At 62.5% G+C, this 47,890-nt stretch carries 41 protein-coding genes and 2 pseudogenes; 22 read left to right on the top strand and 21 right to left on the bottom strand.

The features are described from left to right. Nucleotides 1-294: 294 nt before the first annotated feature. Nucleotides 295-1,359 carry a 2,3-butanediol dehydrogenase gene (locus GJ633_RS01055; protein WP_156586435.1) on the bottom strand — a complete coding sequence of 355 codons (1,065 nt, stop codon included), beginning with the start codon at nucleotides 1,357-1,359 and terminating at the stop codon, nucleotides 295-297. Between the two features lie 599 nt (nucleotides 1,360-1,958). Between GJ633_RS01055 and GJ633_RS01050 the strand changes: the two genes are divergently transcribed. The 11 genes from GJ633_RS01050 to GJ633_RS01005 all read left to right on the top strand — a co-directional run bounded on the left by GJ633_RS01050 (nucleotide 1,959) and on the right by GJ633_RS01005 (nucleotide 13,559). Beyond that, nucleotides 1,959-3,758: an ABC transporter substrate-binding protein gene (locus GJ633_RS01050; RefSeq protein WP_156586433.1), complete on the top strand. Its 1,800-nt coding sequence runs from the start codon at nucleotides 1,959-1,961 to the stop codon at nucleotides 3,756-3,758. 138 nt (nucleotides 3,759-3,896) lie between these two features. Further along, entirely contained in the window at nucleotides 3,897-4,880 is a 984-nt protein-coding gene (locus GJ633_RS01045; protein WP_156586431.1) for an ABC transporter permease, read from the top strand. After that, on the top strand, nucleotides 4,877-5,806 hold the full coding sequence (locus GJ633_RS01040) for an ABC transporter permease (protein WP_156586429.1): 930 nt from the start codon (nucleotides 4,877-4,879) through the stop codon (nucleotides 5,804-5,806). The genes GJ633_RS01045 and GJ633_RS01040 overlap by 4 nt, the downstream gene beginning before the upstream one ends. Nucleotides 5,807-5,810: 4 nt before the next feature. Continuing rightward, nucleotides 5,811-6,869 carry an ABC transporter ATP-binding protein gene (locus GJ633_RS01035; RefSeq protein WP_156586427.1) on the top strand — a complete coding sequence of 353 codons (1,059 nt, stop codon included), beginning with the start codon at nucleotides 5,811-5,813 and terminating at the stop codon, nucleotides 6,867-6,869. Further along, nucleotides 6,862-7,911: an ABC transporter ATP-binding protein gene (locus tag GJ633_RS01030; protein WP_156586425.1), complete on the top strand. Its 1,050-nt coding sequence runs from the start codon at nucleotides 6,862-6,864 to the stop codon at nucleotides 7,909-7,911. Before GJ633_RS01035 ends, GJ633_RS01030 begins: the two co-directional genes overlap by 8 nt. Nucleotides 7,912-8,070: 159 nt before the next feature. Beyond that, entirely contained in the window at nucleotides 8,071-8,850 is a 780-nt protein-coding gene (locus GJ633_RS01025) for a glucose 1-dehydrogenase (protein ID WP_156586423.1), read from the top strand. A 288-nt stretch (nucleotides 8,851-9,138) separates the two neighbouring features. Further along, nucleotides 9,139-9,657 carry an SDR family NAD(P)-dependent oxidoreductase gene (locus GJ633_RS01020; protein ID WP_255470484.1) on the top strand — a complete coding sequence of 173 codons (519 nt, stop codon included), beginning with the start codon at nucleotides 9,139-9,141 and terminating at the stop codon, nucleotides 9,655-9,657. Continuing rightward, entirely contained in the window at nucleotides 9,645-9,905 is a 261-nt protein-coding gene (locus GJ633_RS18050) for an SDR family NAD(P)-dependent oxidoreductase (RefSeq protein ID WP_255470483.1), read from the top strand. The genes GJ633_RS01020 and GJ633_RS18050 overlap by 13 nt, the downstream gene beginning before the upstream one ends. Before the next feature lie 93 nt (nucleotides 9,906-9,998). Continuing rightward, nucleotides 9,999-10,508, top strand: coding sequence for an LUD domain-containing protein (locus tag GJ633_RS01015; protein WP_156586420.1), 510 nt, complete (start codon nucleotides 9,999-10,001; stop codon nucleotides 10,506-10,508). Continuing rightward, the gene (locus GJ633_RS01010) at nucleotides 10,505-12,709 is read left to right on the top strand and encodes an LUD domain-containing protein (protein ID WP_156586418.1); all 2,205 of its coding nucleotides are present in this window, start codon (nucleotides 10,505-10,507) and stop codon (nucleotides 12,707-12,709) included. The genes GJ633_RS01015 and GJ633_RS01010 overlap by 4 nt, the downstream gene beginning before the upstream one ends. Nucleotides 12,710-13,100: 391 nt before the next feature. Then, nucleotides 13,101-13,559 carry a universal stress protein gene (locus GJ633_RS01005; RefSeq protein ID WP_156586416.1) on the top strand — a complete coding sequence of 153 codons (459 nt, stop codon included), beginning with the start codon at nucleotides 13,101-13,103 and terminating at the stop codon, nucleotides 13,557-13,559. A 174-nt stretch (nucleotides 13,560-13,733) separates the two neighbouring features. Here GJ633_RS01005 and GJ633_RS01000 read toward each other — a convergent pair whose 3' ends face one another. Further along, complete coding sequence (locus tag GJ633_RS01000) at nucleotides 13,734-14,543, bottom strand: class I fructose-bisphosphate aldolase (protein ID WP_156586414.1); 810 nt, start codon at nucleotides 14,541-14,543, stop codon at nucleotides 13,734-13,736. Between the two features lie 186 nt (nucleotides 14,544-14,729). On the opposite strand from GJ633_RS01000, the gene GJ633_RS00995 reads away from it, so the two are divergent. Next, complete coding sequence (locus GJ633_RS00995; RefSeq protein WP_156586412.1) at nucleotides 14,730-15,857, top strand: PfkB family carbohydrate kinase; 1,128 nt, start codon at nucleotides 14,730-14,732, stop codon at nucleotides 15,855-15,857. 425 nt (nucleotides 15,858-16,282) lie between these two features. On the opposite strand, the gene gfo6 is transcribed toward GJ633_RS00995, so the two are convergent. Then, a complete protein-coding gene (gfo6, locus tag GJ633_RS00990; protein WP_156586410.1) occupies nucleotides 16,283-17,362 on the bottom strand; it encodes a D-xylose 1-dehydrogenase Gfo6 in 1,080 nt (359 codons plus the stop codon). A 127-nt stretch (nucleotides 17,363-17,489) separates the two neighbouring features. Here gfo6 and GJ633_RS00985 point away from each other — a divergent pair, with 127 nt between their 5' ends. After that, the gene (locus GJ633_RS00985; RefSeq protein WP_156586407.1) at nucleotides 17,490-18,533 is read left to right on the top strand and encodes a zinc-binding dehydrogenase; all 1,044 of its coding nucleotides are present in this window, start codon (nucleotides 17,490-17,492) and stop codon (nucleotides 18,531-18,533) included. 34 nt (nucleotides 18,534-18,567) lie between these two features. Here the strand turns inward: GJ633_RS00985 and GJ633_RS00980 are convergent, their stop codons facing one another. Genes GJ633_RS00980 through GJ633_RS00970 form a run of 3 tightly spaced genes read right to left on the bottom strand, consistent with a single transcriptional unit; the run spans nucleotide 18,568 to nucleotide 21,890 of the window. Beyond that, a complete protein-coding gene (locus GJ633_RS00980) occupies nucleotides 18,568-19,440 on the bottom strand; it encodes a carbohydrate ABC transporter permease (protein ID WP_156586405.1) in 873 nt (290 codons plus the stop codon). Beyond that, nucleotides 19,437-20,372, bottom strand: coding sequence for a carbohydrate ABC transporter permease (locus GJ633_RS00975; protein WP_156586403.1), 936 nt, complete (start codon nucleotides 20,370-20,372; stop codon nucleotides 19,437-19,439). Before GJ633_RS00975 ends, GJ633_RS00980 begins: the two co-directional genes overlap by 4 nt. Before the next feature lie 30 nt (nucleotides 20,373-20,402). Next, nucleotides 20,403-21,890: an ABC transporter substrate-binding protein gene (locus GJ633_RS00970; protein WP_156586401.1), complete on the bottom strand. Its 1,488-nt coding sequence runs from the start codon at nucleotides 21,888-21,890 to the stop codon at nucleotides 20,403-20,405. 424 nt (nucleotides 21,891-22,314) lie between these two features. On the opposite strand from GJ633_RS00970, the gene GJ633_RS00965 reads away from it, so the two are divergent. After that, entirely contained in the window at nucleotides 22,315-23,256 is a 942-nt protein-coding gene (locus GJ633_RS00965) for a 3-hydroxyacyl-CoA dehydrogenase family protein (RefSeq protein ID WP_156586399.1), read from the top strand. 179 nt (nucleotides 23,257-23,435) lie between these two features. Here the strand turns inward: GJ633_RS00965 and GJ633_RS00960 are convergent, their stop codons facing one another. Together GJ633_RS00960 and GJ633_RS00955 are read right to left on the bottom strand one after the other, a co-directional pair. Beyond that, complete coding sequence (locus GJ633_RS00960; RefSeq protein ID WP_156586397.1) at nucleotides 23,436-24,788, bottom strand: NAD(P)H-dependent oxidoreductase; 1,353 nt, start codon at nucleotides 24,786-24,788, stop codon at nucleotides 23,436-23,438. A gap of 139 nt (nucleotides 24,789-24,927) precedes the next feature. Further along, the gene (locus tag GJ633_RS00955; RefSeq protein ID WP_156586395.1) at nucleotides 24,928-25,695 is read right to left on the bottom strand and encodes an SDR family NAD(P)-dependent oxidoreductase; all 768 of its coding nucleotides are present in this window, start codon (nucleotides 25,693-25,695) and stop codon (nucleotides 24,928-24,930) included. Between the two features lie 217 nt (nucleotides 25,696-25,912). Between GJ633_RS00955 and GJ633_RS00950 the strand changes: the two genes are divergently transcribed. Next, complete coding sequence (locus tag GJ633_RS00950) at nucleotides 25,913-26,701, top strand: SDR family NAD(P)-dependent oxidoreductase (protein WP_156586393.1); 789 nt, start codon at nucleotides 25,913-25,915, stop codon at nucleotides 26,699-26,701. Between the two features lie 706 nt (nucleotides 26,702-27,407). On the opposite strand, the gene GJ633_RS00945 is transcribed toward GJ633_RS00950, so the two are convergent. Both GJ633_RS00945 and araA read right to left on the bottom strand, forming a co-directional pair. Next, nucleotides 27,408-28,553 carry an ABC transporter ATP-binding protein gene (locus GJ633_RS00945; protein ID WP_156586391.1) on the bottom strand — a complete coding sequence of 382 codons (1,146 nt, stop codon included), beginning with the start codon at nucleotides 28,551-28,553 and terminating at the stop codon, nucleotides 27,408-27,410. A 203-nt stretch (nucleotides 28,554-28,756) separates the two neighbouring features. Next, nucleotides 28,757-30,259, bottom strand: coding sequence for an L-arabinose isomerase (araA, locus tag GJ633_RS00940; RefSeq protein WP_156586389.1), 1,503 nt, complete (start codon nucleotides 30,257-30,259; stop codon nucleotides 28,757-28,759). 315 nt (nucleotides 30,260-30,574) lie between these two features. Between araA and GJ633_RS00935 the strand changes: the two genes are divergently transcribed. Then, complete coding sequence (locus tag GJ633_RS00935; protein WP_156586387.1) at nucleotides 30,575-31,552, top strand: Gfo/Idh/MocA family protein; 978 nt, start codon at nucleotides 30,575-30,577, stop codon at nucleotides 31,550-31,552. Nucleotides 31,553-31,655: 103 nt separating this feature from the next. Here GJ633_RS00935 and GJ633_RS00930 read toward each other — a convergent pair whose 3' ends face one another. The 4 genes and pseudogenes from GJ633_RS00930 to GJ633_RS16880 all read right to left on the bottom strand — a co-directional run bounded on the left by GJ633_RS00930 (nucleotide 31,656) and on the right by GJ633_RS16880 (nucleotide 34,932). Next, nucleotides 31,656-32,111, bottom strand: coding sequence for a universal stress protein (locus GJ633_RS00930; protein WP_156586385.1), 456 nt, complete (start codon nucleotides 32,109-32,111; stop codon nucleotides 31,656-31,658). 529 nt (nucleotides 32,112-32,640) lie between these two features. Then, nucleotides 32,641-33,396, bottom strand: a complete 756-nt coding sequence (xacR, locus tag GJ633_RS00925) for an HTH-type transcriptional regulator XacR (protein ID WP_156586383.1) — start codon at nucleotides 33,394-33,396, stop codon at nucleotides 32,641-32,643. 133 nt (nucleotides 33,397-33,529) lie between these two features. Beyond that, nucleotides 33,530-34,620: pseudogene (locus GJ633_RS00920) on the bottom strand (M24 family metallopeptidase). 33 nt (nucleotides 34,621-34,653) lie between these two features. Beyond that, the gene (locus tag GJ633_RS16880) at nucleotides 34,654-34,932 is read right to left on the bottom strand and encodes a hypothetical protein (RefSeq protein ID WP_197431168.1); all 279 of its coding nucleotides are present in this window, start codon (nucleotides 34,930-34,932) and stop codon (nucleotides 34,654-34,656) included. A 698-nt stretch (nucleotides 34,933-35,630) separates the two neighbouring features. Between GJ633_RS16880 and GJ633_RS00915 the strand changes: the two genes are divergently transcribed. Together GJ633_RS00915 and GJ633_RS00910 are read left to right on the top strand one after the other, a co-directional pair. Continuing rightward, nucleotides 35,631-36,407 (top strand): hypothetical protein, encoded by a 777-nt coding sequence (locus GJ633_RS00915; protein WP_156586381.1) that lies wholly within the window; start codon nucleotides 35,631-35,633, stop codon nucleotides 36,405-36,407. Between the two features lie 97 nt (nucleotides 36,408-36,504). Beyond that, complete coding sequence (locus tag GJ633_RS00910) at nucleotides 36,505-37,392, top strand: MBL fold metallo-hydrolase (protein WP_156586379.1); 888 nt, start codon at nucleotides 36,505-36,507, stop codon at nucleotides 37,390-37,392. 42 nt (nucleotides 37,393-37,434) lie between these two features. Here GJ633_RS00910 and GJ633_RS00905 read toward each other — a convergent pair whose 3' ends face one another. From GJ633_RS00905 to GJ633_RS00885, 5 genes are all read right to left on the bottom strand, one after another. Further along, entirely contained in the window at nucleotides 37,435-37,818 is a 384-nt protein-coding gene (locus GJ633_RS00905; protein ID WP_156586377.1) for a helix-turn-helix domain-containing protein, read from the bottom strand. Nucleotides 37,819-38,554: 736 nt separating this feature from the next. Continuing rightward, nucleotides 38,555-39,403 carry a phosphogluconate dehydrogenase C-terminal domain-containing protein gene (locus GJ633_RS00900; protein ID WP_156586375.1) on the bottom strand — a complete coding sequence of 283 codons (849 nt, stop codon included), beginning with the start codon at nucleotides 39,401-39,403 and terminating at the stop codon, nucleotides 38,555-38,557. A 64-nt stretch (nucleotides 39,404-39,467) separates the two neighbouring features. After that, a complete protein-coding gene (locus GJ633_RS00895; RefSeq protein ID WP_156586373.1) occupies nucleotides 39,468-40,868 on the bottom strand; it encodes a four-carbon acid sugar kinase family protein in 1,401 nt (466 codons plus the stop codon). After that, on the bottom strand, nucleotides 40,868-42,142 hold the full coding sequence (locus GJ633_RS00890) for a ribulose-bisphosphate carboxylase large subunit family protein (protein WP_156586371.1): 1,275 nt from the start codon (nucleotides 42,140-42,142) through the stop codon (nucleotides 40,868-40,870). Before GJ633_RS00890 ends, GJ633_RS00895 begins: the two co-directional genes overlap by 1 nt. Before the next feature lie 99 nt (nucleotides 42,143-42,241). Continuing rightward, a complete protein-coding gene (locus GJ633_RS00885) occupies nucleotides 42,242-43,132 on the bottom strand; it encodes an MBL fold metallo-hydrolase (RefSeq protein WP_156586369.1) in 891 nt (296 codons plus the stop codon). A 118-nt stretch (nucleotides 43,133-43,250) separates the two neighbouring features. On the opposite strand from GJ633_RS00885, the gene GJ633_RS00880 reads away from it, so the two are divergent. From GJ633_RS00880 to GJ633_RS00865, 4 genes and pseudogenes are all read left to right on the top strand, one after another. After that, nucleotides 43,251-44,225, top strand: coding sequence for a TIGR03557 family F420-dependent LLM class oxidoreductase (locus tag GJ633_RS00880; RefSeq protein ID WP_156586367.1), 975 nt, complete (start codon nucleotides 43,251-43,253; stop codon nucleotides 44,223-44,225). 248 nt (nucleotides 44,226-44,473) lie between these two features. After that, entirely contained in the window at nucleotides 44,474-44,758 is a 285-nt protein-coding gene (locus tag GJ633_RS00875) for a helix-turn-helix domain-containing protein (protein WP_156586365.1), read from the top strand. Between the two features lie 5 nt (nucleotides 44,759-44,763). Beyond that, nucleotides 44,764-45,267 (top strand): IclR family transcriptional regulator C-terminal domain-containing protein, encoded by a 504-nt coding sequence (locus GJ633_RS00870; protein ID WP_156586363.1) that lies wholly within the window; start codon nucleotides 44,764-44,766, stop codon nucleotides 45,265-45,267. 130 nt (nucleotides 45,268-45,397) lie between these two features. Next, a pseudogene (locus GJ633_RS00865) lies at nucleotides 45,398-46,476 on the top strand (ADP-ribosylglycohydrolase family protein). A gap of 361 nt (nucleotides 46,477-46,837) precedes the next feature. On the opposite strand, the gene GJ633_RS00860 reads toward GJ633_RS00865, so the two are convergent. Both GJ633_RS00860 and GJ633_RS17485 read right to left on the bottom strand, forming a co-directional pair. Next, on the bottom strand, nucleotides 46,838-47,602 hold the full coding sequence (locus tag GJ633_RS00860) for an IclR family transcriptional regulator (RefSeq protein ID WP_394351110.1): 765 nt from the start codon (nucleotides 47,600-47,602) through the stop codon (nucleotides 46,838-46,840). A 65-nt stretch (nucleotides 47,603-47,667) separates the two neighbouring features. Further along, nucleotides 47,668-47,890, bottom strand: a 223-nt coding sequence (locus GJ633_RS17485) for a hypothetical protein (protein ID WP_231741175.1), incomplete at its 5' end; no start/stop codon positions are given.

The raw sequence follows: 47,890 nt of genomic DNA, 5'->3' as shown, positions 1-47,890 counted from the left end.
GGCGGCCGCAGTAAGCACCGCAGGGAGCGAGTGAAACGAGTGACCGAGGCGCACAGCAAGCCCCCGAGTCCTCGCAGCTGGGGCTTTGGACGTATTCGTCGCGGAACTGTCGACCACGTATCGCCGAACGGCTGGGGCTTTGCAGATGTTCTCCGCGGTGACGACAATCTCGTATCGAGCGGTTCCATCCGAGATCTCGTACCACTAGCACGCCGACGCTAAACAGCTGATTCACCAGATAACAGATCGAAAAATCCGTCGTGAATCGTTCGCTGAGTCCTCTCCCGGAGACGGTTACGGTTCGACGAGGATCTTGACCTGTCCGTCGTCCGAGAGCAGCGACTCGAAGCCCGCGACCACGTCGTCGAGGTCGACCAGATCGGTGATGAGCGCCGAGGGGTCGAACGCGCCGCTCTCTATCATCGAGAGCGTCATCCCGTACTCCTCGCCCGAGCGGGGGCCGCCGGTGTAGACGTTCGTCCCGCTGATGGTCCGCTCGACGGTGACGACCTCGTTCGGGTTGAACGTCACGTCATCCTCGTAGACGCTCACGACCCGGAGGTGGCCGTCGTGTTGCGTGGAGCGAAGCGCCTGCGAGAAGGAGGCGTCCACGCCCGCGACCTCGAAGGCGACCTCGACGCCGTCCTCGGTGCGCTCGCGTATCTCCTCGACGGGGTCGACTTCCGTCGGATCGAGGGTGACGTCGGCGCCGATCTCCTCGGCGATCTCGCGGCGGCCCGCCTGAGGCTCGGAGACGAGGATCCGGCGCGCACCCGCCGCGCGGGCGGCCTGGATGACCGTCAGCCCGATGGGGCCGGTCCCGAAGACGGCGACCGAGTCCCCGGTCCGCACCGGCGAGTGCCTGACCGCGTGGAGCCCGACCGAGAACGGCTCCACCAGCGAGGCCTCCTTCAGGGACACGTCGTCGGGGATGGGGACGGCGTTGTCCTCGTCGACGACGAGACGCTCCGCGAATCCGCCGCCGCCACCGGAGAGCCCGACGAACCCGAGGTCGACACAGACGTTGTGCTTGCCCGCCAGGCAGTACTGACACTCCCCGCAGGGCAACATCGGGTTCACCGTCACCCGGTCGCCCGGTTCGACGGCGGTGACCCCCTCGCCGACGGCTTCGACGGTGCCGCTCACCTCGTGGCCGAGCGTGACCGGGAGCCGCTCGCCCGTCGCCGGGTGAGGCTCCGCGTCGGGAATGAGAATGGGTCCGGCGACGTACTCGTGGCGGTCGGTGCCACAGATGCCGGCGTACGCGATCGAGATCTCGACTTCGCCCTCGCCCACGGGCGGGTCGTCTATCTCCTCGACGCGGACGTCCTTCTTGCCGTAGTATTGCGCAGCACGCATGCAGAGTACGTCACGACAGAACAGCAAAATCCTTTCGACACCGTCCCTCGTGGAGGATCTCCCCCAAGACTCGTCGCTGAGGATCGACCTCACAGATCGTTCGTCGTTCTGCACTACCAAATGTTCGATCCAAGCACTCGCCACGGCGCCGTTCGCGAGACCCGAGACCGCTCGGTCGTTGAGTGGCGGGGAAGTCGCGTTCGTCGACGTCAGCCGACACGAGGGAGAAGGCGCAGTCAGAAATAGAAGGAATCGGTTGCGTCTCGCGTACCACCGTGGTACGCAGTCAGAGACATGCACGCTGGAGAAGCCAATTTATCCAATAGCTTCATGAGAATGATACATATATTGATTCGTGTTCGTATCGGTGTGTAATATTAATTCAGACACTATAATATAAGTATTCTATTAGATCACTTTTATCGGTGTTTAAGACAAAGATAAGTCGAATACATTTGCGAAAACAGATATTCCTCAATTTATATCTCCATAAAGTTTGGTTTTTGATACAGATCGGATACTGTGTGTCTCGATCGACGCTCTCGAATCGCTCGTTTTCATACCCTCACAATTATATGCTTAGAATATAATGGTGCGCTATGGCTCGACAAGGCCAGGACCAGCAAGGGGTATCGAACACGGACAGACGGAAGGTTCTGAAAGCACTCGGCGCCACCGGCGCCACGATGTCGGTCGTCGGCTGTATGGGCGGCGGCGACGGCGGCGATGGTGGCGACGGCGGAGACGGTGGCGACGGCGGAGACGGCGGCGACGGCGGCGATGGTGGCGACGGCGGAGACGGCAGCGACGGTGGATCCGGAGGCGCGGGCGAGACGATCCGCACGCTCGATTACGTCTCCCTCTCGGAGTCGGTTCACCCGATCCGGTTCACCTGGGGACAGATGCACGCCGAACAGCTCGAAGAGCTCGGCTTCGACATCGAGTACCACGCGCTCTCGATTCCGGACTACATCGACCGGGGGTTCAACCAGCGCGACCACGACATCTACATCCTCCGGTACCTGGACGGGTTCGACCCGAGCGGCCCGCTCTACACGGGGTTCCACTCCGACTCCACGGCGGAGGGCGGCGGGAACTGCTCGCTCTTCCAGAGCGACGAGTTCGACCAGATGTACCAGGAGCAGTCGAACGCCACCGATCCGGACGAGCGTCAGCAGATCGTCTACGACATCCAGGAGATGCTGATGGACAAGCAGGTCATCACGCCGGTGATGGTCCAGAACCGGCAGATGCCCTACGACACCCAGAAGGTCACCAACACGACCACGATGCTGGAGTACGGCCTCGGGAACATCCACAACTTCTCGAGCATGGAGCCCGCCGAGGGCAACGACTCCAGTCAGCTCACCTGGTCGCTCTCTGAGGACCTGACGACGCTCAACCCCATCAACCCTGAGCGCGGTCGGGCAGAGCGGCAGATCAACCGTCTCGTCTACGACCGGTTGATGCGGATCTCCCCGGACGACGCACAGCCGGTCCCGTGGATGGCCGAGACCGTCGACCAGACCGACGAAACCACCATCGACGTCACGCTCCGCGAGGGCCTCCAGTGGCACGACGGCGAGTCAGTCACCGCCGAGGACGTTCGCTTCACCTACACGTACGGCGCGGAGGTGTCGCCCAACGTGTCGGGGATCGCGGAACCCATCGACAACATCGAGGTCCACGACGAGCGGAGCCTCACGTTCAACCTGTCGGAGCCCACCGCCTCCTTCCAGACGGTGGCGATGGCGGGGCGTTCCGCGAACATCATCCCCCAGCACGTCTGGGAGGACGTCCCGGACTCGGTCGACGCCGAGTCGGCCACGCAGTGGGTCAACCCCGAGCCCGTCGGGAGCGGTCCGTGGCAGGTCGAATCGTTCACCCTGGGCGAGGAACTCGAACTCAGCCGCTTCGACGCCTACGGCGACGCCGGCTTCGAGACGCCGAACTTCGAGACCAGCGTCCGGCTCCAGGCGCCCGACATCCGGACGACCGTTCGCCAGCTCGAAGACGGCACGGTCGACTTCATCCCCTACGAGATCCAGGTCACGGACGTTCAGCGCTTCCAGCAGAACGACCGCTACGGGCTGGCCGACTCGCTGATGACCTCCATCCACTACGCGTGTTACAACATGAACCGCGACCTGTTCGCGGACAACGACATGGGCCGGGCTGTCCGCCGCGCGATGGCTTACGCCGTGCCCAAGCAGGAGGCCATTCAGGTGGCGACCGGCGGTACCGCACAGGAGATCCAGACGTGCTTCTCGCCGGGGCTGAGCTTCTGGTACAACGAGGACGTCGAGACGTTCAACCTGGACCTGGAGGCCGCCCGTTCCGAACTCGAGTCCGCCGGGTTCACGTGGAACGACGAGGGCCGCATCCAGTGGCCGGCCTGAGTTCGGACGCACCGACCCCCTGACCGTAACGTTTTTTACGGATAAAAACAGACCCGATAAGACACATGCTAACACAAACTGATAGAACGCCGCCCGTCTCGCCGCGATCCGGCGACGGAGGACCGCGTTACTGACATTATGGGACTGCAACGCTACGTTGGACGACGGCTGGTACAGCTCGTGATTACCTACTGGGTATTCCTGACACTTCTTTTCGGTATCTTCCGGTTGGCCCCGGGTGATCCGACGTCGATGTACCAGATGGACGGCCTCTCCCCGGAGGCGAGACAACAGATACTGGAACGGCTCGGGTTGAACGACCCGCTCCACGTCCAGTACATGCGTTTCATGGTTGACTTCATCACCGGGAACTGGGGAGACTCCTTCCGGTACGGTGAGCCGGTGATGGACATCATCGTGATAAAGTTCTGGAACACCGTGCTGCTCATGGGCCCCGCGTTCTTCCTGGCGTTCGCCATCGGCATCATCTTCGGTGCGTTCATGGGCTGGGTTCGCGGCACGAAAAAGGAGAAGGGCGGTCTCATCCTCACGCTGTTCGCGCGCTCCTCGCCCGAGTTCTGGATCGGCATCATCGTGCTGATGGTGTTCACCTTCCAACTCGGCTGGTTCCCCTCCGGGGGTATCCGGGCGCCGGGCGCCGAGATCAACTCCTTCTGGGGACGGTACCTCGCCTGGGACTTCCTCCATCACCTGGCGCTTCCCTTGCTCACAGGGGTGATCTTCTACATGGCGACCCCGACGTTGCTCATGCGCAGTAGCATGATCAGCGTCCTCAACTCGGACTTCGTCGAGATGAAGAAGGCGGAGGGAATTCCCGAGTACATCATCCTCTACAAGCACGCGGCGCGAAACTCCATCCTCCCGGTGACGACCGTCGTGGCCATCGTCATCGGTCTCACCATCGGCGGCTCGCTCGTCATCGAGACGGTGTTCAACTGGCCCGGCATGGGGCGTGAGATGGTCCAATCCGTGACGTACAACGACTACAACGTCTCACAGGCCATCTTCTTCCTGATGGGGTCGGTAGTGATATTCATGAACCTAGTGGCTGACATCGCGTACGTGTACCTAGACCCGAGAGTGAGGTTCGACGAACAATGAGCTTCTCAGACATACTCAACCGAGGCGGTTCAGACACCCCGTCCGGGGTCGGAATCGGACAGCGGATCCGGGAGGCGTTCCAGAGCACCGTCGACCTGTTCTCCGGCGAGCGGATGGGTCAGTTCGGCGTCTTCCTGCTCATCACGTTCATCCTCCTCGCGATGACGGCGCCGTTGCTCGCGCCGTACAACCCCGACACGCGTCACGAGGCGGAAGACGGCTCGCTACTGCGACTCGCCGAGCCGTCGGGAGACCACCTGTTGGGAACGAACCACGAAGGACAAGACGTGCTCTCACAGGTCCTCTACGGCACCCAGGTGTCGGTGTTCGTCGGCCTGTTCGCGGCGCTAATCGCGGTGTTCATCGGGACGAACGTAGGATTGATAACCGCCTACTACGGGGGACTGGTAGACGATATCCTGATGCGGCTCGTGGACATCGCCTACGGGCTGCCGTTCTTACCCTTCGTCATCGTCCTCGTGTTCATCTTCGGGGCAGATCTGTTCAACATCGTGTTGGTGATCGCCGCCTTGCTGTGGCGTGACTCCGCACGGGTCGTCAGAGCGGAGGTGCTCACACAGAAGGAGCGCGACTACGTCGAGTCCGCCGAGGCCATCGGCGCGAGCGACTTCAGGATACTGTACCGACACATCCTGCCGAACGTGCTCCCGATAGCCTTCCTCTACATCGCGTTCGCCATCGCGTACGCGGTCATCTTCGAGGCGAGCATCGCGTTCCTAGGCTACGGTGACCCCGAGCTCATCTCCTGGGGGAAGATGCTCTACCAGGCGTACACGTTCGGCGCCATTCGCTTCGCCTGGTGGTGGGTGATCCCGCCGGGAATCCTGCTGATGTTCCTCGTCTCGTCGGTGTTCTTCATCGGCCGGACACTGGAAAAGTTCACCAACCCCGAGCTCCGACACTGATACAATGTTAAACATCGAAAACCTACACGCACACTACCATACCGACGAAGGCACCGACGTCCACGCCGTCGACGGCGTCGACTTGGAGGTCGGCTCGAACGAGACCCTCGGGCTCGTCGGGGAGAGCGGCTGTGGCAAGACGACGCTCGCGAAGGCGCTCATCCGCCTGCTCCCGACCAACGGCGAGATCGTCGACGGCAGCGTCAACTTCAAGGAGACTGACCTGACCGAACTCTCCGACGAGGAACTCCGCAAGCAGATCCGCTGGACGGAGATCTCGATGATCCCCCAGAACGCGATGAACTCCCTCGACCCCGTTCACACGGTCGGGGCGCAGATCGTTCAGGCCATCCGGACCCACGAAGACTGCTCCAAAGAGGAGGCGTGGAACCGGACGCGGGAACTCTTCGAAGAGCTCGGTCTGGACGAAAACCGGGTGAAAGACTACCCGCACCAGTTCTCCGGCGGGATGGCACAGCGCGCGGCCATCGCACTGGCGCTGTGTCTCGAACCGGCGCTCATCCTGGCCGACGAGCCGACGACCGCGCTGGACGTGGTCGTGCAAGACCAGATACTGACCATGGTCAGCGAGCTCCAAGACGAGATCGACAGCTCGATGATCATGATCACCCACGACATGTCCGTCGTCTCCGAGACCTGCGACAAGATCGCGGTCATGTACGGGGGGAACGTGGCCGAGTACGCCGACTCGGAGACCATCATCAAGAACCCCCGCCACCCCTACACGCTCGGAATGCGCAACGCGTTCCCGGATATCTCGAAGGACACCCAGGAACTCATCTCGATTCCCGGGTCGCCGCCGGACCTGATCGAACCGGAGGAGGGGTGTAAGTTCGCCCCGCGCTGTCCGTTCGCACAGGACGAGTGCCGAGAGGTCACTCCCGAGCCAGAGGAGTTCGAGGAAGGCCACGTCGTCCGGTGTCACCGCGCGGACGAGGTGGAGTACCTCCAGGAGGAGGCCAGCAAGCGGGAGACGTGGGCCGAGATGAAAGACGACCAGGGCGACCTCATCAGCGCAACGGACGGTGGGACCGATGAGTAGCCACCAGTCGAAGATGCGGGTGGAGAACCTGAAGAAGCACTTCACCGCGAACCAGGGGCTGCTCGACCGCCTGCTCTCCCGGGGCGACCGGGAGGTCGTGAAGGCGGTCGACGGCGTCAACTTCGACATCAGGGAAGGCGAGTCCTTCGGCCTCGCCGGGGAGAGTGGCTGTGGGAAGTCCACGCTCGGAAAGACCCTGCTCAACCTCCACGATTCGACCGACGGGAGCATCTACTTCGACGACGCGGACATCACCACCCAGACCGGCCGGGAGGACATCGCGTTCAGGACCGAGGCACAACTCATCCAACAGGACCCCTTCAACTCCATCAACCCGCGGTACAAGGTGTTCGACTGGGTGAAAGAGCCGCTCGACGTACACTCCCTCGGCACCCGGGACGAGCGGACGGACCTCGTGATGGAGACGCTGAACGAGGTGGGCCTGCGGCCGGCAGAGGCCTACGCCTCCGAGTACCCCACCGAACTCAGCGGCGGGGAACGCCAGCGCGTCGGCATCGCGCGGGCACTGGTGCTCAACCCGTCTTTCCTCGTGGCCGACGAGCCCGTGAGCATGCTGGACGTGAGCGTTCGGGCGAGCGTGCTCGAACTGCTGAACAGGCTCAAAGAGGAGCGTGGACTGACGACGCTGTTCATCAGCCACGACCTCTCGCTGCTCAAGCACATGTGCGACCGCATCGCGATCATGTACCTCGGGCAGATCGTGGAAGTCGGGCCGGCACGACAGCTCATCAACGACCCGCAACACCCCTACACCGAGGCGCTCGTCTCCTCGACGCCGATCATCGATCCCGACGTCGAACGCGAGCGGATCAGACTGGAGGGAGAGGTTCCCGACCCGATAAACCTCCCGTCGGGATGTCGGTTCGCCCCACGGTGTCCGAAGGTGATGGACGAGTGTTGGGACGAGGAACCCCGGATGTACGACGTCGCAGAGGAACAGGAGGCGCGGTGCATCCTCCACGACGAGGCGCACGCCGACAAGGACGTGAGCGTCGGCGGGGCGCAGGCGACGTCTGACTGAGAACGGTCCGCCTCGTTTTTCCACGACGTGCGTTCCGATCTATCGCGAGTGACTAGAGTGACAGGCTGACGGAGGACAACGCCTGTTCCCGGCGGTTCGTCCGCGTGCTCCCGATGGGAATCACTAGTTTTAGTACCCGCTCTTCTGTACCTCCGATCGATGTCTACGCTAGACAGCTTCCGACTGGACGGAAAGACGGCGATTGTCACCGGCGGGAACCGCGGTATCGGCCGCGGCATCTCCGACTCGCTGGCCGCTGCCGGCGCGAACCTCGTCATCGCCAACCGGGACGAGGCCGCCGGAGAGGCTGCCGCCGAAGAGATCAGCGATGAGACGGGCGCCGAGGTGCGGGCGGTCGCGACGGACGTGACCGACGACGACGACGTGGAGGCGCTCGTCGACGCGACGGTCGAGGAGTTCGGGAGTCTCGACGTGTTGGTGAACAACGCCGGGCGGACGCTCAATATCCCGGCCGAAGAGATGACGATGGAGGAGTGGCGGAAAGTGATGGACCTCAACCTCGACGCCGTCTTCCGGTGTTCTCGCGCCGCCGGCCGCGAGATGATCGACTCGGATGGGGGGTCCATCATCAACGTTTCGTCCATCTCCGCGTTCATGGCGAATCACCCCCAACCGCAGGTGTCTTACAACGCCTCGAAGGCCGGCGTCGAGGGATTCAAGTTCCAGTTGGCCTCCGAGTGGGCCGAACACGGCATCCGGGTGAACAACATCAACCCCGGCTACGTCCGCACGGATCTGATCGACGAGGTCATCGAGGAGGACCCCGAGATGGTTGAGGAGTGGCGCCGCGAGATGCTCCTCGACGAGATGGCTCGTCCCGAGGACATCGGTCCGCTCGCCGTGTTCCTCGCCTCCGACGCCTCGTGGTACATGACCGGCGAATCCGTCGTCATCGACGGCGGGTACCTGGTTCGGTAACCGATTCCTCACAGTACGAGCGTCGCGTCGAATCGATCCCGAACGTACCGACCCTTCCGGCACGTGCCCTCCAGCGCTCCGAGCTGCCGAGAGCCACGGCGCCTGCGATGGATCGGTACCGCTACCGAACGGGTCGCTCTCGACGACCGAGTGGTGGGTGTCGAGTCGCTGTGATCTGACGACTGACGGGTCGGAATTCCCGTCGAACCATCGCGTTCGGTCTCCGACCGTCCCGACGGGCGAATTCTGGCACAACATTTATGATATACACCGGGGAATCGCCACTCGATGTCGCTACTCGACAGATTCAAACTCGACGGCGAGACCGCAGTCGTGACGGGCGGGAACCGGGGCATCGGCTACGCCATCAGCGAGGGCCTCGCCGATATCGGCGCGAACGTCGTCATCGCAAACCGCGACGCTGAGGCGGGTCGAGAGGCCGCAGACGAGATCGCGGCGAAGACGGGCTCCGAGACGCTCGCGGTGCCCACCGACGTGACCGAGGAGGACGAGGTCCAGGATCTGATGGCGGAGACGGTCTCGGAGTTCGGCGACGTGGACGTGCTCGTCAACAACGCGGGCGTCGCGCTGCTCACCCCCGCCGAGGAGAAGTCCGTCGAGGAGTTCCGGAAGACCCTCGACATCAACCTCACCGGCGCCTACCTCTGTTCGAAGTACGCCGGCCTCGCGATGATGGACTCCGACGGCGGCTCCATCGTCAACATCTCCTCGATGTCCGCCTTCATCGCCAACTACCCGCAGAAACACGCCGACTACCAGCCTCGAAGGCCGGGATGGAGGGACTGAAGAACCAGCTCGCCTCCGAGTGGGCCGAACACGACATCCGGGTGAACAACATCAACCCCGGCTACGTCGACACCGAGATCCTCTCTGACGACCCCGAGATGCGGGCGGCGTGGAAAAAGCGCATGCTCCAGGACTCCTTCGCCGATCCCGAGGACATCGCGCCGCTGGCGGCGTACCTCGCCTCCGACGCCTCCTCCTACGTGACGGGCACGTCCGTGCTCATCGACGGCGGCTACACCGTCCGCTGAGCGCCGCTCGTCCCGACCTGTCAGGAGAGGACACCGTCGGAGAGCGTGCCGACTGAAAAAGAGTTAACACGCGGCTGGCCAATACAGTATCTCATGGCAGGTACTGCAGTATCGACATTCGAAGCGTCTCTCGACGAGTTGAACGTCGGGCTCACTCGGACCGAAAGCGAGGGGTTCGCGGACGCGCTCTCGGCGGTCGTCGAGGAACCGGCGGTGGGCGTTCCTCTCGAAGGGTACGAGGGGATCTCGCTAGATGACACCGCCGTCGAAACGCCGCCGACGCCCGGCCTCCTCGAACGAGCCGAGACGGGTGTCACGCCCGTCGGGAAGGCCATCGCGGAATACGGTTCGGTCGTCGTCGACAGCGACGCCGCGGGCACGGAACCGGTCAGCCTGTACTGTCCGACCCACGTCGCCGTGCTCCGCGAGAGCGACGTGCTCGCCGACGTCACGGACGCGACCGGCTACCTCGACGACCGGTTCGCCGCCGGGGGATCCTCCGTCATCGCGACCGGCGTCAGTTCGACCGGCGACATGGGGGCGCTGGTCGAGGGCGTCCACGGCCCGAAGCACGTCCACGTCATCCTCCTGACAGACCAATGAGCGCCCAACGCGAACGCCGACGGAAGGCCGAGAAGATACGCACGCTGCTCGAGACCGAGGGTGACGCCATCCAGGAGAACGTCACCCACATGAACCAGGCCCGCTACGACGTCCTCGAGGGCTTCGACGAGTACGAGGACCTCCGCACGGAGGCTCGCCGCATCAAAGAGGAGGCCATCGAGAACCTCCCGGAACTCGTCGAACGGCTCCGAGAGAGCGTCGAGGCGAACGGCGGGCACCTCTACCTCGCCGACGACGCCGCGGACGCGAACCGCTACATCACGGAGCTCGCCGAGGACGAAGAGGCGGAAACGCTCGTGAAATCGAAGTCGATGACGACCGAGGAACTCGAGGTGAACGAGGCCTTAGAGGAGGCCGGCGTCGACGTCTGGGAGACGGACCTCGGGGAGTTCGTCGTCCAGATCGCCGACGAGGGTCCCTCCCACATCGTCGGTCCCTCTCTCCACCGGAGCCGCGAGGACGTCGCGGAACTGTTCAACGAAGTGTTCGACCCGGAGGAGCCATTCGAGACCGCCGAGGAACTCACGCAGTTCGCCCGGGACTACCTGGGCGAGCGCATCCGCGAGGCCGACATCGGGATGACGGGCGCGAACTTCGTGCTCGCGGACTCGGGGACGATCGCGCTGATCACGAACGAGGGGAACGCCCGAAAGAGCGCCGTCACGCCCGACACGCACGTCGCCGTGGCGGGCATCGAGAAGATCATCCCCGACGCCGAACGGCTCCAGCCCTTCGTGGAGCTCATCTCGAAGACGGCGACGGGCCAGGACATCTCCCAGTACGTCTCGATGCTCACGCCGCCGGTCGACTCGCCCACGATCGACTTCGAGAACCCCGAGGAACCCCTGGGGAGCGGCGACGGCGAGCGGGAGTTCCACCTGGTGCTCGTGGACAACGGGCGGACGGAGATGCGCGAGGACGAACACCTCAAGGAGACCCTCTACTGCATCCGGTGTGGCGCCTGTGCCAACTCGTGTGGGAACTTCCAGCACGTCGGCGGCCACGCCTTCGGCGGCGAGACCTACACCGGCGGCATCGCCACCGGCTGGGAGGCCGGCGTCCACGGCCTCGACGCGGCGGGCGAGTTCAACGACCTCTGTACCGGGTGCTCGCGGTGCGTGAACGCCTGCCCGGTGAAGATCGACATCCCGTGGATAAACACCGTCGTACGCGACCGGCTCAACGGCGAATCGGCGCCCTCGGAGTTCGAGTTCCTCGTCGAGGGGCTCACGCCCGACGCCGAGGGAACGGTGAGCCTCCAGAAGCGGCTGTTCGGGAACTTCGACACGCTCGCCAAGATCGGGAGCGCCACCGCCCCCCTCTCGAACTGGACGACGCGGCTCGGGCCGGTACGCTCGCTGATGGATCGCTTCCTCGGCGTCGCGCCCGACCGCGACCTGCCGGAATTCGAGCGCACGACCCTCGTCGACTGGTTCGACGCCCGCGAGCCCACGGCGCCGAACGCCGACGCCGATCGGAAGGTCGTCCTCTACCCGGACGCGTACACGAACTACGTGCTCGTCGAGCGCGGCAAGGCCGCCGTCCGGACGCTCGAGGCCCTCGGCGCGCACGTCGAACTCGCCGCTCCCATCGAGAGCGGGCGCGCACCGCTCTCTCAGGGGATGATCGCCACGGCCGAGCAACACGCCGAGCGCGTCGCGGACGACCTCGCGCCGTACCTCGACGCCGGCTTCGACACGGTGGTCATCGAGCCGTCTGACCTGGCGATGATGCGCCGCGAGTACGGCAAGCTCCTCGACGCCGGCACACACGAGCGGCTCTCGGAGAACAGCTACGACGTGATGGAGTACGTCTACGGCCTGATCGAGAACGGTGCCGACCCCGGCGTCCTCGCCGAGCCCGACGCCCCCCTCGCGTACCACAGCCACTGTCAGCAGCGGACCCTCGGCGTCGAGGCCTACACGGAGGCGGTACTCACCGATCTCGGCTTCGACTTCGTCACCTCCGACGTGGAGTGTTGTGGCATGGCCGGGAGCTTCGGGTACAAAAGCGAGTACTACGAGCTCTCGATGGACGTCGGCGGCGATCTCAAAGAGCAGTTCGCCGACGAGGGCGATCGAAAGCTCGTCGCCAGCGGCACCTCCTGTACGGAGCACATGACTGACCTCTTCGCCCGCGACGTGACTCACCCCATCGAGACGGTCGCGCCCGATCGCTGAGACGGTCACGACGCTCTCGTTCGTTTGATCCGAACGGAGTCGCGTGGATCGGAGCACCCACCTCGGTGTCCGGACGGGACGTCGCCGGTAAAACGCCCCACATCACCGCCCGCGGATGAGGTCCACGGCGAGAACACCTTCGACAGCGACCGCCTATCGAGAACTTCGAGGGCCGCACCCGAAACCGTCTCCGAGATCGTCCAACAATAATGAACGATTTTCGAAGCGATCCGAGATCCAAGATAGCACGGTTCTGCCCGAACGATGCGGGTACAGCCGCTATACCTCGCATTCGTCGTCGCATCCGGTCTTGAACGAGCTCCGTCCGACGGTCGTGGAATGCCGACGCTCCCGGTGGATTTATTACGATACGCTCACCGTAGCTGGTGACATGGAACGCGGACTCGTTGTCACCGGCGACTCCGACGCGCATCGCGAACTACTCAGGGAGGCCGCCGAGAACGCCGTCGGCACGGGAGCGGACCTCGTCCTGTTGGACCTGCTCGACGAGGCCGAGTACGAACACGATATCGAGACCCTCGAGGAGTTCGCCAGCGAGGAAGGTGTCAGCTACAGCAAGGACACGGTCATCGAGGGCGAGGCCGAAGAAACCAGGGAACTCGCGGCGGAGGTCCTCGGCGACCTCGACGTGGAATACGACGTGCGGGTCGATGTCATCGAGGAGGGCGAGCGCGCCGAGACAGTCGTGGAGGCCGGCACCGAAGAGAACTGTGACCACGCCTACATCCACGGGCGTCACCGCTCGCCGACGGGCAAGGCCCTCTTCGGCGACTTCGCTCAGAACGTCATCCTCAACTACGACGGGTTCGTCACCGTCACCACGGAGTAACGCCGCGTCGGTATCGTTCAATCATTATAGACAGAACCGGAGAAAACGTCCCCGCCGTTCACGCGTCAAGACGACAAGCGACGCCGGGAACTGTTCGGTCGCCGTCTTCCCGCTGCCCGCGAGCGAAAGGCACTCGCTTACCGGCAGGCGAGGCCAACGCCGCGTTCAGGAGCGTTACGATGAGTCGTCCCAGACCGCGTCGACGCTCGCACCCTCGTGGACGATCTCGTTCATCGCCGAGACGACCGCGGCCGGATCGTCGGTCTGCCAGATCGACCGACCGATCATCACTCCGCGTGCCCCCGCTTCGATCGCCTCGGCGACGTCCTGTAGCATGGCTCGTGTCGATCCCGAGGCGGGGCCGCCGAGAATCATGAGCGGCACGGGCGAGTTGTCGACGATCTCACTGAAGGAGTCGGGAGTGCCCGTGTAGGGCGCTTTGAGGATGTCCGCGCCGTACTCCCAGGCCATCCGCTGTGCGTTCGCGACCAAGTCCGGGTCGACCTCGAACTGGTCCGGGACGCGCGGTCCCCACAGCACCGGTTCGACCACGAACGGTACGCCAGTTCCCCGTAGCTCCTCGGCGAGCGAGGCGACGTACTCGATGTTGCGCTGGTACATGTCGGGGTCTTCGCGCCCGAACACGAGCAACGCCTTGACGCCGGCGGGGTCCAGGTCCAAAAGCAGCTCCGTGTCGAACGCCGGCGTCCAGACGGTCTCGCCCTCGTTGAGGCCGGGGTGACGAGAGAAGGTCACGACATCGGCCGTGAGTACGACGTCGACGTCCGCGTCGACCAGCTGATCGCGGAACCGGCGCGCGAAGTGTGGCCCGACGAGCACGCCGTCGGGGTCGCTCTGGAGTACCGTCGAGAGCGTCTGTCCCGGGTTCTCGAACCCCTCGGCGGCGCCCAGTGCCAGTCCGTGGTCCATCGCCACCACGACGGCGTTCCCCGATTCTGTCGCGAGTAGATCGTAGTCGGTCATCGTATCCGATACGTAGTTCAGGGGTGGCCGTTGTAAATTTATGGTAACGTGCTCGCAGACAGACACCAACGGCGACACGAGAGACGATCGATCCGGTGTGTCACCGGATCGCCTCCTCGATCGAGGCGGCGAGTCGGCCCAGGTCGCCGGAGAGTTTTTTTGTAGCCTTACGCCGATGTACACCGTATGAAATCTGGAACGCCCGACGCCGATACCACGTCGGCGGTACGTTCGTGTCGCGATCAGTTCCCCGACGCGATCGCCTCGGCGGAGCTCCTCTTCGGGTTCGACGGATACATCGACCGAATCAGGGAAATCGTCGAAGGAGTGAACGACGACGCCCGGGAGACCGATCGAACGGTCTCGTCGATGGGGACCGAAATTCTCGAGGCTGGCGAGATGGAACGTTCGATCATCATCGAGTGGGACCAGACGGGGACGCGTACGGGCGGTCACGCGTGTCACCTCGCGCGAGGGACGGGTCGCCTGGGGTACGAACCGGCGATGGTCGGCATGTTCGGGGAACCGCCCGAGGATATCTTCCGCCGCGACGTCGACCCGGCGGAGCTAGTCTCGATCGGCGAACCAGGCGTGGTGGACGCGATCGAGTTCGTGGACGGGAAGGTATTCCTGGTCGACTCCGGGTCGATCGGCGCGCTCGACTGGCACTACCTCCGAGAACGGGTCGACCTCGATCGCCTGGTCGACCTCGCGGACGGTCGGGACCTGTTCGGGATCGGGTACTGGGCCGAAATCGGCGATTTCCCGTCGGTTCTCGACGGCATCCGGACGGACCTCCTGCCGTCGCTGTCGGAGCCACCGTCGCACCTGCTCGTCGATCCCGCGGACATCGGCGATCTGGATCGCGATCGGTTCCGGAGGGGCGTCGAGTCGATACGAGCGCTCGACGGGGCCGTTCCGGTCACGGTCTCCGCGAATCGGTCCGAGACGACCGCGATAGCCGAACTGAGCGGTGTCGCGGAACCGGGCCGCGATCTCCGGGAGACGGCCGAACGCGTCCGGGAGGCACTGGGCGTCTCCCGATTCGCCGCCCACAGCGCCGAGGAGTCCGTCGTCGTGACGGCGGAATCGACCGGTCGGGCACAGGTCCCCCGGACGTCCGACCCGGAACTGACCACGAGCGCGGGCGATCATTTCAACGTCGGCCTCGTGCTCGCGTTACTCGAAGGGCTCGACGCCGAGGCCGCCGTGGTGCTCGGCAACGCCGTCGCCGGTCACTTCGTCCGGACCGCCGAACCGCCCACACACGCCGACCTCGCCGACTTCGTCGATGCCTATCTGGAGCGGTTCTGAGGGGCGGTCCCGCCATCGTATTACCGGACGGACACACGGATGTCGGAATAACCATTCTGTGATAGAGAATAGATGAGGAAGACGACGGCATGTGACGACTCGGTGAGTGGGACACATCCAGGTCGATCCGCCGGCTGAACGAACGTCTCTCTGACCCGTTCGAATCCCGGAAGAGAAATTACAGAGATACTATTGTAAGGTTCTCTTCAAACCGCGTGAGATCGACCCGCATCGATCACCAACAATTGTTCTCTATATCAGAAGTACGTGTCAACGAACAGCGTGGATATCCATGATAGTTGGTCACTATCACTCGAATCGGGCGGCGGAATCCCAGTGCGTCTCGGTAACGTTGGGATTTTGTTTCCACATACAGAACAGTTGGGGAGAGTCTAGTCGGCGATACGAGGGACCGATCCGACCGGTCAGACCGGATCGATGTCGACCGATTCGCCGCGTTCGGCCGACTCGTGGACGGCTTCGATGATCCGCATATCTTGCAGGCCGTGTCGACCGTCGGGGTAGATCGTCTCGTTCCCGAGCAGCCGGTCGGCGAAGTAGTCGAACTCCTCGCGCATTTCCCGTTCGGCGTCGAAGGACGCGTGCTCGACCGTCACCGAGACGTCGCCGCGCGAGAGGCGCAGCGAACACTCCCCGTGGAACGCCGGGCGGAGGTCGATCTGTCCCTCCGTGCCGGTGATCTTGAGGTGTGTGTCCTCCTGTGCGTGTTGGCTCGAAGTCGAGATCATCTGCACGTCGCCCTCGAGTCGGAACAGCGAGGACGCACACTGGTCCGGCACGTCGCCGAACGCCTCGTGGTCCGAGGTCATTCGCGACTGGACGGTCACGGGCTCGCGCCGGAGGAGGTACCGCGTGGTGTTTATCGAGTAGATCCCCAGATCCATCACCGAGGCGCCGTATCCGGTGAGATCCGGATCGAGTCGCCACTGATCGGGGTCGGGTATCATCTCCAAGAGCGGCTGGCTGTTGTGACCGTACACCGAGACCGGTTCGCCGAGGAAGCCGTCGGCGATCAGTTCGCGAGCGCGTTGAACCGCCGGTTCCGTGTGCATCCGGTAGGCGATCATCAGCGGGACGTCGCCGGCTTCGCAGGCCTCGACGAGCCGCTCGGCGCGGTCGACGGTGGCCTCCATCGGCTTCTCACAGAGCACGGCCTTGTCCAGTCGGGCCGCAGTCTCGGCGTACTCGAGGTGGAACGCGTTCGGCGTTCCGACGTAGACGGCGTCGTACGCCTCGCTCGCGGCCCCGTCGTGAAACGCCTCGTAACTGATGCCCGTGGTGACCCCGTGTTCCTCGGCCAACCGCTCGGCCTTCTCGTGTGAACCGCTGACGAGGACGCTGACCTCGCCGAGATCCGAGGACTCGATCGCCGGGAGGGCGACGTCAAGCGTCCACCATCCCAACCCGATCAGGGCGTACCTGACGGTGCCGTCGGTAGTCGTCTGCCACGTGCGATCCTCGTATCCGTCTATCCACTCCAGCATGTGATCAGCTACCGACTCGACCGGTAAAAAAACCCAGTGGGTGCCGCACATCTTTCCCTGGGGAGAGATCGAACCCGATCCGACCCGCTCCACAGGAGTTATAATACGTCGCAGGATACTCGCGAGTATGCGTGGATTAGCCAAGACCAGTCGAACCCACGGTGCCATGGAGATCGTCGACCGCGACCGACCGGAGCCCGGGCCGGGAGAGGCACTGATCGAGGTCGACTACGCGGGACTCTGCGGCAGCGACGCGGGGATCTACGAGTTCGAATCGGCGTTCGAGCGGATGGACCTCCCGACCGTCATCGGTCACGAGTACACCGGACGGATCGTCGAGACCGGCGAGGGCGTGACGAAGTTCTCGGTCGGCGATCGCGTCGTCGAGCGGCCGATCCGCGGCTGCGGCGACTGTTACCAGTGTGAAATCGGGGAGGAGAACGTGTGTCAAAACGCCGTGATAACCGGCGTGGACCACGACGGGGCCTACGAGGGATACATCGCGGTCCCGGAGACGGCGCTCCACCCGGTCCCCGACAGCGTCGAACCGAAACACGCCGCGCTCGTCGAACCGACGAGCATCGGAGCGCGCGCCGTGATCCAGAACTCACGCGTCGGGCCGGGCGACCGGGTGATGGTCGCCGGACCGGGTCCGATCGGACAGCTCACGGCGCAGATCGCGCGGGCTCAGGGCGGCGAGGTCGTCGTCGCCGGCGTCGGGCAGGACGCGGAGTACCGTCTGCCGCTCGCGGAGGACCTCGGGTTCGAAACGATCAACGTCGAGGCCGACGACCTCGAGGTCCGTCGGGACGCGCTGACCGACGGCGTGGGCTACGACGTCGTCTTCGACACGACCGGTCACCCGTCGGGGCTGACGATGGCCGTCGACGAGGTCCGCAAGGGCGGACAGATCGTCCTGGTGGGCCAGACCGGGGAGACGACGATGCCCTACTCGCCGCTCGTGCGCGCGGAGATCGACCTCCAGTGCTCGTACGCCTCGATGTACGAGGACTTCGAGCGTTCGCTCCGGCTGATCGACTCAGGCGACGTCGATCACGCGACGTTCCTCGACGAGCGGTTCAGTCTGTTGGAGGCCGACGAGGCGTTCGAGACGTTCCTCGCGGGCGGTACCTGCAAGCCCCTCTTCGACGTCTCCGTCCTCCGCGAGTAAAAATAAGGAAGCCGGGAGAGATTCGTATCAGATACTATTCGACGTCGACACGGTTGCGAGTGATCCCCTCGATGAAGTAGTTCTGGAAGAAGTAGAAGATCACGATGGCGGGCGCGACCGCGATGACGATCCCCGCAGTGTACAGGTTCCACTCGTTGGTGAAGAAGCTGTTAAACTGCATCAAGCCGGCCGGGATCGTTCGCTTCTCGTCGGTCGTGATGAACGTCAGCGCGTAGAGGAACTCGTTCCACTTCAGCACGAACTGAACCACCGCGGCGGCCATTATCGAGGGAAGGGTCAGCGGAACGTAGACCCGGCTGAATATCGTCAGTTCCGAGACGCCGTCGACGCGAGCGGCGTCGGCGAACCCCGCTGGAAGGGTATTGAACGACTGATATATGAGGAAGAACGTGAACGGGATAGAGAAGCCGGTGTAGGTGAGGATGAGCCCCGCTCGCGTGTCCAAGAGATCAAGGATGTTCAACAACGCGAAGTTCGGGATGAACAGCGCCTGTGCCGGCACCATAAAGCCGAGAATGACGGACAGAACCAGGAGGTGACTACCGGGAATGTCCAGTTCGACGAGGCCGTACGCCGCCAGCGAACAGATGACCAGGAGAATGGCCAGCGTTATCATGACGACGATGACGCTGTTCATGAAGTAGTGCCCGAAGCCGCCCTCGACCCAAGCCTGGACGTAATTGTCGAACTGCAGGTTAGTCGGATCCGGCAGCGCGATCGGGTTCTGCGCGACGTCTCTCGTCGTGCGCAGCGACGCGCTGAGGAGAATCACGATGGGATAGAGGACGAACGCCAACACAGCCACGGAGATGACCGTCGTGAAGAACGTACTGAACGTCCGGAAGACGCCTTTGATCTCCTGGAAGGAATCGGTGATTCCGCTCATTGGACACCTCTCTCGTATTCCGGTTCGAGTCCGAACACTCGTTCGATGCCGATCGTCATCACCAGCACGGCCAGGAAGAGGAAGACGCCGACCGCCGCCGCTCTCCCGAGCGCGTTCTGCATGAAGGCCAGCTTGTACATATAGGTGATCAGAACTTCAGTCGCACGGGCGGGTCCGCCCTGGGTCAGCACCCAGAAGTACGCGAACATCTTCATGGAACCGATCATCGAGTGGAGCACGAGGAACATCCCGATGGACTTGGTGAGGGGGAGCGTGATGTGACGGAAGGTGGCCCAAGCGCCCACCCCGTCGAGTCTCGCCGCCTCGTAGTAGCGCTCGTCGACGTTCAACAGCGCGATCACCCAGATCGTCGTGTAGAAGCCGAGCCCCCGCCAGCCACCGACGATGATTATCGCCAGGAGAGCGAGGTCGGGGTTACCGAGGATATTGAGGAACATGTCCGGACGAACCATCTCGATCAGAGCGGGAATCGCTCCGGATCGCGGGTTGTACATGTACCCCCAGATGAACCCCACTGCCACTCCCATCATGGCCAGCGGGACCATGTAAAGGAAACGGAGGTACTGCTGGATGAACGAGTAGGCCCTCATAATCGCCAGCGAAACGAGCAGGCCGCCGCCGACACAGATCACCGTGTGACCGATCGTGTAGATGAGCGAGTTCTGAAGCGCCAGCCAGATCGTTCCCCGATCGAAGAGATACTGGTAATTCGCTAACCCGACGTATTCCAGGTTTTGGAACGTCGATCCGGAGAACAGACTCATCCCGATGAGCATACACGCCGGGAGGATCAGAAACGGAATATAAAATACAGATAGCGGAGTAATGAAAAGAATTGACTTGATCGGTTTCGGAATGTTGACTTCCGGTGCGAACTCTTGAACAGTATTTGATACTTGCCTTGCGTTCATGTCGAATAATGGTAACTGGAGGTTAGGCAGTTATGCCGTGCTGAGCCGTTCGCGCTCGCGCTCCGTCGCCTCCTGAGTGGCCTGGAGCACTTCCTCGGCGGTCCCATCCAGGTACAGGCTTTGCGATTCCTCGTAGTAGACCGAGGCCGCCTCCGGGAGGAGCATCCGGTCGCACTTCTCGAGGACCATGTCCGCGTTGACGACGTCGTTCGCCATCTGCTGGATCGCGTCGTTCGGCCAGTCGTAGGCCTCCGGATTGCTCACGAACGGGATGACGTTCGCCGTATCTAAGTTCTCCTGTAGGGCCTCTTCGCTCAGCAAGTGTTCGAGCACGGTGACCGTCGCGTCGAGCCGGCCGCGCTCCTCAGCCGCGGTCGTGATCTGGAACCCGCTGAAGTTGACGGCGCCGAGGTGGTTCTCGGAGCTCGCGGAATTGTCGGGCCAGATCGGGTGCCAGAAGTAGTCCCAGCCGCCGTCCTGGCCCATACCGGCCAGTTCGTCCGGATCCGCGTACTGCTGATACTCGGCCGTGGCCCACGATCCGTCACAGATGAACGCAGCTTCGTTCTGGAAGAACAGCTGGTTCGCGGGGTGTTCCTCGAGGGAGTTGGTGTCCGGAATAATGTATCCCTGGTCGTACCACTCCTTGAGTTTGCTGATGGCGTTCACGAACTCATCGTCGGTGAACGACGCGCCCTCGCGACCCAACGCGGCGTCAACGAAAGCCTGGCCGCCGGCCGCCTTGTACATGAGTCCGGCTCCCCAGTACGCGTTCTTGCCGCCGACCGCGTTCCCGGCCGCGATCCCTTCGTAGCCCGCCTCGGTCACCTGCGCGAGGAGCTGTTCGAACTCCCCGATCGTGACGTCCTTTCGGCGACGAAGGTTGTCGGGATCGATCCCGGCGTCCTCGAGCACGGGCTCGTTGAACCAGACCGGGTAACCGCCGTAGTCGCGGCTGATGCCGTAGTACTGGTCCCCGCTCGTGAACTCGACCGGGTTACCGTTCGCGAACTGGTACGCGTACAGGCCCGGACGGAACCGCTCGACCATATCGTCGGGCAGGATACCGCTCTCGACGATTTCGAGTGCGTTACCGCTGGCGACCCAGTTGCCCGCTCGGCCCGGCCCGGACCACATCATGAACAGGTCCGGAGCCTGGTCGGTACCGAGATAGCTCCCAAGTGCACTCTGGTACCGGTTCGTCGCCATGAACGTCGAGTCGACGGTGATGTCCGTCTCTTCCTCGATCCCGGGGAGGATCGTGTCCTGTACGTAGTCGGGATTCGTCCCCTCCTGGAACTGCATGTACTGGACGGTAGTACCACCGCCGCCGTCGCCGCCGTCTCCACCGTCGCCGCTGCCACCATCTCCGCCGTCACCGCCGTCGCCACCGTCGCCACCGTCACCGCCGTCGCCGCCGTCACCGCCGTCACCGCCACCGCCGCTACAACCGGCTAAGCCGGCAAGACCCCCGACACCAACTGCCTTGAGTAGTTTACGTCGCTGTTCGTCAGGCATGAGTCTGTTATCCTGACCCATATCAGTGTACACCGTAGTAATCGTATTTATAATTAATGGGATTACGCTGATGGTGACACAGAAGGTTTCTCGTGGCCGAAATCGACGAATTTTAGACGAGGACTGCCCGATGAGTAAACAGAATTTGATTCATCCGTCTTATTATTTCAGATAATTTGGTGAGTATACGGTTCGGTCCACACGAGGGCAGTGAAGATCCGGTACCATCGCCGGATGAGGAGACCGACACGGCGACGTGAACACGCATTCTGCGACGGCAACGCACAGTAGTACGTCAACGCACGTGAGTTTTTGAGTTCACGGGTTTGTGTTTCGGTCTCACGGGCGCTACTCGTGTCAAACAACAGCGGTCGAATGCGAGACCCGAACTGTTTTACCATTATGACAGAATCTACCGGGCGCAATGGCACCGTCATACGAGGTAACGGTTATCGGAGCAGGAGACATGGGTCACGGGTTCGCCGCGCAGTTCGCCTTACACGGTCACCAGGTGACACTGAGCGACCACAAACAGTCGAACTTGGACCGAGCCGAGTCGGACATCGAGGAGGTCGTGAGGTTCCTCGACGACGAAGGGATGGCGGATCGATCGCCCGCGGACACTCTTCGAGACATCTCCTTTACGACCGACGCGCCGGGCGGCGTTGAGGGTGCAGACGTGGTGATAGAGACGGTCCCCGAAGAACTCGAGACGAAACAGGCCGTCTTCGAGGAGATCGTGCCCCACGTCTCCGACGACACGGTCCTGTCCTCGAACACGTCCGGCATTCCCATCACTGACATCGCCGCTGGGACCCCAGAACGCGCCGGACAGTTCGTCGGCTGTCACTGGTGGTATCCGCCGTACCTGTTGACGCCGGTCGAGGTGATCCACGGCGAACAGACGGAAGACTGGGCGTTCGAGAAGCTGGAGACGTTCGTCGAGTCCGTCGATCGGGACCCGATCGAGGTCAAACGCGACGTGCCGGGATTCGTCTGGAACCGGATCCAACACGCGTTGATTCGCGAGTGTGTCTACCTCGCGAAAGAAGACGTCGCCTCGATCGAGGACATCAACCGCGCCATCCGTGACGGATACGCCACGAGAACCGCCGCTATCGGCCCGTTCGAGACGATGGATATCGCTGGATTAGACCTCGTACAGACGGTATCCGACGATCTGTTCCCCCACCTCTGTAACGCCGACGAGGCAGATCCGATCTTCGACGAACTGATCGAAGAGGGACGCGGCGGTATCGAAGACGGCGCCGGCTTCCTCGAGTACGACGCCCCGCCCGAAGCGGTCCGTGCGAATCGCGACGAGAAGGTCGCGGCCATCAGAAAGTCGCTGTCGACGGACGAGTAACGAAAACGGCGAAACACACCTCCGTTTTCCCTCACCGCGTTCGGCTGACGGCCGTCACAGGAGACTGGTTGTTCGTCCGAAGAACGTCGTCCGGTTGCGAGTCGATACCGGCGGGTGTGACTCCGGTCGTCTGTCGAAAAAGAGATAGCGACGACGCCAGTCGAGATCGCTAGTCCCGATCAGTTCCCGTAGAGTTCGTCCTGTACCTGTCGGAGCTTGTAGATGAACGTGTCCTCGTCGAGATCGACCTGATCGAACGTCACGACCTCGTCCCGTTCGATAGTCGCGGTGACGTCGGCATCGTCGAGCAGTTCGAACGGGACGTGATCTTGCTCTTTGGCGGTCTCGGCGTCTTCCAGGGACCCGTACACCGTGTATCCACCGCCCCCGTCGAGCGTTTCACCCGGCTCGAGCGTGCGCTTGGCCCGGCCGACCACCTCTGCGACATGATCCCTCGGCGCGCCGGTGGGTTCGTTGCGCAGGGCGGCGTTCGCGATGCTGACCGTCGCCTCGACCCCGGGGAGATGGTAGGGACGATAGAAGAGCTGGTACTTCCCCTCGTTTGCCACGTACATTCCCGAACCGCCCATCTGGTCGAGATACTGCTGTACGTCGACGTTCTGCGCGCGGGTCACGATGAAGACCCCGAAGGAGATGTCGTCGTCGACTTCGGACTCGTCCGGATAGAGTGAACTCACCGTATCGACGACGCCGGTGTTCTCGAGGATCCCCCCGTCCTCTTTCGGCCGGAGAACTTCTTGTATCTCCGGTATCTCTGCGGACGGGAGGTGCATACCGGGAACGTCCGGTTTCAGACCGGTCGCGTTCGCGACCGCACACATTTCGACCGCGGGCTTGGTACCGTCGAGGAAGGAATTGTACATATACGGATTGAGTTCGGATTCCTCGACGTACTCCTCGGAGAACCCGAACCGGTCGAAGATGTCGTCGGGGGTACCGTACTGGTACTCTTCGACGTATGGATTCCCCTTCCCCGCAGCGACCACTTCGAGCCCGACGGTCTGGGCCCAGTCGTACAGCTCGACGATCACCGATGGCTGGTCGCCGTACACCATCGAGTAGGTCACGCCGTGTTTTTCGGCAGTCTCGGCGAGAATCGGGCCGACGACGGTCTCCGCTTCGACGGTGACCATCACGACGTGTTTACCGTGTCGAATCGCCTCGTACGCGTTCTTGGCGCCGACGTTGGGAACGCCCGTCGATTCGACGACCACGTCAACGTCGCTCCGGATCAGCGCGTTGGCGTCCGTCGTGAGTGCTCGGTCCCCGTCGTCGAGAACAGCCTCGATCTCGGCCGGATCGTCGGCCGTCCGTACGGCATCGTCCGGGACACCGGCCTCCTCGAACGCCGACCTCCCGGCCTGTTCGTTGATGTCTGCGACGACGGACGTCGTCATCCCATCGACCACTTCGATCTGGTCCATGAGTTTCGTTCCGAATAGTCCCGCCCCGATGACGCCGACGCGGATCGGTTCGTCCAGTTTGCCGAGTTTCGCAGGTATGTTTAACATTGGTTTGTTGGAATAGGCTCGATATCAGACGCTCCGGGACCCACACGTCGGACCCCTCCGGTCTCACGTGAACACCTCGGAGAAGCCCGCCGCAGATCCGAGCCGCCTCCGATACCGAGCTAGTGGTTGTAATGGCCGTTCAGCGGACGAGATACCCGCCGTCGATGAGGTACGAGGCGCCGGTGACGTACGAAGAAGCGTCCGACGCGAGGTACACCGCCAGCGGCGCGATGTCTTCGGGCGTCCCGAACTCGTCCATCAGCATCTCGTCTTTCCAGGTCTGGAGCATCTCCTCGTCCTCGACCAGGATGTCCGTGCGGATGTAGCCGGGGTTGATGTTGTTCACCCGGATGCCGTGTTCGGCCCACTCGGAGGCCAACTGGAACTTGAATCCTTCCAGACCGGCCTTCGAAGCCTGATAGTCGACCTGACACTGCGGGTAGTTCGCCATGAAGGCGGACATCGAGGAGATGTTGATGATGGAGCCGCCGTCGCCGTCGATCATCTCCCGACCCACCAACTTCGCACAGTTGAACGCGCCCGTCAGGTTGATATTCAACGTCTTCTGCCAGTCGTCGAGCGGCTTCTCTTCGGCCGGTTCGTGGATCGCGACACCGGCGTTGTTGACGAGCACGTCGACGCTCCCGAACCGGTCGACGGTCTCACTGGCGAGGTTCTGCACCTCCGTTTCGTCGGTTACGTCCGTCGGGATCGCCGCCGTCTCGGCGCCGGTTTCGTCGGCGATATCCTCGGCCGCTTCCCGGCCGGCCGATTCCGTTCGGTTCGCGATCACGACGTCGGCTCCCACCTCGGCCAATCCCGTCGCAATCCCCTTTCCGATACCGCGGTTACCACCCGTTACGATCGCCGTGTCGCCGTCTAATCGAAACCGATCGAGTACGGACATGCAGATTACCAACCAGACCCTCCGACCAAAAACATTTCGCCAACACGCCGACCGGCGACACAGGTTTGCACGTGAACTCGAATCGTGACGAAGGGACGACGAGGACGGGCGAGACCGATCGCAGGCTGGACGAGGTCTCTCTTGGTACCGCTGTGAGGCGAACCTGCGACGCCGACCGCTGAGAAAGAGCTAAGTTCGCCCACAAAAGCGGATACGTATGGGATCGCTCACTTTCGACTTTAGTGATGAGACGGTGATCGTGACGGGAGCGAGTTCCGGAATCGGTCGGGCGATTGCGCTCGCGTTTGGCCGTGCCGGTGCAACGGTGATCAACGCAGACGTCGACGAGGAACCGAAAGACGTCAACGCAAACACGCCCACGCACGAGCGAATAACCGAAACCGCTGGAGACGGTCACTACGTGGAAACCGACGTGAGCGAACCGTCCGAAATCGAATCTGTGGTCGAGGCCGCGCGTGAGTTCGGTGGCCTCGACGTGATGGTCAACAACGCCGGCATGATCATGTCGAGTCCGATGCGCGAGCTGGACCCCGAACAGTTCGACCGCATCTTCGAGGTCAACGTCAAAGGGGTGTTCTTCGGCTGTCAAGCCGCGGCCAACGACATGCTCGACCGCGAGAGTCCGGGGACGATCGTCAACACGGCCTCGACCAGCTCACACCTCGCACAGTTCAATCAGGTTCACTACGACGCGACGAAGGGTGCGGTCCGGATGGTCACGCGCGGCAGCGCGCTCGAGCTCGCGAAGCACGGAATCAGGGTCAACGCCGTCGCCCCGGGACAGACCGCGACGGAGATGGTCGAGGGATGGACGGAAGAGGCGACCGAGGGCGCCGAACAAGACGAGTTTATCAAGCCCGTACCGATGGGCCGCGCGGGCCACCCCGACGAGGTAGCGCCGGCCGCGCTGTTCCTGGCGAGTGACGCCGCCTCGTACGTGACCGGCGAACTCCTGACCGTCGACGGCGGCTGGCAGATCATCTGAGTGGAGACGGGTCACCGTGCAGTCAAGAGAGGCTGAAAGATACTTCATAGAGTGTCATAGAAGGGTTCACACGCCTGTACAGGATTCGCTCAGTACAGGTCAAGGAGTGAGCGATTCTGTGGTGGCGCGCTCCCGCGAGCGCCCGGTAGGGCGCGAGACGGAGCGCGAGGGATGCGGTGAGCGCTCGAAGAGCGCGAACCGCGAGGCTGGGGAGGTTTGAGGCGGGGCTGTGCGGTGCGGGGTGGGATTCAAAAGGGCAGCCAGGAGGACGACGGCGGCCGCAGTAAGCACCGCAGGGAGCGAGTGAAACGAGTGACCAAGGCGCGCAGCAAGGCCCCCGAGTCCTCCCGGCTGGGGCTTTGGACGTATTCGCCGTGGAACTATCGACCACGTATCGCCGAGGGCTTTACAGATGTTCTCCGCGTTGACGACAATCTCGTATCGAGCAGTTCCACCCGGAATATCGTACCACTAGCACGCCGACTCTACCAGCTGATTCTCCAGTTCCGCTCTGAAATAACACGGCGTGAGAAGCGTTCTATGACACCCTCTACTGTCACCAATCCGTTCCGAACGACGTTACGACGCGCAGCTCCAGGCGGAGAACCCGCAGTGGAGATCGGCGACAGGGAACGACTGTTCGAGTGGAACCGAGAAAAACCGAGAGTATACGATCGGAGAGGGATACGCCCGGAACTGGATCGACTTACGAGATCCCCGAGCTGATCGAGGCGGATTCGCCGATACTCACGTCTGAATCGCGGTTCTTGAGCGCGTCTCCGGTCTTCCCGTCGAAGAGGTGAATGCGGGCCGTGGGGAACTCGATTTCGATCTCGTCTCCCTGGGCGACCTCCGCCTGTCCGGAGAGCGTGATGATACACTCGTCGTCCCCGACAGTGGTGTAGATGTGGGTGAGGTCTCCCATTCGTTCGACGACGTTTATCTCGGTCGAGAGACTGTTTTCCGTCGGGGAATCGACGACTTTGACGTCCTCCGGACGGATGCCCAGGATGACCTCGTCGGTGCCCGTCGGAATTTGCCCGGCGACGTCGTCCGGAAGGTGGTAGTCGAACGCGTCGGTCTCGAGGAGGTTCCCGTTGGGGCGACCCTCGAACCGATTCATACGGGGCGAGCCGATGAACCCGGCGACGAACGTATTGGCCGGTTCTTGGTAACACTCGAGAGGGGTCCCGATCTGCTGGAGCTCTCCGTCGTTGAGGACGGCGAGTTGGTCGCCCATCGTCATCGCCTCTTCCTGGTCGTGGGTGACGTACACCGTGGTGATATCGAGCTTCGAGTGAAGTTCCTGGAGTTCCGTCCGCATCTGCGCGCGGAGCTTCGCGTCCAGGTTCGAGAGCGGCTCGTCCATCAGGAAGACTTCCGGCTCACGGACGATAGCCCGTCCCAGCGCCACACGCTGCTGTTGCCCGCCCGAAAGCTCATTCGGCCTGCTCTCCAGGTGGTTCTCAATACCCATCATCTCGGCGGCCGCGTTCACGCGCCGATCGATCTCCTCGTCGTCGTGGTCCGAACCGTATCTCAGCCCAAATGACATGTTCTCCCGTGCCGTCATATGGGGGTACAGCGCGTAATCCTGGAACACCATTGCGACCCGACGTTCCTGGGGGCCCATGTCCGTGACGTCCTCCCCGTCGAACAGGATTTGCCCATCGGTCGGCTGTTCCAACCCGGCGATCGTACGAAGCGTCGTTGACTTCCCACAGCCAGACGGACCGACTAACACGAGGAAGTCGGAGTCGTCAACTTTGAGACTTAAGTCGTCGACGGCGACGAGATCACCACCGCCTTCGTTGAATACCTTACGTAGGTTATCCAGCTCGATGGATGCCATGGTAAGGTTAGAATAGCGGGATATCATTAACGTTTCGGTGATTGACAACGGATATCAAAGAACAAAGATAACGCGCGGCAGTGCGAAAGCGGCGACGGGCTGTGAGCCACGAACGGCGTGAGATGGCAATACGCTGCTAGGACTCGGTAATAGAAGATCTGGTCCGGAACGTTCACGTGCCGAACCACGCTCCGTTGACCGAGTTACGTGTTATCGAGCCGCCATCGAATCTCGTTCCAGTCGAGCTCCTTCTCGAACGCCGCAATCTCGGTGTCCTCGTCTATCACGAGGAACTCGACGTCCGCGATATCGGCGAAGTCTTTCAGGTGTTCGGAGGTTATCGCCTGGCTGTATCCCGTGTGATGCGCGCCGCCCGCGCGGATCCAGGCTTCGATTGCGGTTTCGAAGTCCGGCTTCGGCTTCCAGACGGCTCTCGCGACCGGTAGTTCGGGCAACGGTTCGTCCGGTTCGACAGATTCCACCTCGTTGACCACGAGACGGAACCTGTCTCCGAGATCGACCAGCGACGCGTTCACGGCCGGGCCGGTCTCGGCGTCGAACACGGCGCGCACCGGATCTGCTTTGCCGCCGATATCGAGCGGGTGAATCTCCACGGAGACCGGGTCCGTGGCGATCGACTCACTGATCTCCAGCATATGCGCACCGAGTACTTTCTCCTCTCCGGGAGTCAGGTGATAGGTGTAATGCTCCATCAGCGAGGACCCTCCCTCCAGCCCCTGTCCCATCACGTAGATCGCCCGTGTCAGCATGGCGGATTTCCAGTCGCCCTCGGGACCGAAGCCGTAGCCGTCCGCCATCAATCGCTGCACGGCGAGTCCGGGGAGCTGTGACAGGCCAGTGAGGTTTTCGAAGGTGGTCGTGAACCCCTTGAAGTTCCCATCCTCGAGGAAGGTACGTATCCCGACTTCGATGGCGGCCGCCTCTCTGAGGGAATCACGCCGATCGCCGTCCTCGCGGAGAGACGGGGCGAGTTCGTACTCCGTCTCGTACTGGCTGACGGTGGCGTCGATCTCGTCGTCGGTGACGTCGTCGACGTACTCGACCACGTCGCCGAGTCCGTATCCGCTCACGGTACACCCAAACTGCATCTTCGCTTCAACCTTGTCCCCCTCCGTAACGGCGACATGACGCATGTTATCGCCGAACCTGGCGATCTTCGCGCCGCGGATGTCTTCCCAGGCACACGCCGCCCGCGTCCACGTCCCCAGTTTCTCGAGGACGCGCTGGGCTTTCCAGTGCCCGACGACGACCTTCCTGTTGAGGCCGAGCCTGGACGCGGTGAACCCGAACTCCCGGCCGCCGTGAGCGGACTGATTCGTGTTCATGAACTCCATGTCGATCTCGCTCCACGGGAGCTCCTCGTTGTACTGGGTGTGCAGGTGGGCAAACGGCTTGTCGAGCGACCGTAAGCCGTTGATCCACATCTGACCGGGTGAGAACGTGTGCATCCACGTGATCAGTCCGACACAGTCCGCGTCCGCATTTGCCTCGTGGACTAGTGCTTCGATCTCACGAGGGGAGGTCAACACCGGCTTGAAGGCGACGTCGACCGGAATCTCATCGGCGTTGGACAGGTACTCGGCAATCTCTCGCGAGTGATCAGCGACGGTTTGCAGCACTTCGTCGCCGTAGAGCTCCTGGCTCCCGGTCACGAACCAGAGCTCGTAGTCGTCGAAATCAAACATGTTCTCCCTCCTCGACGGACCTATTTTGAAACCCCGAAGCGTCTGGGGCAGCACTGATCATTGTTTTTATACAACTGGACATGGATCGCTGGATTCCACCGTAAATACAAAAATCCACTGGTCCGTCTTGGGCTTGCTCATCACTGGTGAGCGGAGGACGCGGGGTGGCTCCGTTCGACAGGTTGTCCGCGAAGCCACTATCGGGAGCGTACCTGACAACCACGTAGGAGGGGTCCCCGTGTTCCGTCGTCGTGATCTCAGTGGTGGCTCATCCGTCACAGTACACTTAATACGGTTCCGACCACGAACCGACGCATGCGATTCGGGATAATCAGCACGGCTGCAATCGCCACGGAAGACGTCATTCCGGGTATCAATCGGAGCGATCACACGGTCCAGGCGATCTCGTCGCGCGACGAGAAACGCGCACAGGAGGCTGCCGACGATCTGGGTATCCCAGACGCCTACGGCTCCTACGAGGCGATGTTCGAGGCGGAGAAGATCGACGCCGTGTACAACCCGTTACCGAATTCGATGCACGCCGAGTGGTCCAAGCGGGCGGCCGACCACGGCCTGGACGTGCTCTGTGAGAAGCCGCTCACCTCCGATGCCGCAGAGGCCCGTGATCTCGTCGAATACTGCGAGGAACGGGACGTCGTCCTCATGGAGGCGTTTATGTACCGATACCATCCCCGAAACCAGCGGATCCGCGAACTCGCGCGTGATCAACTCGGTCGGGTCACGTGGGTCGGCGGCACGCTGAAGTTTCCGCTTACCGATCCCGAGGATATCCGCATCGACCCGGCGTTGGCCGGCGGGAGCCTGATGGATCTGGGCTGTTACCCCGTCTCGGGGGCACGATGGATCCTCGGAGAACCCGACCGCGTGTTCGCCTACGCGCTCGACACACGCGACTGTGGGGTCGACACCCAGATGAGCGGCGTTCTCAGATACGACTCGGGTGCGATCGCGCAATTCGACTGCTCGTTCGATACGGAAGACGTCCAGCGCTACCGCATCGAGGGGGAAAACGGCTGGATCGAGGCCGAACAGGAGGTTACCTACAATGCTCCCCCGGATTCGTCGACGACGCTCGAGTATCAGATCGACGGTCGGCACGGCGTCGAGGAGTTTCAGCCGGTCGACCAGTACTGCCTGGAGGTCGAACACTTTGCCGAGTGCGTCGAAGAAGGAAAGACTCCGCGCACGGGCGGACAGGACTCGATCAACAACATGCGGGTGATCGACGCGCTCTACGAAAGCGTCGAAACCGGGGAGGAAGTGCGTTTGTAAGGCCGGAGTAGGGTCTCCGGAACCTCCAGGTGACCTTCCGGCCGATCCGCCACCCGAAAGAACCCTCCGATAAGCGGGCGTTCCGGCGGTCGGTCGGCCCTCGCTAGTCTCGCCGGATGTACGTTACCGGGCAGGGGGCGTTCAGGAGAATCCGCTGGGCACTGTCGCCGAAGACGGCCTTGCCAGCCGGCGAACGTCCGCTCCCGCCGATAAATAGGAGGTCAGCGTCGATCTCCTCCGCGATACGGATGATCTCGGTCTGCGGCTCGCCGATACTGCCTCGGATCTCCGTGTCGACGCCGACCTCATCGAGACGCGCCGCGGGCGTTCGGAGGTCGTCGTGTCGCGTCGCGAGCGCGTCCGGGTCGATCTCGCTCGCCGCCAGGTCGGCGTCCAGCTGCTCTATCAGCCCCTCATACTCGTCTTGGGAGAACACGTGCAACAGGAACACCGTCGCCTCCGACGGTCCGGCGATCGGTTCGACGACGTCGAGGAACTCGTCGACGTACTCGCGGTCGTTCGGTCCGATTGCCACCAGGATGCGTTCGAGCGTTTCCATACCAGGGCCTTCGACCGAATCTCCATTAGGTGTTGTGGTCGGGCGTCCGTGAGCCCGAACCAGCCCCTGAGCCACGGGATCGGTGGCGTTCGCGAGCGGCTACCGAAGCGGGAGTCGACCGCGACCGTCCCTTCGGCGGCGACGTCGGAGGTCGGCGAGAGCGGCGTATATCCGAGAGCACGTGCGATCTATCGGACGATCGGCTCGTCGCCGAATCACTGGCCGACGAGATCAAACCGTTATCTTCGGAAACGTGGCGTGAGCAGAGACGAGGGTATCGGAATCCGACGCAAGCGAACTGCGGACGAGAGTCACCGAGTTGCATCGCTCACGATCAGCCTGCTATTGTCTCCCATTCGTCGGCCCATTATTGCTATTATTTCCTATGTGAGAATAGGTCTTCACCCGGTCGACCGATTTTATCGTCTGTATACTACTGTAATATGTAATTGAGTACCACAAAACATCCGCTAATTGCTCGTAGATTGTTTATTACGTCTATGACAAACTGTTCTGAGAAATAAAACGATCAGTAGTTGATGTTGAGTTCGATGACGTTCGCTGCACTGAGAACGCGCTCGGCCGGTTCTCCGTGTAGATCCTCGTCACTGAACCGACTCGCCGGTGCAGAGACGCTGATCGATCCGAGAACGTCGCCGGAGGAGTGTTTGATCGGCGCCGCGATACACCGGAGCCCTTCGAGCCGCTCGCCGTCGTCGATCGCGTAGCCGCGTTCACGGATCTCCTCGAGCGCCTCGAACAACTCTGGTTCAGTGCCGATGCTCTGGGGCGTCTGGCGTTCCAGCCCCCGTCGTTCGATGATTTCCTCGACCCGTTCATCGGGGAGATGGGCGAGGATCGCTTTGCCGAGCGCCGTCGTGTGTAGGTGGGTCCTGAGCCCGGCGTACGTGTCGAGATCCACTGCGTCGTCGCCCTTCGACCGCATCAGATACACGCCCATCCCCTGTTCCTCGACGAGCAGGTTCGCGAGTTCGTCCGTCTCGTCCGCGAGCGATTTCACCTCGGGTTCGGCGACCTGGTAGAACTCCATCGATTTCCGAACATGACCCCCGACTTCGAGGAACTTCAAGCCGAACCGATACGTGTCGTCGGACTTGATTACGTACCCGTGTTTCCGGAGCGTCGTGAGGTGGTTGTGTACTGCGCTTTTTCCCATCTCCATCCCGTCTGCTAGCTCCGTCACGCCACACGGACCGCGATCTTTCAACTCCTCGATGAGTGTGAGCGTCTTCTCGGTGGTTCGGACCGGATGTTTGGCGTCCATACGTGGCTTGGCCTATCGGTACCGCACCAAATAAGCGTTCTCTGATACTCAAAGGTGGGGAGACCGTTTTCGAACGAGAACCGACACCAGAGCCTGCAGCGGAGGGTGTCACCCAACGGCGGTGGCCACCCCGTTACTGCCAGAGGATATCGGGGAGCGTCAGCGTACCGTCGACGCCGACGGCGTTGGCCGTCAAGGTGGGGAACTCACCAGTGTTCGAGACTACCTCGACGTCGTCGTCGGTCACGAGGACCGTGTCCTCGGATTTGGCGCCTTCGACAGAGGGATTCCAGCCGTAGGCCATCGGCAGTTCGATGGGCGTCTCGTCGCCCGGGGTCGCGACCCACTCCCGCGACGCGTAGCCGAGTGCACCGCCCTGATGGTGATTCTCCCACTCGGCCGGATAGCCCAGTTCTTCGTACGCCGTCTGAATCGTCTCGAACACGTCGCCGGCGGTGCCACCGTCGCGCCCGTGCGCCGCGTCGTGACGGCCTCGGTCGCCGCGATCTTGGAGACGTCCTCGTACCGTTCTTCCAGCCAGTCGGGGGCGGCGTCGAACGCGACCGTTCGCGTGACGGCGGCGTTGAGACCGCGACGCACACCGACGACCGTCAGGACCGCATAGCCGCCCACTTCGGTGTCGGTCGGCGTGAAGTGGCGGTACCGCTGGATGCGGTCTTCGCCGCCGACGAGCGCCACCGAGGACTCGATGCCGCGCCGTTGGAGCGCGTGGTGGAGCCGCGCGGCCACCTCACGCTCGGTGTCGGAGGGAGCGACGTCCCGCGCGACCTCCTCGACGGCCGCGGCCGTCTCGCGACTCAGCGTCCGATAGCGCTCGACGTCGTCGTCGGTTAACGGCTGCGTCAGTGCCGATCGGTCGATCCGGTCGAAGTCACTACACGTGAAGTCCGCGGCCGCCGGCGTCGGTGCGAACGCCGAAACCGCATCCGCGACGCCGCTCTCGTACCACGGGTGTTCCACGAGGGTGACATCGGCGTCGATCTCTTCGTCGAGGAGCCGGTGCCCCTCGATATTCGACGTGATGACGGTGACCTCCTCGCCGTCGTAGCCGGCGGCGGCGATGCCAGCAGTTCCCTCGCGGACGATCAGGTTGCTACCCCCGGTGAGCCAGGCGAACATTGGCGGCGTCGCGAACCACACGGACGCGAGGTCGTTCGTCGCGAGATACTCGTCCAGCCGGTCGAGCTTGGCCTGTTCGGTCATGGGTCGACGTCGGTGCCTCCAACTCCACGCGACCTAATAAAATCTGAGGGGCCGCCCTCCGTTTCGAATCCGCCGTGTGCGGGTCGTACCAGTACGTGCCGCCGGGAGGGTCTCCGTCGTATCTCGCGTCATGATGACACCGCCGACGAGCATCGGTCCCGCGAGAGCGACCATTCCCGCATCCCAGCCCGTCCCCGTCGTCATCGTGCTGCCGCTCATCTCACCGCTCATCCCCATACCACTACCATTGGCCGTCATTCCGGTCCCGAGCAGCACCTGATCGAGGAGCATGATGACAGCATACCCGATCATGAGCGGCCCGCTCGTGTCACCGAGTCGTTCGGCGAGGTCCGTAAGAAGGGCCGCACCGTGAACGAGACAGACACGCGGCTGACTTGGAACCCACAGAGGAAGCAATTACAAACGCCCAATGGACAAGGATGGTTACACTGATCTTGGGAACTTTAGTAAGCAATACGTTGTGAATCCAGCGCTACGTAGATTGATATCAGATCTACTCTAAAGAGGAGATACTTTGCAGTATTTTTCTCCGTTAGAAGAGATAAAGAGCCATACATTCAGTAATTTTCCATATTTTCTTCATTCGGTCAGAACATATGGCCTATTGAGAATTTCAACAGATCCGGTTCGTTGTGATTGGATTTTGAGGAATGGTAGACATTTCCGAACGTGATTGGTCATGTTTGACAAAGTGTAGGGTGAACGACAAACTTATGTAATTCAGTTACAGAATGCCGGCAGTGTCAGGTTCGCCATACAGACTCAACGATTATTTTGGCAGGTCGTCGTCTGTTCTTCTCCTTGCTCCTTCACACGAATTTCCCGACGACAGTGCTTGTATCGATCTGTTGACTCGCAATCCGCCCGGAGAGACCAACGTATTGAGCATCACACTCTCGGCGTCTCCCACAGAGCGGCTGTCGGTCTGGCAACGCGAAGCTGGCAGCGAACTTCCAGCACGGGCGACGATCGTCGACGCAAGACGAGATATGACGAAAGCCAAGCTCCCGACCTCCGAAGCGGGGTCGATCTCGGTGCGTGGAGTTCCTGAGAATGCGGACCTCTACGATGTCGGTCTCGCTGTCGCCAGCCAACTTGGTGCGTGGAAACACACCGACGAAGAGACGGTCGTGTGCTTCCACTCGGTAACGACGCTGCTTGCCACCTACGACACCGAGCGAGTAATTAGCCTGATCACCTCCCTCAACGCCCTCTGTGAGCAGCTCGACGTGACCGCTCACCATCACGTCGATCCGGACGAACACGACGAAGAGACGATAACGATGCTTCGCCCGCTGTACGATGCGGTGATCGAGTACACTCCGGACGATGGCTGGATCCCAACGGAAGGTGAGATAACGACGACACCCACGTTCCGTTCGACGACGCCACCCCCAGGCGGAGCGGCGAAGACAGATCCGGACCGCCCCGAAACGGTGCCGATGCGGTACTCTTTCGATACGATACTGGAACTGTTGTCGTCCCCCCGCCGGCGCACGCTGTTGTACAACTTGAAGGGCCAGCCGACAGAGGAGATCCAGCTCGATCGACTGGTCGAGGAAGTTCACGATATCGATCGATCACTGCCGATCCGCGACGGATCGCCACGCGAGCAGATCCGGACCGAACTTCACCACATCCACCTCCCAAAGCTCCAAGAAGCCGGTATCATTCGGTATGACGCCGAGTCCGAAACGGTCCGTTACACGGCGAATGAGGGACTGGAATCCTGTCTCCGATACGTCGAAACGGTCGAATTGGGATGACTGACGGCCTCGGCTTCGTTGCAAGCCCAACGTATCAAACAACAGGTGGAACTCCTGAGAGCCAACTATATTACCACGGCACGTGTTTGCCATCTCGATGGTCCACTCGACATGGGGAGACACGTTCCTCAAGCAAGAAATTGAGGCGACCACGCCGGACTGTCTGACCGTCTGGTACCTCGGCTGTAACGGGTTCGTGCTTCGATCGCCCGAAGCGACGATCTACGTCGACCCGTACTTCGGTGACGGGGATCCGCCCACGTGGTATCGGATGATCCCCGTTCCGCTGGATCCGGAAGACGTTACCGCCTGCGACGCCGTGCTCGCCACCCACGAGCACGTCGACCACTTCAACCCCGATTCGTACGGGCCGATGGTGGAAGACCTAGGCGCGGACTTGTACGCGTCCTCGACCTGTTTCGAATCGCCGCAGATAGACTATCCCGACCTGCGGGCACCGAAATCCCGGCGGCAAATAGTCGAACCGGGCGCCTCGTTCGACATCGGCGACCTCACGGTTCACGTCCGAGAGAGTAACGATCCGGACGCGGCGGGCGACGTCTCGTACGTCGTCGAGCACGAGACGGGCACCTTCTTTACGGCGGGCGACAGCCGGGTTGCCGACGCATTCGACGAGATCGGCAGCGAGTTCGATATCGATTTGGGCGCGCTTGCGTTCGGGACACACGCGCGGATCTTCTACACCGGCGACTGGATCACAGAAGACGAGGAACCGCACGCGGAACCCGGAAAGATGTACATGGACGAAAACGACGTGGTCGAGTCGGCGAACGCACTCCAGTTGAATCGCCTCGTCCCGTGCCACTTCGACATGTGGAAGGGAGGGTTAGCGGACGCGAAGTCCATCCACGAACACATGGCGTCGTTCGCCTACCCGCGGGTTCTCGAGGTGGCGGAGGTCGGTGATAGGCTGACCGTTCGAGAGCCCGGTATCGAACCGATGCGAAATCTCGGTGAACACTGAGTCCCGTGGTGGGGTTCTCACGTCGTTAGGCGCGGAACGCGATCACGGATCTGCATCGGCGGGCGCCGTCAGGTGTTGCATCCCCCAGTCGCGCATCGCGTCGATCACCGGTTCCAGCGATTGGCCGTGAGGAGTCAGCGAGTACTGGACTCGAAACGGTTTCTCGCTTACGACCTCTCGCTCGACGAGGTCGTTCTCCGCGAGGTCGTCGAGGCTGTCCGAGAGGACCTTACTCGAGATCCCGTCGACGGCCGTCTTGAGGTCGTTGAACCCGCTGGGACCGTGTTCGAGGAGCCGATGGATGATGACCGGGTGCCACTTCTTCCCGATGAGCGTGGCCGTGGTCGTCACCGGACACCACTCCTCGCCGGCACACCAGACTTCGAGTTCGCGGATGGAATCGTCCGAGTCGGTCTGGTCCGACATACGCCCAGAGAGGAACTCGGTCGACTTAGTAGTTACCGAACAATATCGAGTTACGAGAGGTTACCAAACAGCAGCCCGCCGTTCGGACCGACGCCAGCGACGCTTTTCCCCCTCTAGCGTCGTGGTCGATAGCTCCTGGGCAGCGAGTGTCGGCTCCTTGCCCGCTCGCGGAGGCGGTGAGAGTTCGCGTCGCGTTCTAGTTTGTTATCAGTCATGTTCGACGATTGGCCGCTCGAAAGATACGTTCGACAACGCATCTGTTTCCCCTGGAGGTACCCCGGGAGTGGAGTCTGAGACCCGAGTGTCGCCGGGAGACGACCACCGAGCTCCACCGACTAGTCGACATGTGTGATCGTCATCGGTGGTCTACCGAGGTGAACCGTGTCAATTGTCGGGATATTCGTAGAGAAGTTGAATCGATCGTGGATCGACTGCACCGGACAGGTATCGATCGGCGACTATCCGATCCACCGTTTTGCCCATCCCAACGAGATTCGAACTCACGCTCTCAACCGATATTTCAACGTTCTATATAGTATTCGAAAGCGATAATCGTTCAGGCGGAGACGCACGTCCACGTCGGCGGTCTCTCGGAGTGTCCGCACTCACGATACACGATAGCCGATCCACCACGGAGAGTCGGTGAGGCGGACGTCCCGTCAACAACGGGGGCCTGAAGGATCGGGTGCCGAGTCCATCCCGTCGCGGTCTCGCCTTCCGATTCCGCGACCGGACGCTAGTCGGCGTCGGCAATCATTTCGGCGCTCTCCCGTACGTTCTGGGTCCCGAACACCCGATCTTCCCAGTCGGGCTGGAAGATCTCCTTTTTGGCGTTCTCGATGGCCTGTTGGGCGCCGTCGGAGAACGGGAAGTCGGTGTACCCGAAGGTTATCCCCAGTTCGATGCGCAGGTGGCCGAACAGCATCGCCCGCGCGGCGTCCTCGGGAACGCCCATCTCGACGACGCGTTCGTAGCCGTCGCAGATGACGTCGAGGCAGGTACCCAGGAGCGTCTCGACGAGTGCGGGTTCGAGGAGGGCCATCTGCTCGGTCGTCACCCGGTGGGCGTCCCGAACGGGCGCGTACATGTCCCGTGCGATCGCCTCTCCCTTCGAATACTCGTCGTCCGACCCCTGGTGGAGCGCACAGACGATATCCTGCCGGTCGCGGCCTTGCCCGCCGAACCAGTCGGTGTCCTCGTCGTCCATGCTCGTCTCAGCGGTGAAAAACGAGGGGTGACACGGATGCGTGAGGAAGTACGTGACGTCCTCGCGGTCGTGGAGTACGCGGGCGTAGGCGGCCGCGGGGTCGAGCAGGACGATCATCGTACCGCTGTCCACCTTCGGGACGACGTCGTCGGTGATCGACCCGATCAGTTCGTCGGGGACGGCCATCACAACGATGTCAGTCCCGTCGAGCGCCGCGTCCGTCGACTGCGCGGAGAGCCCCCGATCGGCGAGTCGCTCGCGCCCTTGCTCGCCGGGCTCGACGTATCGCATCTCGTAGCGGTCGTTGTCCTTGAGTCGGTCGGTGATCCGACACCCCATCTTGCCACCGGCGCCCATGAGAGTAACCGAGACGGCCATTGTCACATGCCACTCCGTGAAGTGTAATAGTAGTTTCGCCGGAGGGAGTCGAGGGGGTCGGCGATCACTCGGGGGGAACGCCGCCGGCCCGGACCGCGCCGAAGAAGTCCGCCTCGTCGTTGGTCGTCTGGACCTGTCCGCCCTTGAGAGCGATCTCCAGTCCGTCGAACGCCTGGGTCCGCGAGGCCGCCCGACACAGCGGGCTCCCGGGCCCGACGGGGACGAGAAACTCGAGTGCGAAGACGTCGAGGTGTGGAGCGACGTGGCCGCTGGTGTCGCCGCCGGCGACGCAGACGCGATCGACGGCCGTCGCCTCGAGGATCGCACGGGTGATCTCGCCCTGCTGGGTGCCCAGCAGGGCGCCGAGACGCTCACCGTCGACGTCCAGCTCGCGAAGGCGCTGGTTCGTTCGCTCGATCGCCGGATCGTCGGGTCCCCGCGCTGAGTACAGGAGCGAGCTCGCGCCGTCGTCGATCGCGGTCAGCGCGGCGTCGATCGCCTCCTCGCGCGCGTCTTCGGCCTCGTCGGGGTCCACCAGACGGCGGGTGTCGAGTCGGACACCTTCGAATCCGTTCTCCAGCGCCCAGTCTATCTGATCGCGGTTGACGGGCGAAGCGCTCCCCGACATCACGACGATCTGATCCACCGGACCCGCCGACTCGGGCGCCTCGGGGACGGATACGACGCCGGTGTCCTGCCAGTGCCGTGAGAGGGCGTAGTTGAGCCCCGACGATGCCGCCGAGAATAGGGGGTCGGCACGACCGTCACGCTCACAGTACTCCCAGATCAGGCGGCCGACTTTTCGCTGGTGATCGCGGTTGAGGCCGTCGAAGAACACGATCTCGTTGTCCGCGACGACCGTCTCGAGGTCGTCCCGGAGCGCTGCGTCCGCGTTTCCGTCGACGCTTCGGACGTCCAGTAGGCCGATCTCCCGGTCGGTCTGCTCGCTCAGGTGTTCGGTGAGATCCGCCTCCGTCATCGGCGTCACGGGATGTTGACTCATCGTGGGATGGCGATCGAGACGGTAGGTGGTCCCCTCGAGCGTCGCGAAGAGGTTGCCGAACAGCACGTACCGCCCCCGCGGTTCGAGCGAGGGAGCGGCGACGACCACGGGAACGAACGGCGAGCCGAACACCTCCTGACCGATGTCGATGGCCCGACCGATGCTCCCCGTGTCCGGCGCCGAGTCGAAGGTCGAACACACCTTGTACTGAACGATCTCCGCGTCGAACGCTCGCAGCGCTTCGAACGCGGCCGGCAACTCCTCGCCCATCTCGTCGGGAGTCATGCTCCGACTGGTCCCCGCGATCCCGACCGCCCGCACCTCGTCGAAACGCTCCAGGTCCTCCGGATCCGGCGACTCGAGGAAGAGGACGGTCGGCACCCCGTTGAGGCTCAGCGACTCCAGGACGTCGGTCGAACCGGTGAAGTCGTCCCCGTAGAAGGCGAGCAGGAGGTCGGACATCAGCGACCACTCCCGACGGGGCCGTAGTGGTCGATCGCCCGTCGAAGCTCCTCGTGATCCTCGGCGTACTCCTCGAGTGGGATGCCCCGCATGGCGGCCTCCCAGCCCTGCTTGAGGTGTTCGACGCCCGCGGCTGGCCCGTCGGGGTGGCCGAGAATGCCGCCGCCGGCGAGGTACATGCAGTCGACGTTGCCGAGCGCCTCGTAAGTTTCGGGGGCCTGTCCCGCCCACTGGCCCGAAGAGAAGACGGGCATCACGGTGTCGCCCTCGTCGACGATAGGGGTCTGACACGTCCGCGCCGACCTGATCACCGATTCGTCGGACTCACAGAACTTGTTGCGGATCCCGTTGACGTGCATGTGATCGACGCCGGCGAGGCGCCAGAACTTCTGGTAGGCCGCGTACTCGAACCCGAGCTGCGGGCAGCGCGAGAGGGCTCCCCAGCCGTTCCGGTGAGCGTGGATCGGGAGGTCAGCGTGGCGCCGGAGTTCGGTGAGGCCGGTGAGTCCCACGCTGTTGACGCTCACCATCACGCAGTTGCCCCCGGCCTCCTTCACGACGTCGTGGCGCGCGAGCATCTCGTCGACGTCGCCGGTGATGTTACAGGCGTACATGACCTTCTCGCCCGTCCGGTCCTCGTGACGGTGGATAACGTCCATCACGGCCTCGATCCGGTCTTCCACGGGGGAGTACGGCGGGTCGGCGATCAGTTCGTCGTCTTTGATGAAGTCGAGTCCGGCGTCGACCAGCGTCTCGACGAGGTCGGCAGTCTCCTGCGGTGAGAGGCCCACGTTGGGTTTGACGATCGTCCCCACGATCGGGCGGTCCCAGACATCGACGATCTCGCGGGTCCCTTCGATGCCGAACTGGGGACCGGGGTAGGCGTCGGCCAGCGCCGCCGGAACGTCGATGTCCAGCAGGCGGAGCCCGGAAAACGGACTGAGTTCGAACAGGTTGCCCGCGACGGTCGTCAGCAGGTTCGGCAGCGAGGAACCGACGTTCCTCATCGGGAAGGAGAGGTCGATCTCGGCGCGCGTGTACGACTCGGGTTCGTCGACATCGTCAGGGGGGGAGGATCCGGGAAGCGTCGGCTCGTCGACCGTGTCGAGTTCGGTGACGCGCGCGACGCGCGCGCCGTGTCGCTCGCGCAGTTCGTCGGTTTCGCCCGGAACGTCGACGAACGTTCCGGAAGACTGCTCGCCCGCCATCGATTCCGCCGCTTCCTCGAGCGAGTGCGACGTTTCGATTCGGTAGGTCGCTTTAAACCGTGACATGTGTCTCTCGGTGTCTCGCGTCTGTCTGGTCGTGTCTCGCGTCGGTCTGGCTGTTCGCTTCCGCGTGCCTGAGCCCAGTTCGGGGCGTCGCGTGTCCCGTCATCGGGGCCACCGCTTCGAGTCGTCCCAGCCCTCTTGGATCGACCGGAGCGAGGCGATCCCCGGCGAGCCCACGGTGACGCGGTCTCCGATCTGGACCGGTTCGATCGTCGTCGGGTACTCGAACGACGCCGCGTGCTGGAAGAGCGACGTCGGGTCACCGCGCACCCCTTTCCACATGTCGTGGTGGCAGGGGAGGAGCCGATCCAGCTGGAGGGCGGTGGCCATCTCGACGACGTCGTTCTCGTCGCTGTACCACCGCTCGACGCGCGTCTCGTCCTCGTCTTGATGATGAATGCGTCCGGCGGTCCCGAACGTGAGCGAGCCGACGTCGATGTCGAACTCCTCGCCGATATCGTAGAACGCCTCGGTCGGCCGGCTGTCTCCGCCGTTGAAGAACGTCCCCGACTCGTGTTCGACGACGTAGGAGACCTCTTCGATCGCGTCGGGGTCGTTTCCGCCCCGAACGTGGACGGTCAGGTCGCCGATCTGGAGCGTGTCGCCGGCGCGGATGACCCGCTTCTGCTCGGCGGGAACCTCGTGTTCCAGTTCGAGATCGGGGTTCTCGTAGGAGGCCTCCGGCGCGCAGATCGTCGCCCCGCAGTTCTCGACGAGCGGTCTGAACGACGGCTCGTGCATGTGATCGATGTGTTCGTGGGTGACGAGGACGGCGTCACACATCGTCGCGTCGGCCGGATCCATCGGCACGGGGATCATCCGTATCGTCCACGGCGGCTTGCCGTTCCCGAAGTACGGGTCGATGTACACCGTCGTCTCCGCGGTCCGGAGGACGAATCCGTTACAGCCGAGGTACCAGATCGACAGGCCGTCGGGATCGGTCGCTTCGATCTCGTCGGACACGAACCAGTCGCCCCAGGTCGAACAAATCATTTCGAATGGGTACTGCGTGGATGATCCACATAAATCATGCGCTGCCATCGCCGGGGTTCCCGAGAAGGGTGGGGGCTCCCCGCGATAGATATATTGTCACGCGACCAGGACAACCGGTATGGACATCGGTTTGTTCACCGCTCACGAGGAGTACGACCCCAGTACGCTACTGGAACACGTGTCGCTGGCCGAGGGGGCCGGGTTCGACACCGTCTGGACGAGCGATCACATCCACCCCTGGTGGCACACGGACGCGCACTGCGGCGCCGCGTGGCCGTGGTTGGGGGCGGCGCTCGAACGGTCGGACTCGGTCCGCATCGGTACGGGCGTCACCCCTCCGATCGGACGCTACCACCCGGGGATGATCGCACAGGCGTTCGCGACGTTGGGCGCGATGTACCCCGGGCGAGTCCACCTCGCGCTGTCCACGGGCGAGGCGATGAACGAAGTGCCGCTCGGGTACGAGTGGCCCGCGTACCCCGAGCGTCGACGGCGGTTGGTCGACGCGTGCGAGATCATCACTCGGCTCTGGGACGGCGAGGTCGTCGACTACGAGGGCCACTACTGGGAGACGAACTCGCTCAACCTGTACACGCGCCCGGACGAGCGGGTTCCGCTGTACGTCGCCGGTAACGGGCCGAAGACGACCCGGGTCGCCGGCGAGTACGCCGACGGGTTCCTCACGCTCGTCGACAACGCGCGGTACCGCGAATCGCTCGTGCCGGCCCTCGAAGCGGGGGCCGAAGCGGCCGGACGCGACCCCGACGACATCCGCCGCATCAAACAGCTGCTGGTCTCGTACGACGAGGACTACGAGAACGCGCTCGAGAGCGTCGGGTTCTGGCGGGGACCGCAGGCCGTGGGATTCGACCAGTCGATCGCGGATCCGCGGGAGATCGAGGAGGCGGGACGGAAGCTCTCGCTCGAGGAGATGACAGACAGCTGGATAATAGCGGACGATCCGGACGACCTCCGAACCGCCCTCGACGACGCCCGAAACGCCGGGTTCGACGAGGTGGAGATACACTCCGCGAGCCCCGATCAACACGCGTTCGTCGAACTGATGGCCGACGAGATCCTGCCGCGATACTAGCGGCCGTCACCGGCTGCTCCGTGGGTATCACGGATGGCGGCCGAGCGACCGAGCGGAAGCGTGAGGGGCCGTTACGTCGATACTATAGAACGAATCGCCGACGAAATGCCTCGCGGTCGTCGCTCCGCTCGCGAATCACCGCTCACGACACGCGACGACGTCAATTCGCGTGTCGAACAACGACCCGTTCGTCAACAGTATCGAACGGCATGAGTAGGCTTTAGTAACCCCACAATGACACGTGACCTATGAGCACGCCAGACGGTACCAATGGGGGGAAAACCATCGGGTCGCTGGAGACGGCTTTCACTATTGTCGAACTGGTGGCCCAGCACGGCGAAGTCACGCCGAGCGGACTGACCGACGAGATCGACTACTCGCGGAGCACGATACATTACTACCTGCGGACGCTAGAGAAACACCGGTTTCTCACGAGAGGTGACGGCGGATACCGGCTCGGATTTCGCTTCCTCCACTACGGAAATCGGGCGGTTCGCGGCCACGAACTCGCCAGAACCGCGAGAGCGAGGTAGAGAAGTTGGCTCGAGAGGCCGACGCGACCGCACTGTTCGCCACCCAACAGCAGGGACGGTGTGTCTTTCTCTGCCAGTCGCTGGCGACCGACGCCGCGGAGGAGGCGTACTACCTCGGAACCGAACACCACCTCCACTCGACGGCGTTCGGAAGAGCGCTCTTGGCGCACCTGCCCGCGGAGATCGTGGACGATGTCCTCGACCGTCACGGACTCCCGGACGCGCAGTCGGAGGCCGACGGCGACCGGGAGGCGTTGGAAGCCACGCTCGCCGAGGTACGCGAACAGGGGTTCGCGTACGGGTGTGACGGTCCCGGTGACGAAGCCTGCAGTATCGCCGCCCCCGTCGTGTTGGACCGCGGACGGGAGACCGTCGGCGCTATTGGGATCGTCGGACGGGAAGAGGAGATCCCGAATCCCGGGTCCCACATCAAAGCCCAGCGGTTCGCGGAGAGTCCCGCGACGATAGTGAAGCGGTACGCGCAGATCCTCCGGAACAAGGTCTCATGATAAAGACATTCCCAATGGCCCACCACGACGACCGAGCGAGAACCGCCGCCGATCGCGAGACCGGACTACGAAACGAGGCAGAATCGCCACAGGGTCGGCCGGAGACACCGAAACAGCCGAACACCGGCCGATGACACGACCCATCGCGGACCGCGTGTACGGGTGCCTCGTGGGGGGAGCGATCGGGGACGCGCTCGGTGCACCCGTCGAGGGGTGGTCGTACGACAGAGTTCGGCGCGAGTACGGGAAAGTCGAAACGTTCCGGGCGTACGATAACCCCCACGCCAAGGGGGAGCCGGGGACGGTCACCGACGATACGGTCATGAGCCACTACCTGTGTCTCGCGATAACCGAGCGAGGTGGACGCGTCACGCCCGACGAGTACGCCGACGTGCTGCGGGAACACCTCAACCCCGAACGGGTCTGGGTCACGGAAGAGATCGTGATACGCAAACTGGCTTCGGGAATCAACCCCTGGGAGGCGGGAAGAGAGAACGTCCCGACGGCACGGCGACGATGTCGATCGCGCCCGTCGGCATCGTCAACGCGGGCGATCCGCGGCAGGCGTACCAGGACGGGTTCAACATCGCCTCCGTGAACCAGGACGGATTCAACCGCGACGCGGCGGCGGCCGTCGCGGCGGGCGTCGCCGAAGCGCTTTCGCCGGACGCGTCCGTCGAAAGCGTCATCGAGGTGATCGAGAATCAGGCGTCCGACGCCGTGTTCCGCGCGGTCGATCGGGCGCGGGGGCTCGCCGAGGAGAGCGAGACGATAGACGAGTTCGTCGAGCAGTTTTACGACGAACTGCTCGACTGGCGGTGGCCCGCAGTGGAGTGGGACCGAGAGCTGTACGAGGAGGGGCGCGTGTTCAGCGCAGACAGCGCCGAGATACTCCCCGCGGCCGTCGGCGTGCTGGAGCTCTGTGAGGGGGACGTCGACCGATCGATCGTCGAGGCTGCGAGCTTCGGACGGGATTGCGACACCATCGCGGCCGTCGTCGGCAACCTCACGGGCGCGCTTCGGGGTGCGGGGAGCCTTCGCGACGACTGGGTCGAGGTGTGCGAGTCGGCAAACGCGGAGTTCTTCGAGGAGGTACACGGGCACGACGGTGTCGACTTCGAGACGGTGAGCGAATGGCTGGTCGAGGCGCTCGAAAACGAACGTCGCCGAGCAGGCAAGCGCGAGGAGACGCTCGACGAGATGTTGTGATCAATTCCCATTACGAGATTACGATTGTAATTATTGAGGTGCTGTGCAGGCGGAGGGATGAACGGTTCAATAGTATCGACGAGCCGTTCGACGGGAGGTCCGTGAGATCGATGAGAGTGTACGGCACACGGCACCCCTGGAACGATGCTCGCACGGCGAGTTCACACGTTCAGGGTATCCAGGTCCGACTAGTAGCACGCAGATCATCAGGTGAAATGTAGATTCAGCAGAACAGAACAGATCTCGCAGTGGAATTACGATATTACGTACGTAAAGTACGAGAGTTCTCGGCTAGGTACGGTGCGTGCTAGGCAACTCACGCGCCGACAAGGTCACGTCAATTCAGACAAGTGAAACGAAATTACGAGTACGTGATGTTTATCTCGATGACGTTAGTCGTGCTTCGCAGTAGTTCCGGTATCTCCTTCGTGAACCGGTCGCCACTGATCCGGCTTATTGGACCGGAGATACTCACCGCACCCAGCACGTCGTCGTCTTGGGTCAAGATCGGTGCGGCCACGCAGCGAAGGCCTTCGAGGCTTTCCTCGTCGTCTATCGCGTACCCCTGATCGCGGATGGTCTCGAGTTCTTGGGACAGCTCTTCCCGGTCGGATATCGTGTGTTCCGTTCGGCTGATCATCCCATGTTTATCGAGGATTTCGTCCACTCGCTCGGGAGCCATGTACGCGAGCATCGCCTTTCCGAAGGCGGTACTGTGGAGGTACTGTCGCTTGCCGATGTACGAGTCGAGGTTCACCGCTTGCTCGCCCCGCTCTCGGTAGAGATAGACACCACGACCGTGCTCTTCAACGAGCATGTTGACGAGTTCGCCGGTTTCTGCAGCCAATTCTTCGACTTCAGGTTTTGCTACGTGAAAGATGTCCATCTGGTTGCGGATATACCCTCCATGCTCCAGAAAGCGGAGCCCCAGGTGATACTCCTCTCCCGACCGGGAGACGTACTCGTTTTCGTAGAGCGTTTGCAGGTGATTGTAGACGGTGCTTTTCGGCAGACCGACGTGGTTCGATATCTCAGTTACCGTCCCCCGTGAGAGCTCTTGAAGCGCTTGCACGATCCGGAGCGTCCGATCTATCGATCGAACATGGGTGTTACCTTCACTCATGATTTTCGGGTCAGTCTACTCCTACTTAGTTTTATTCCATAGAACGGCACAGTTGCGTTGTCAGCCGGTCATTCAACGTAGGGTCTGCCGTTTATCGGAATAAGGGCCAGTGTAACGCGTTTTGTCTGATTGAACATAACACGTCGTTGAACGGTTCGCAAGGATATTATTTCAGCTATATTTCTCAGAACTATCCGTTCGCTACCTGTGCATATCCACCTTTTTCCCGTCGGGTTCTCTCGCTCACTTCGTTCGCTTCGAGAACCGTTCCTCGAAAAACCTGGTGGGAAA

The sequence above is a fragment of the Halorubrum sp. CBA1125 genome, assembly GCF_009742825.1.
GTDB lineage: Archaea > Halobacteriota > Halobacteria > Halobacteriales > Haloferacaceae > Halorubrum.
This window is presented reverse-complemented; position numbering and strand designations above follow the sequence as displayed.

Excerpts from the sequence above, each read along its gene's own strand:
- GJ633_RS01055 (WP_156586435.1), bottom strand. The coding sequence starts at position 1,359 with ATGCGTGCTGCGCAATACTACGGCAAGAAGGACGTCCGCGTCGAGGAG.
- GJ633_RS01050 (WP_156586433.1), top strand. The coding sequence starts at position 1,959 with ATGGCTCGACAAGGCCAGGACCAGCAAGGGGTATCGAACACGGACAGA.
- GJ633_RS01045 (WP_156586431.1), top strand. The coding sequence starts at position 3,897 with ATGGGACTGCAACGCTACGTTGGACGACGGCTGGTACAGCTCGTGATT.
- GJ633_RS01040 (WP_156586429.1), top strand. The coding sequence starts at position 4,877 with ATGAGCTTCTCAGACATACTCAACCGAGGCGGTTCAGACACCCCGTCC.
- GJ633_RS01035 (WP_156586427.1), top strand. The coding sequence starts at position 5,811 with ATGTTAAACATCGAAAACCTACACGCACACTACCATACCGACGAAGGC.
- GJ633_RS01030 (WP_156586425.1), top strand. The coding sequence starts at position 6,862 with ATGAGTAGCCACCAGTCGAAGATGCGGGTGGAGAACCTGAAGAAGCAC.
- GJ633_RS01025 (WP_156586423.1), top strand. The coding sequence starts at position 8,071 with ATGTCTACGCTAGACAGCTTCCGACTGGACGGAAAGACGGCGATTGTC.
- GJ633_RS01020 (WP_255470484.1), top strand. The coding sequence starts at position 9,139 with ATGTCGCTACTCGACAGATTCAAACTCGACGGCGAGACCGCAGTCGTG.
- GJ633_RS18050 (WP_255470483.1), top strand. The coding sequence starts at position 9,645 with ATGGAGGGACTGAAGAACCAGCTCGCCTCCGAGTGGGCCGAACACGAC.
- GJ633_RS01015 (WP_156586420.1), top strand. The coding sequence starts at position 9,999 with ATGGCAGGTACTGCAGTATCGACATTCGAAGCGTCTCTCGACGAGTTG.
- GJ633_RS01010 (WP_156586418.1), top strand. The coding sequence starts at position 10,505 with ATGAGCGCCCAACGCGAACGCCGACGGAAGGCCGAGAAGATACGCACG.
- GJ633_RS01005 (WP_156586416.1), top strand. The coding sequence starts at position 13,101 with ATGGAACGCGGACTCGTTGTCACCGGCGACTCCGACGCGCATCGCGAA.
- GJ633_RS01000 (WP_156586414.1), bottom strand. The coding sequence starts at position 14,543 with ATGACCGACTACGATCTACTCGCGACAGAATCGGGGAACGCCGTCGTG.
- GJ633_RS00995 (WP_156586412.1), top strand. The coding sequence starts at position 14,730 with ATGAAATCTGGAACGCCCGACGCCGATACCACGTCGGCGGTACGTTCG.
- gfo6 (WP_156586410.1), bottom strand. The coding sequence starts at position 17,362 with ATGCTGGAGTGGATAGACGGATACGAGGATCGCACGTGGCAGACGACT.
- GJ633_RS00985 (WP_156586407.1), top strand. The coding sequence starts at position 17,490 with ATGCGTGGATTAGCCAAGACCAGTCGAACCCACGGTGCCATGGAGATC.
- GJ633_RS00980 (WP_156586405.1), bottom strand. The coding sequence starts at position 19,440 with ATGAGCGGAATCACCGATTCCTTCCAGGAGATCAAAGGCGTCTTCCGG.
- GJ633_RS00975 (WP_156586403.1), bottom strand. The coding sequence starts at position 20,372 with ATGAACGCAAGGCAAGTATCAAATACTGTTCAAGAGTTCGCACCGGAA.
- GJ633_RS00970 (WP_156586401.1), bottom strand. The coding sequence starts at position 21,890 with ATGCCTGACGAACAGCGACGTAAACTACTCAAGGCAGTTGGTGTCGGG.
- GJ633_RS00965 (WP_156586399.1), top strand. The coding sequence starts at position 22,315 with ATGGCACCGTCATACGAGGTAACGGTTATCGGAGCAGGAGACATGGGT.
- GJ633_RS00960 (WP_156586397.1), bottom strand. The coding sequence starts at position 24,788 with ATGTTAAACATACCTGCGAAACTCGGCAAACTGGACGAACCGATCCGC.
- GJ633_RS00955 (WP_156586395.1), bottom strand. The coding sequence starts at position 25,695 with ATGTCCGTACTCGATCGGTTTCGATTAGACGGCGACACGGCGATCGTA.
- GJ633_RS00950 (WP_156586393.1), top strand. The coding sequence starts at position 25,913 with ATGGGATCGCTCACTTTCGACTTTAGTGATGAGACGGTGATCGTGACG.
- GJ633_RS00945 (WP_156586391.1), bottom strand. The coding sequence starts at position 28,553 with ATGGCATCCATCGAGCTGGATAACCTACGTAAGGTATTCAACGAAGGC.
- araA (WP_156586389.1), bottom strand. The coding sequence starts at position 30,259 with ATGTTTGATTTCGACGACTACGAGCTCTGGTTCGTGACCGGGAGCCAG.
- GJ633_RS00935 (WP_156586387.1), top strand. The coding sequence starts at position 30,575 with ATGCGATTCGGGATAATCAGCACGGCTGCAATCGCCACGGAAGACGTC.
- GJ633_RS00930 (WP_156586385.1), bottom strand. The coding sequence starts at position 32,111 with ATGGAAACGCTCGAACGCATCCTGGTGGCAATCGGACCGAACGACCGC.
- xacR (WP_156586383.1), bottom strand. The coding sequence starts at position 33,396 with ATGGACGCCAAACATCCGGTCCGAACCACCGAGAAGACGCTCACACTC.
- GJ633_RS16880 (WP_197431168.1), bottom strand. The coding sequence starts at position 34,932 with ATGATCGGGTATGCTGTCATCATGCTCCTCGATCAGGTGCTGCTCGGG.
- GJ633_RS00915 (WP_156586381.1), top strand. The coding sequence starts at position 35,631 with ATGACGAAAGCCAAGCTCCCGACCTCCGAAGCGGGGTCGATCTCGGTG.
- GJ633_RS00910 (WP_156586379.1), top strand. The coding sequence starts at position 36,505 with ATGGTCCACTCGACATGGGGAGACACGTTCCTCAAGCAAGAAATTGAG.
- GJ633_RS00905 (WP_156586377.1), bottom strand. The coding sequence starts at position 37,818 with ATGTCGGACCAGACCGACTCGGACGATTCCATCCGCGAACTCGAAGTC.
- GJ633_RS00900 (WP_156586375.1), bottom strand. The coding sequence starts at position 39,403 with ATGGCCGTCTCGGTTACTCTCATGGGCGCCGGTGGCAAGATGGGGTGT.
- GJ633_RS00895 (WP_156586373.1), bottom strand. The coding sequence starts at position 40,868 with ATGTCCGACCTCCTGCTCGCCTTCTACGGGGACGACTTCACCGGTTCG.
- GJ633_RS00890 (WP_156586371.1), bottom strand. The coding sequence starts at position 42,142 with ATGTCACGGTTTAAAGCGACCTACCGAATCGAAACGTCGCACTCGCTC.
- GJ633_RS00885 (WP_156586369.1), bottom strand. The coding sequence starts at position 43,132 with ATGATTTGTTCGACCTGGGGCGACTGGTTCGTGTCCGACGAGATCGAA.
- GJ633_RS00880 (WP_156586367.1), top strand. The coding sequence starts at position 43,251 with ATGGACATCGGTTTGTTCACCGCTCACGAGGAGTACGACCCCAGTACG.
- GJ633_RS00875 (WP_156586365.1), top strand. The coding sequence starts at position 44,474 with ATGAGCACGCCAGACGGTACCAATGGGGGGAAAACCATCGGGTCGCTG.